The sequence below is a fragment of the Geomicrobium sp. JCM 19038 genome (genome assembly GCF_000698125.1).
In the GTDB taxonomy this organism is placed as follows: domain Bacteria; phylum Bacillota; class Bacilli; order Bacillales; family Marinococcaceae; genus Geomicrobium_A.
Window position 1 is genome coordinate 1 of record NZ_BAXA01000021.1, and the last position, 48345, is coordinate 48345.

Sequence of the window (48345 nt, forward strand, 5' to 3'; positions counted from 1 at the left end):
TTGTAATCGTTACTAATAGTTTTCAAATGTAATAGTTGTTAGAAAATATATGTAAGATTATTTAACAAATGATATTGCTGTTTTTTCTGACATTTGTTATCATGAGGTACCATTTAGATATAGAAAATAGAAGGTAAAGGATGGTGAAGTATGGTTGCTACAGAAAGTATTTTGAATTATTTGCAAGTATCTAAGGTGCAGAATCCAGTTTATCAAAGCAATCATTTGTTTTATATTAGCGATGAAACAGATCTTCCTCAAATTTGGAAGTATGATGAGGAAGCAAATCATAGCTCAAAGTGGCTCGAGACAAATGATAGAATTCAGTTTTTTAAGAAAGTTCCTCGCAGTGAGTCTTTTATTCTAGGGATGGATGTTGAAGGAAATGAAAGACAACAACTATATTACGTTGATGAACATAAAGAAATTGAGAGATTAACGAAGCAAGATGATGCGTTATATGTGTTTGGTGGCAGCTCGCCAGACGGCAAAGCGATTGCTTATGCGAGTAATGAGCGCAATGCCTACTATTATGATTTGTATATGATGGACCTTGAGAGCAAAGTTGCTACGAGAGTGTATGAAGGGGATGGCACGTATCGTGTTCTAGGTTGGCATCCGAGTAATGAGAAACTAGTTGTTCAAGAAGTGTTTACTAACTTGTATAACAACGTCGGCTTATTAGATTTACATACTGGAGAAGTTGACTGGTGGTTTGAAGATAAAGCAATCAGTTCTTATGACACACCGATCTTTTCACAAACAGGTGAAGACCTTTACTTATTAACAAATCATCAACATGAGTTTATCACTGTAGCGAAGTTCAACCTTCACTCAAGACAATTAACATTTTTGATTGAGGAAGATTGGGACATTGAGAATTTAGTCGTTGATGAGAAGAAAGAGTGGTTCGCATATACCGTCAATGAAGGTGGAATCGATCGAGGTAAAGTGTATCACTTAGCTACAGGGGAAACACGTTCCTTTGATTTAGGAATTGGGACAATCTCTGGTATGTCTTGGTCTAGTGATTCAAAAACGATTGCAATTGTTTTTAATGGTCCTACGAGAACATCGGATCTTTATAAATGGTCAATTGAAAACGGGCAGTTAGAGCGTTTGTATTGCACATCGGTTGATCCTAACTTTGAGAAGTCTCTCGTCGAACCAGAGATTTATACGATCGAGTCATTTGATGGGTTACGTGTACCATCGTTTTTATACAAGCCTAAAGAGCTTAAAGAAGATGCACCACTTGCGTTTTGGGTACACGGCGGTCCAGAAGGGCAGACAAAAGCGGAGTATCATCCGGTTATTCAATCGTTAACTGCATTAGGTTATGTCGTATGTGCGCCGAATGTACGTGGAAGTAAAGGGTACGGCAAGACGTATATCCATTTAGATGATGTAAGAAAAAGAATGGATTCTGTCCAAGATTTAATTGAGATTGCGAACGCTTTGAAGAAAGAGTCGTTTGTCGATGAATCTAAGGTGGCTGTCATCGGTCGTAGTTATGGTGGGTTTATGGTACTTGCTGCGATTACACATTACCCAGATGTGTTTACAGGTGCGATTGATTTAGTTGGAATCTCGAGTTTTAGAACCTTCTTAGAAAATACAGGACCTTGGCGACGAAAGCTTCGTGAAAGCGAGTATGGAACGATTGAAGAAGACGGTGTGTTTTTCGATGAAATTGATCCGATTCACCATACAGAGAAGATTACAGCTCCATTACTCGTATCTCACGGAGCAAATGATCCCCGAGTACCAATTGGTGAAACGGAGCAAATGATTACAGAATTAAGGGCGAGAAATCATCCTGTTGAGTACATCCGGTTTGAAGATGAAGGGCATGGCATCGTAAAAATCCAAAACCAAGTAACCGCATATACAGCAATGGCAGAATTTCTAGAGAAATTATATCGCTAATCGAGGAGGACAGAAGATGAAAAAGCAACTAGGACTTACAGCAGCGACAACGGCATTTGCCTTCGCATTAGTGGGCTGTTCAAATGATGCAGAACCAGAAGTAACATCAAGTGCAAGTGAAGATGATGAAACGGCAACTGAAAGTGAAGCAGCAGAAGGTGGCGATTTTATTTTGGCGGTACCGGCTGATGCTGTAACGGTTGATCCACATATGGCAGGTGACGTTCCGTCGAATGTTGTGAACTGGACGATGTATGAAACATTAGTCGAGCGTGATGAGGATATGGAGCTTGTTCCAGGGCTTGCTAGTGACTATGAACAGCTCGATGAATTAACGTGGGAATTTACTCTTCGTGAAGATGTCACATTCCATGATGGCGAGCCTTTTAATGCGGAGGCAGTAAAAGTAAATATTGAACGCGCTCTTAGTCCAGAGACTGCTGCCCCAAGAGCTGATTACCTAACGGATATTGAAGAGGTTGTTGTTGTTGATGATCACACGGTACAGATGGTCACAGAGAAACCTTTTGCCCCACTCGTAGCACATCTAGCTCACAATATCGGAAGCATGATTAGTCCTGCTGCGATTGAAGGCGATGTGAATTTAGATATTGAAGCTGTTGGTACAGGCCCCTTCAAATTTGAAAACTGGAGTCAAGGGGATGAACTAGTCATTACGAAAAATGAAGACTATTGGGGTGAGCACCCTCATTTGGATTCAGTAACATTTAAGGTCGTACCAGAAGAATCAACACGAATTGCGATGATTGAAAATGGTGAAGCAGATGCGATTGAACGAATCGAACCTGTAAACATCTCACGCGTTGAAGGTCTTGAAAATGCGGAGCCTTTAATTAATGATACGTTGTCTATGACCTATTTAGGATTTAATACACAAAAAGAACCTCTTGATGATGTCGCTGTTCGACAAGCAATCTCAAAAGGAATTAATACAGAAGTTATTATTGAAGGAATCTATGAAGGCTATGCAAGCGAAGCAACGGGTCCTATTAACGATCTTGTCTTTGGTAGTAACCCAGACCAAGAACCAATTGATTATGATCCAGAGGGAGCAGAACAACTCCTAGAAGAAGCGGGTTTTTCTGAAGGGGAGTTATCCATTAATTTATGGACAAATGATGCGGATGCAGTACGTGTTCAAATTGCAGAGGTCATTCAAGATCAACTCAGTCTAATTGGTGTAAACGTAACGATCGAGAATATGGAATGGGCTGCTTATCTCGATGCATTGACCAATGGGGAACATGATTTATTCTTGCTCGGTTGGTCTTCTGGAACCGTTGATGCAGATGCTACCATGTTCTCCTTATTCCACTCAGAAAACCACGGAGCACCAGGGAATCGTAGCTTCTATACGAATGATGAATTTGATTCCATTATTGAAGAAGCTCGAAATGAAACAGACATCGACGAACGAGAACAGCTCTATCATGAAGCGTTAGCACTACTTGCTGAAGAAGTTCCTGTCGATTACATCTCTTTCACACAAAACATTGATGCGGTTGGAGAGCATGTGGACGGTTTCAAACGATATGCAAACTCTCGGTTCGTGTTTGATGAAGTCACATTAGAAGATACAGAAAATAGTTATTAACAATCTAAGTCTAATGTTCTATTCGTAGAGCATTAGGCTTTTGCCATTTTTTATATGATTTTCTTATAATAAGATTTTATAAAGGATATTGTACACAATGAGAAATCTGTCATAATAAGAAAGGATTAGTATTTATTTGATAATAAATCTAACGATTTGATTTTTGTTACATAGGGGGAGTACATAGATGATCCATCACGTTAAGTTTTTGCGTGGGCTTTTTGACACGAAAAGCCATTTTTCTACGTTAAAAGAATCAGAAGCAACGAAAGGACTAGCTTGGAGATTAATCGTAAGTGCACTTTTAGTCGGGGTTCTGACATTCTTAAGTCAGTGGTTTATCCGAGAAGATCTCATTCAGACCTTTGTGGCTGAAGGGGCAGGAATGATTGGCTACGATGAAGCGTCGATGTTGGTGACGGTTGTAACGGCGTTAAGCGGTGTGTTTGCAATCGGAATGGCTATTCTTGCCGTGTTACTATTAGCACTCGTATTTTGGATCTTTTATAAAGACGTAGGTTTTAAGAGGCTGTTTATAATATTCAGCTATTTCTTGCCGATTTATATCGTAACATTGCTTCTTGATTTGCCTTATTACATAACGTTTGGCTTGGAGCATCAATATTCTGTAACAAGTTTCGGTTATTTGGCGCATTTGGCTTTTGATGAATCGTTTTTATCGTTTTTCTTTGGCCAGTTTAACCTCCTTATAATCGGGTGTTTTATCGTGCAGATTTTTGCACTTAAGGTGAATACTGCCAAGAGCACACGCTACATCGTACTCACAACAACGCTTATTTATCTCGTTGTTATGACGCTTATTGCTCTTTACACCTATTTCTCAATGATGCAAGGGGTGCAATAACATGAAAAAGAGAATTGGGATTCTCATAGGCTTACTAATGCTTGGTGGGCTTATGGTCGGAAATAGCTATATTTTATCTGAAGGTATGACGACAGATGACCCAGTCGTCGTAACGAACGTACTTACTAGTGAAGAAACATTATACGATACCATTATTGCAAATGGTCGAGTTGAACCAGGAGAAAGTCAGGCGATTTTCGAAGAACCTCAGCATGGTACTGTTTATGATATTCACGTTAATGAAGGCGAAGAGGTTTTTGAAGGCGATGTGCTGATCACGTATGAGAATCAAGAAATCACTCGTCAGCTTGTGTCGTTGCGTAACAACCTTGATCGTTTGATGGTTGAAATGGAACAACAAAACGATCAAATTTCTACCATTGAGTCACAAATTAGTACAGAGCGAAGTAATCGTGATGATGATGATCCGTTCGATCAAACGGACCAAGTGATTCGTCAACTTGAAAATGAACGTGACGCGATGGAGTATCAACGACGACTCACGAACTTACAGTATAGCGAACAAGAAGAAGAAATCGCATATCTTGAAGATCAAGAACTTCATGAAATATATAGCGATGTAAATGGGATTGTAGAACACGCCAACTATCCGAATGAAGTCGAAGAAGGACAACCATTAATTCGAATCCAATCCGATGAATTTTGGAACGTAAACGGAACGGTTACCGAATATGATCTTATCCAACTCCATGAGGAGATGGAGGTAGAAGTTGAAGCGAATGTACTACCTGATCAGACATTCGAAGGGTTTTTAGCACGGTTAGGCTCAACACCTGCGGATGAAGAACAGTCAATCCAAGCTGAAGGTTCGAATGTAACGTCATACCCGTTTGAAGTACAATTGCATGATCAGTCTGAGGACTTATTACACGGGTTTCACGTGAACGTTTACTTTGAAGTTGAGGCAGAAGCCGATGCTGTTGTTGTACAAGCCTCAGCGATTGAGACCGTATACAACGAATTTACTGGTGACGAAGAAAATTATGTCTATCAAGTAGAAGAGGGCATTGCTAGAATGCAAGCGGTTGAGACGGGCATAACCAATGAGCAAGGTGTACAGATCTTATCTGGTCTTGAAGCGGGCGAATCCGTGATTGACCTAGAACCATTGGAGACGATTTATGAAGGCATGGAGGTAGTCGTCAATGATCCACCTGAAGAATCTTGACAAGCAGTACAAAAACGGGGATCAAACGCTTCGCGTCTTAAATGATATTCATCTTAAAATTGAAGAAAATGAGTTTGTCGCGATTATGGGTCCATCAGGATCTGGAAAATCTACGCTCATGAATATGATTGGGTGCCTTGACCAACCGACTTCAGGTGAATATTTACTACATGGGACAGATGTGGCTTCACAACCTGAGAAAGAGTTGGCAAAAGTCCGCAATGCTCAGATCGGTTTCGTTTTTCAACAGTTTCATCTATTACCGAAGCTCTCAGCGATGATGAATGTAGAATTACCACTCATTTATGGTGGGGTTAAGAAAAAAGAACGCAGGGAGCGGGCACGTCTTGCTTTAGAAAAGGTTGGATTAGAAGATCGAGTCAACCATTTACCGAACCAGTTATCTGGTGGTCAAAAGCAAAGAGTTGCGATTGCACGAGCGTTAATTAATGAACCGAGTCTCATTTTAGCAGATGAACCAACAGGTGCTCTTGATTCCAAATCAGGAACTCAAATTATGGAGTTGTTCACACAACTTCATCATGAGGGAGCTACACTGATTATGGTTACACACGAACAAGAAGTCGCAGATTATGCAAAGCGAATTGTAACTGTCCGTGACGGTGAGATTATTAAAGATCGGGGGCATGAGTATGTCGTTCCTCGATAGTGTAAAGATGGCCCTTCGTTCTTTATGGAGCCACCGATTGCGTTCCATGCTTACGATGCTCGGAATTATTATCGGGGTAGGTTCTGTCATTACGGTAGTAGCAATTGGTAAAGGCGGGGAGGCAGTACTGACCTCGCAATTTGCTGGTGGTGGTAACAATACGTTTGAAGTGTATTATATGCCTCCAGATGAAGAGTTAATGGACTATGATGCGTATGATGATGTTGCGTATACAACCGAGGATTTACGGGCAATTCAAGAAATGCCGTCTGTTAATCAAGTGATTGCCTATGCATATAATTCAACGAACGTTGTCTATCATCAAGAAGCCGCAGGGGCACAAATCCTCGCCATTAACGAGAATTATTATGACTTAAATGAGTTTACAGCTTCTTCAGGTCGGCTCCTTGATAACCGAGATGTAGATAACGGACGAAGAGTCGTTACATTAAGTACAGGTGTCGTTGAAGAGTTGTTTGCGGCCAATGATGAAGCTGTCGGTCAAATTGTTAACATCGAAGGTGTACCGTTTGAAGTGATTGGCGTACATGAACGTGAGAATCAAAGCTTTTTCGCTTTCCAAGTTGATGAATTATTGCTTCCTCAGTCTTCATGGCCAATGCTTTATGGCACTGACAACATGGACATGTTAAACGTACAAGCAAACAGCGCTGATGATATACAGATAGCAAGCCATGCAGTGACCAATTACCTTAACGATCAATCGACGCTTTCTGGTGAATACCAAGTGTTAAACATGGAAGAGATTGAACAAGGAATCTCGCAAGTAACGAATGTTACGACGATGATTATTGGTGGTGTAGCAGGCATTTCACTGCTCGTTGGTGGAATTGGTGTTATGAATATTATGCTCGTATCAGTGACAGAGCGAACGCGTGAAATTGGGTTAAGAAAATCTCTAGGTGCAACGAGAGGGAACATCTTACTTCAATTCCTAATAGAATCTGTGACGCTTACAACAATCGGTGGATTGATCGGAATTATGCTCGGAGCGGGCGTTGCGAATACCGTTTCGCTTATCGCAGGGTGGCCATTCCTCGTTTCCATTCCAGTCGTCTTACTTGGCGTCGGGTTCTCAATGTTTGTTGGGATCGTCTTCGGGTTGTTACCGGCGAATAAAGCAGCGAAACTCGATCCAATCGAGGCGTTACGTCACGAATAAGCCATTGCATTGATGTGTAAAATCTCTTTCTCTTGTCTACACTAGCTCGTGAGGAGGAATGACAATGGCTCAAGAAGTATTGTGTGAAGTCGAAAACTGTGTTCACTGGGGCGAAGGTAACCATTGCGAAGCCGATCGAATTTATGTCGTTTCAAACGCAGAAGATCGAACGACCGAACGAATGGAAACCGATTGCCACACATTTCATCCGAAACACCACTAACAAAGAAAGACCGGTTGCAAATGCAACCGGTCTTTCGCATGTAGAAAAGATTGTCGAAGCTGTTGAATCAACAAAAAAAGATAGGAAAAGCATTATAACTATGCTGCTATTCAAAATATTAAGTAATATAAGCGCTTCTTTAAAAGGAGGGTGCAATGTTAAGTCAAGAAGTGAAACCGGTCATTTCGCAAACGATGGACATGCAAGTACCGCCCAAAAAGGAGCTTTGGTATTATGGATTAGGGGCCTATGCGACATTTTCATTGTCGACATTGGTCTCAACATTTTTAACGTTTTACTATACAGATGTTGTTGGATTAGCAGCAGGAGTCATCGGTACGTTAATGATTGTGAGCCGAATCTTTGATGGGGTAACTGACGTTTTAATGGGTGCTGCTGTCGACAAAACAACGTCCAGACACGGCAAGGCGAGGCCTTGGTTGATTTGGGGTTCGTTACCGCTAGGGATTGCCATTGTGTGCTTGTTTTCTGTGCCTAACCTCTCTGTTTCACATCAAATTAGTTATGCGTACGTTACTTTTTTCGTGTTTCTTGCTGTGTATACGTTGATTGCGATTCCGTATAAATCGTTAATGGGAATGCTTACACTTGATCAGAAGAGTCGTTCGACGGCTAATATCTATTCCACGATATTAAATCTCTCAGGTGCGTTGCTCGTGACGGTCTTCACGCAACCGTTAGCAAGTGCAATTGGTTGGTCGGCAGTAGCTGTGATCTATGCGGTGATCGCCATAGTCTTGCTCTATTTTACCTTTCTAAAAACAAAAGAAAGAGTCGTATCAGTTAATAGTGAACCTGTCAAAATAAAAGAAGGATTAGTGTCTTTATTCCGCAATAAATATTGGGTAGTGATCACAGTATTTTGTGTTTTATTTTATACAGTTGTTGCCGTTGTGCAAGGTTCAGGTCTTTATTATGCGACATGGATTTTAAATAATCAACAAGTCTATCTACTCATTGGAATCACTCAAATTTTACCGATGATTATCGCGTTGTTTTTTGTAGGACCACTCATTCATCGTTTTGGTAAGCGAAACACGGTTTTAGTCGGTATTGTCATTTGTATGATAGGCAATGTGTTTAAAGTCATTGATCCGTATAGTCTAGCGATTATATTAACAGGAAATGTCATTGTAGCGATTGGCATTATGCCAACGTTTGCTGTTTTGTTTGCGATGATTAATGATACAGCGGAATACGGCGAATTTAAAACGGGGAAACGTACTGTTGGATTAATTAATAGTGGTGCTAGTTTTGGTATAAAGGTGGGGACAGGCCTTGGGCTAGCATCGATTGGCTGGTTGCTGAGTATCGGAGGATACGTTGGTTCAGCAGAAGAACAGTTGCCATCAGCTTTAGAATCCATTAAATTTATTTTTATCTTTTTACCGGTTGTCCTCTCAGTGATGATGTTTATTTGTTTGCTATTTTTACGCTTGATAAACACTATGCGACTTATTTAAACGAGATTCAACAGAGGAAAAATGAGAATTGATTGGTATTGTGTAATGAGGTCCAGACTTTCATTCTAGGGACGAGACCCTTACCTATGTTAAGCGATAAAAGGATATGATTTTGAATGAAGGCTGTAAAAAGATTCCCTTACAATATGAGATAAGTATAGGAAAAGCGCTGCTTATATGATAATATTCATAATAATCAATAATGTAAGCGCTTTAATTTTAAAGGGGGATCATATGTTAAGCAGAGAGATCACTTCACGGGTCCAACCGAATTTGGACATGCAAGTACCTCCAAAAAAAGAACTATGGTTTTATGGCTTTGGTGCGTATGCAACGTTTTCTCTATGGACGATGGTCGGGACATTTTTAACGTTTTATTATACAGATGTTGTTGGTTTAGCTGCGGGAGTGGTAGGGACATTAATGCTCGTAAGTCGCGTGTTTGACGGGGTTACGGATATTTTAATGGGTGTTGCGGTCGATAAAACAAAATCAAAGCACGGTAAAGCAAGACCGTGGTTAATTTGGGGCTCGGTACCATTAGGAATTGCGATTGTGGCTGTGTTCTCAGTCCCGGAAATGGCGATCTCTAATCAAGTGATGTATGCGTACGTCACCTTTTTCTTATTTATTATTATGTATACATTCATTTCAATTCCGTACAAGTCTCTTATGGGAATGTTAACACTCGATCCTAAAAGTCGTTCGATGGCAAATATTTATTCAACTATTTTGAACTTATCAGGAGCTTTAATCGTTACAGTCATCACGCAACCTCTTGCATCAGCAATTGGTTGGACAACAGTCGCTATCATTTATGCAACCATTGCGGTCGTTTTACTTTATATTACCTTTCTAAAAACGAAAGAGCGAGTGGTCCCTGTTAACCTAGAGACGGTCGGTGTAAAAGAGGGGATTTCCGCATTATTCAGAAATAAATATTGGATTGTTATTACAGTGTATTGCATATTGTTTTATACATTAATCGCTGTTAACCAAGGATCTGGCCTTTACTATGCAACGTGGGTCTTAGAAAACCAAAGCATTTATCCGTTGCTAGGAATCTCATCTATATTGCCAATGGTCATTACGTTGTTCTTTGTTGGTCCGTTTGTTCTGAGGTTCGGGAAGAGGAACACGGTGTTAATTGGGATTGTCATTTGTATTGTCGGGAATGCGCTGAAGATTATCAATCCGTTTGATGTATCCGTTATCGTTATTGGTAATATTATCGCAGCAGTTGGTGTTATGCCTACGTTTGCAGTGCTATTTGCAATGATTAATGATACGGCAGAATATGGCGAATACAAAACAGGAAAACGAACGGTCGGCCTTGTCAATAGTGGCGCGAGTTTTGGAATTAAGGTCGGTACCGGGGTAGGGTTAGCATCCATTGGATGGCTGTTAAGCTTTGGAGGTTATCTAGGTACCGCAGCAGAACAGACGCCATTGGCTTTGCAGACGATTATCTTCATCGGAATTTACTTGCCGATTATCATTTCCGTTTTAATGTTCATTTGCCTGTCGTTTTTTACGCTCGATAAACATTACAAAGGGTATGTGAATGAAATTCAACGAAGGAAAGAAGACGCAACGAAACGAACCTAAGTAATGCCATGCGAAGATCTTAAAGGTCTTCGCATTTGTTTTTAGAGTAAGAAAAAAGTAATGTGAATGCTTTAGCTGTAGGTCTATAAAACTGGGTATTAGTAACTTAATTTTATCAATTGTTCTTCTATTCACGAATGAAACCACTCATTTGCTATTCTTAACATGTAAACGACTATGCGGAGAGGAGCAAGTGTATGAGAGGGAGAATCGTTCGTTATTCAAAAGCAACAGCACTAGCTGGTCTAGCTTTGACCGCCACACTAACCATTTCAAGTGAGGTAGACGCAGAGCAAGGTGAAGTCTTAAAAATTCTACATACGAATGATATTCACGCAACATTTGATAACTTTGGCAAAGCGGCAGGTTACATTGATCAAGTTCGTGAAGACTACGACAATGTGTTGTACTTAGATGCAGGGGATTATGCAAGTGGAAACCCGGTCGTTGATTTAAACTACGGCATTCCAATGGTCGAGGCATTTAATGAGGCGAACCTTGATGTACTAACGATTGGAAACCATGAATTTGATTACGGACAAGACCATCTTATAAACAATATGGATACGTCTACAGCTTCATGGCTTGGGGCAAATGTAGACACAGGAAGTACAGGTGTAGACAATCCAGAACCGTATACAATGATTGATCTAGACGGTGTATCTGTAGCCATACTTGGAATTACACAAGCACCACCAGCAACGGCACCAGCGAATGTTGAAGGCATGACATTTGATAGTGATTATGCAGCTGTTGCAGCGGCTTATGAAGAAGAGTTGACGAGTGAAGCCGATGTGATTATTGCACTTACTCATATCGGATATAACGAAGATCGACAATTGGCTGAAGATGTTGATTATTTTGATGTAATTATTGGTGGGCATTCGCACACAACGTTGAACTCTCCCCAAATCGTAAACGGAACGCTGATTGTTCAAACTGGTTCGAATTTAAACAACCTTGGCGAACTTACGCTTGCAATTGAGAACAATGAAGTGACTGAATTGGACGGTACACTCGTTCCTGTCGCAGATCTTGATACGATGAATGAAGATGTACAAGCTGTTATTGATCATTACAACTCTGAGATGGACGAAGTGTTAGGTGAAGTTATTGGGTACTCTGAGAATGGATTAAGCCGTGATGGACGTTTCCAACAAGACGCCCCACTCGGAAACTTCTGGACTGATGCAATGAGAGAGTGGGCAGAAGCAGACGTGGCATTTACAAACAACGGGGGAATTCGTGATAGCATACCGAGTGGTGACGTCACATTAAATGAAATTTATACGATTGAGCCGTTTGCAAATGAAATTATGACGATTGAAATGACAGGTGAAGCGATCGGGAATGTCTTGGAGTACTCGTATAGCCGTGATGGACGCAACCAAATCGATTTGCAAGTGTCAGGCATGGAGTATGAGATTCTTACAGGGATGACTGGACAATTATCAGATGTGAACATGACAATTGATGGTTCTCCTTTAGAAGATGAAGAAACCTATACAGTGGCTGTTGCTGATTACATCGGTACAGGTGGATCAGGTTATGAGTTCGAAGGAGAGGTTATACAAGAGACGGTAGGCTTCATGACAGATGCCATGACTGACTGGGCAAGAACAATGACCGATCAAGGTGAAACGTTGGATTATGCGAGTGGAGAACGTATCTCCATTACCATCGATCCTTCGGGACCAATTCCAGGTACGATCATTGGTTCAACTGAAACGGGACTCTATTCGCAGAATAAAGCCTTTCAAGATGTCGGTTTAGGTAATTTATATACGGACAGTATCCTCGACGATACAGATGCTGATTTTGCATTTTTGAATGCTTCGTCGGTCACGGGTCAAATCCCACCCGGGGAAATTACAGATGAACAAATCGAAGCTCTCGACGGGTTTGGGAATGAAGTTGTCGTTGTTGAGACAACGGGTGAACGCATTGAGGAAGTGATTTTAGAGCAGTCGAATTATCATCAAGGCGTGGACCTGCAAGTATCTGGGTTATCTTATACGCTTATACCAGAAGAATCTGGTAGTGGATTTGAGAGTGTAGACATTGTTCTTCCTGATGGATCAGAATTAGAAGAAGATGAAGCTTATGTGGTTGCTTACAATGATTTTATGCATAGCAATTCCTTCTATAATTTCGGTGAGCTCATTGAAGAAAAAGGACCGGTATGGCAAAAAGTCGTTGATTATGTAACGGAACAGAATCGTCCGATCAATTATGAAGAAGGTTTAAGAATTACAATCGAAGGTCAAGATGTTGAGCCTGATCCGACAGGAACATGGACAGTGGCAGAAGCTCTTCAGAACAATCATGGTGAACGAGCAGTACGTGGATATATCATAGGGAGTATTCAGAACAACGAAGTCGTATTAGGCATAGGCGAGCATGCACCGTCTAATCTGTTACTAGCTGATGATCCGAATGAAACGGACAGAAGCAACATGCTACCAGTACAATTGGTTAATCAGACGCCAATACGCAATGGATTGAACCTCGTTGATCATCCAGATCACCTGCAAAAAGAAGTTGTTATTACAGGTTCACTTGAGCGCTACTTCGGAACGCCTGGTATGCGAGATGCGAATCACTTTGCCTGGGTTGAGGAAGACGCTGTCAGTTGTCAATACGATACATGGCAACAGTCGGACGTTTATACGAAAGGTGATCGAGTGACACACAATGATGTTGTCTACGAAGCAAAGTGGTGGACAGTAGGAGAGAACCCAGAGAACTCGAGTGAATGGGACGTCTGGCAAGTTGTCGCTGATTGTCAATCAGATGAAGGTGATGGTATAAAGAATGGTCGCAGACGGTAACGTACACGGCAGGTGACCGCGTATGGTACGAAGGAGAGCTATACGAGGCAAAATGGTGGACACGCGGAGAAAATCCAAGTCATTCTGGTGAGTGGGATGTTTGGAAAAAAGTATCGTAGTGAATAGAGGGGAGGCGCTCTTGTAAAGTGGAGCGCCTTTTCTTATTAGATTTAAGAATCGATTTTTAATTAGATTTATCTAAAAGAAATTGATTCTATATCTATGATGCGTTATTGTGGTAAACTATTCAGAAAAAGGAGTGGGAACGATGAAGTATTTCGAATCCAAAGCGATCCACCAACAAGCAGGGAAGAAAAATGATCTACATAGTAAAACGACTCCAATTTACCAAACATCAGCATTTTCATTTCAAGATTTAGATGACTTGGAGAGTTTTTTTATCGATGAAGAGCGTTATATGTACACGCGGTACGGAAACCCCAATACTGACCAATTAGCGAAAATGGTTGCTAGTTTAGAAGAGGCACCAGAGGGCGTTGCAACGTCAAGCGGCATGTCTGCAATTTTAGCGGGAGTGTTGGCGGTCGTAAAGCCTGGTGATCATATGCTTATTCCTGAAGATGTGTATGGTGGGACGTATGATTTGTTTCATCAATTCCTAACGGATTGGAACGTAACGGTTAATACAGCACCATTTAATGAGCGAGGTGCAATTGAAGCCGCCATTACGGACGAAACAACGTTGATTTATACAGAAACGGAAACGAACCCACTTCTACGAGTAGAAGATTTAAACGAAGTGATTGCAGTTGCAAAGAACCATAACGTTGCAGTGATGGTCGATAATACGTTTGCGACGCCGTACTTCGTACAACCAATGACACTTGGTGCAGATTTAGTTGTACATAGTGCTACCAAATATATTGGAGGTCATAGTGATGTGACCGTTGGAGTTCTTGTAGGAACAAGTTCTTGGATGGAGAAAGCCAAGAAGCGGGTCATTCAGCTTGGGATGAATGTGAGTCCGTTTGAAGCATGGCTGACGGTCCGTGGTTTAAAAACGCTCGCAGTACGAATGAAGCAACAAAGTGACAATGCAGCAGCGGTTGCCGCGTATCTACGTGAGCAAGAAGGGGTTAAGGTTTATTATCCTATGAATTTGAGCGACAAAGGAAACGGTGCGATGGTGAGTTTCGATTTGGGAGCAGGCTATGATATCGAAACATTCTTTAAAGAGTTGCAATGGATCAAAATCGTACCAACACTAGCAGGAGTAGAAACAACGGTTTCCTATCCTTTAAAAACATCTCACCGAAGTATTCCAAAACCTTTGCAAGAAAAACTAGGCATTACAGACGGCTTAGTCCGCATGTCTGTAGGGCTTGAGCATTCAGAAGAGGTTCGCGAAGCATTGCAAATTGCATTATCTAAAGCAAAGAAATAAAAAAAGTTTTAAAAACACTTGCGTTATGTAAAACCCCATGATATATTATTAAACGTGGCGCAGGGCAATACAGTCACACTGATCTGGTAACAATGGCAAAGAGGTCACACCCGTTCCCATGCCGAACACGGAAGTTAAGCTCTTTAGCGCTGATGGTAATTGGGGGGCAACCCCCTGTGAGAGTAGGACGTTGCCAGGTCATTCATAATATCGCGGGATAGAGCAGTCTGGTAGCTCGTCGGGCTCATAACCCGGAGTCGGAGGTTCAAATCCTCCTCCCGCAACCAATTATTTTCGACACTACGTCGAATTTTTTTCTTCCTTGCGAGAAAAAATTGTAGTGCCAATGGTGCAACCAATATACCCTCGACACTACGTCGATTTTTTTTGTTTCTTAGCGAGAAAGAATTCCGGTATCCAATGGAATGAAAATGTCATTCGACATCCAATCTTTAGTAAATTAAATAACCAACGACTCAGACAAACGGCAAATCGTTTGTTTTTTTATGCCTAAAAATACATCCATCTTCTTATTATGATAAAATAATGTTCGACATTGACAATAAGGAGATGCCCTAATGGACGAATTCGGGCTCATTAACAAAATACAACAATTAGAAAACGTGAACCACTCCTCAACAAAGGTTGGAATTGGTGATGATGCTGCAGTATTCACCCCAACGAGTGGTAAAGACATCGTCACTTGTGTAGACACGCTCACAGAAGGTGTCCATTTCACTCGAGAGACGATGAAACCGAGTGATATCGGTTATAAAGCACTTGCGGTTAATATTAGTGATATTGCTGCGATGGGAGCAATCCCAGTGTATTATCTCGTTACAATTGCAGTTCCTAAAGATTGGACCGATGATGAGATTCTAGACATCTATGAAGGAATGCAACAGCTCGCTCGTAATGAAAACGTGCAGTTAATCGGTGGCGATAGTGTCACGTCAAAAAAAGGTTTGTACCTTTCTGTGACTGTGATTGGCGAAGTGAACTGTGGAAGAGCGCGGTTGCGAAGTCATGCTGAAGTTGGCGATGTTGTCTTTGTTACAGGAGACCTCGGTGGTTCTGCAGCAGGTCTGCATCAGCTACTTGAAGGTGAGAATGTAGAAGAGCATTGGAAAGCTTCGCATCAGAAACCTGCAATGCACACGGCTTTGGCAAATGAAATTGCCCGTTTGCCGTGGAGAATTGCTCTTAACGATATTAGTGATGGTCTAGCAAGTGAAAGCTGGGAAATTGCAGAAAGTAGTCATGTTCAAATTGAATTGCTTGAAGAGAAAATACCACTTTCTGCTGGTCTGGTCGAACATTTTGGTCAACAAAAAGCGATTGAGATGGCTCTTACCGGTGGGGAAGACTTTCAATTGCTAGGCACTGTCGCTCGTGACAATTGGCAGCAGCTTCAAACAATAGCAAAGGAAATAGGAGAGCGAGTAACGAAAATTGGAACGGTCATTCATAAAGGCGAAGGTGTCTTTATGACGTCACAAGACCATACCACACTTCTTTCTCGTGATGGCTACAAGCATGGATGAAAGTAGGGAGAACCATGGCGGAATACGTAATTCATACAAAACATGTAGAGGAAACGATGTACATTGGTGAACAACTGGCAAAAGTAGCAATGCCTGGGGATGTATTTGCGTTAGACGGTGATCTAGGAGCAGGCAAAACTCATTTTAGCAAGGGCTTTGCCAAAGGTCTGCACGTTGAAGGAAATGTTAATTCACCAACGTTTACGATCATAAAGCAATATAAAGGACGCCTTCCGCTTTATCATATTGATGCATATCGCTTAGATGACGGTGAAGGTGAAGAGATTGGCCTATTTGATGTGATTGACGGCGAAGGGGTCTCAGTCATTGAGTGGGCATCAATCATTGAAGATGAGCTTCCAGACCATACCGTACGTATCTCGTTAACTAGAGTGAGTGATGAAGAGCGACAGCTTCAGTTTAAAGGCGTAGATGAGCGATTTGAACAGGTACTAAAGGAGTTTGGGCAATGATATTAGCAATGGACACGTCCACATACGTATTAGGGGTGGCAGTTGGAGATGATCAAACGGTTCGTGCGGAGTGGACGACGCATGAAAAGACCAATCATTCACTACGGTTAATGCCTGGCATTGACCTCGTGTTAAAAAGCGCTGGACTTAAGCCAAAGCAATTATCGACAATTGCAGTAACAACCGGACCGGGATCTTATACAGGAGTTCGAATTGGCGTATCGACAGCGAAAGCAATGGCAAGTTCACTTAACTTACCGCTCGTTGAAGTGTCTACACTTGAAACACTAGCTTCAAATGGCAAGTATCGCGAAGGTCTAGTTTGTTCTTTTATTGATGCAAGACGTGGGCAAGTGTATGCAGGGGTGTATGAAGTGAAAGATGAAGCATTGACTGTGTACAAAGAAGAGCGTCTACTTCTTTTGGAAGACTTGTTACAAGAACTGAAAAATGAAGAACGCTCGGTGTTGTTTTTGAGTTTGGATGTCGATCTACACCGCGAAACGCTTACACATGAACTTGGTGAGCATGCCATGTTTGGTGCAACCGGTGACAATCGGACAAAGCCAAGTGAAGTGTTACGGATTGCGAGTAAAAAGGAAGCAGCAACGAACGTAGATGCCGTGGTCCCAAGATATTTGCAACTGGCAGAAGCGGAGAAGAATATAAAGAAAGAGTCATCATCATGACAAATCCACAATCGTTGCCTCGAACTGTTCGTAAGATGCAATTGGATGATATTGTGAAAGTACTCATTGTAGAACGTGATGCTTTTACAATGCCTTGGTCAGAGCAAGCGTTTTTAAATGAACTCGGAAAAAATCCATTTGCAAATTACCAAGTCATCGAGACACACGGACAAATTGTTGGTTACGGTGGAATGTGGATTGTGATGTACGAAGCCCATATTACGAACTTCGCCATTCATTCGTCCTTTCGAGGGCATAGCTTTGGCAAGGAGCTGTTTCAAGCCATGTTAGATGAAGCTGTGAAGTACGGGGTTAAGAAAGTCACGTTAGAAGTACGCGTTAGCAATCACCGTGCTCAAAAGTTGTATCAGCATTTTGGATTTGTCAAAACAGGGCTTGAAGTTGGCTATTACACAGATACGAATGAAGATGCATACGTGATGACTTTGGAGATGTAGAAAGGACGATGCGGAGTGGGCAACAATCCGACAATTCTAGCCATTGAAACGAGCTGTGATGAAACGGCAGCTGCTGTTGTACGTGGTGGAAAAGAAATTATAAGTAACCAAGTGGCATCTCAAATTGCCATTCACGAACAATTTGGTGGGGTCGTACCAGAAGTTGCATCAAGGCATCATGTTCAGAACATGACAACGATTGTTAAAAAGACTTTAGAAGAAGCAGAACTCACCTATGCTGATCTCGATGCAATTGCTGTAACAGAAGGACCAGGGCTTGTTGGCGCTTTACTCGTCGGTGTCAATACGGCAAAGGCACTCGCTTATGCCAACGACTTGCCTTTGTTACCTGTTCATCATATTGCTGGGCACATTCACGCGGCAAATCTTGTCCAAACGATTGAGTACCCTGCGATGGCACTCGTCGTTTCAGGCGGTCATACGTCCCTCATTTATATGGAGAACGAAGGTGACTATGAAATTATAGGTGAAACACGAGATGATGCGGTCGGTGAGGCGTATGATAAAGTCGCTCGTACAATTGGATTGCCATACCCTGGAGGGCCGCAAATTGATAAATTGGCGCAAGAGGGTGAGGAATCGATTGAATTTCCACGCTCTTGGCTTGAAGAAGATAGCTATGATTTCAGCTTTAGTGGGCTTAAATCATCGGTATTAAACTACGTTCATAACCGAACACAACGTGGAGAAGACATGAATAAAGCAGATATAGCCGCGAGTTTTCAACGCAGTGTTGTTGATGTCCTCGTTGAACGTGCAGCTCGAGCGGTAATGTCGTACGATACGAAGCAACTGATTTTGACGGGTGGTGTCGCTGCCAATTCTGCAATTCGTGAAGCGATGGAAGTGAAGGTGAAGAAGATTGGCGTACAGTTAATTGTACCGCCACTATCACTTTGTACAGATAACGCAGCCATGATTGGTGCGGCTGCGCATGTAGAATGGAAAAAGAAAAATATCGCGGCACTCACGTTAAATGGTGTGCCGAACTTATCATTGCAAAAGAGGTAAGTCTTAGGACTTGCCTTTTTTAGCCTATTGGAAAAGGTTCTTTCTTTTTTTTAAAAGATAAAAAGTAGATCTACACGAAGAAGAGTTTGAAAAAGTTGTGATTACGTTAGACGTTCAAGAAGATGGGAAAGTCTATATTGAGCATGCATTTACGTTGCATGGAAATCATGAACAGGTGATCTATAACGTTCATGCTCAGGTTATCGTTATGGCTGGTCTAAAGTGGAGAACTACGAAAGGGTCAGCTTTTTAATTGCAGGACTTTTATGGTTTTACCCATTCTTTACGCTTGGATTTGTTGTTTTAAGTTATCTAGAAGACCATCAATTTAATTGGACTACCCTATTATTATTTGGTTATGCCATTGTGACGACGTGGTACATTTTTAAGCATGGCTCAGATTCCTCAGTGTACATCTCTTATTTAATCTTCACAGTGATTTATATTATGTCTTATGTTGATGCTTTGCATTATCCATTATTTGGATTGTTTATTGGTTTTGTATTTTTGTTTTGGCCTTCTTCTATTATTAGAAAGCCAAAGAAATCGAGTAGAACGTAAACGATAAAAAAACACAAACGGGTTTGTACCGTTTGTGTTTTTTACGTATAGATGTATTAGTAGCTGCGTCCGCCTAATTGCTGTTCAGCCATTTGAACGAGACGTTTTGTGATTTCTCCTCCAACTGAACCGTTAGAACGAGAAGTTGTGTCTGGTCCAAGTTGAACGTTGAATTCAGATGCGATTTCCGCTTTCATTTGGTCAATGGCTTGTTGAGCACCTTGAGCAACGAGTTGGTTGTTGTTTGCCATATGTATCACCTCCATGGTCGTAGTGTATGGTGAAATAGCAAAAATCACTCGCACCAATTTATGGTAAGATCAAGTCGCCTTTGTGAAGGTTAAGAAAAGGAATTCTTCTTTCGTTAAAGAATTGTAACTGTAACGATCTTTCAGAAGGAGGAAGCAATGGTGACTCATCATGATTTTCAGGCTGTAAACGCGTTGAAACAGAATACGAACTTTTCTGGTTCCATTCTAGTTCAGCAACATGAAAAAACACTCTTTTATGCTGATCACGGGTATGCGAACCGTGCTGAATGCATCCCCAATCATCGAGAAACGAAGTATGGGATTGCGTCGGGGTGTAAAATGTTCACAGCAATTGCGATTTGTATGCTCATTGAGCGAGGGGAGTTAACGTTTGAGACGAAGATTAAAAAATACTTAGACAAAGTTGCACCCCATGTAAGTGATGAGATTACGGTGCATCATCTATTAACACATACATCAGGTATTGCTGATTATTTTGATGAAGATGAGATGGATGATTTTGAGGAATTATGGGTGACAAACCCGATGTATCGGTTAAGGACCGTCGAGAGCTTTTTACCTCTTTTTATAGACCAGCCAATGAAATACCCTGTTGGGGAGCGGTTTCACTATAACAATGCTGGTTATATTCTTCTTGGATGGCTGATTGAGCAGATTAGTAAAAAAACGTTTGTTGAATTTGTCCAAGAGGAAATTTTCGCTAACGTAGGCATGAACAATTCGGGTTACTTTGAGCTCGATCGTTTGCCACCATCGACAGCTAGTGGATACATTAATTTGCCTGATGGAGGCTATAAAACAAACATCTATTCAGTTCCAGCTAAAGGAGGCGCAGATGGCGGGGCTTATGTCACTGTTGATGATGTAGCGAAAATTTGGTTCAAAGTAATGCAAGAGGAATTGTTAAGTAAATCAATGACTGAGAAGTTACTCAAGGTTCATGTACAAGGTGACGAAGACGATTACGGATATGGCGTGTGGATTCATCAAAGTGAGAAGGAAATCGTTCGTTATCATTTAATGGGGTACGACCCAGGTGTGAGTTTTCATACGGCATATTACCCAGAAAATGAGACTGTAGTTGTTGTCTGTTCGAATCAGTCGGAAGGGGCGTATGAGATTATGGAAGCCATTGAGGATGTGATTGGTAAGAGGTAGCTAGCCATTTTCCAACAATATGCGCTGGTTTTTCTCAATAAAAAGGAAGCGACCTAAAGCGGTCGCTTCCTTTTATGTTCCGTTATTGGCTAGCTACTTCAGTCGACGGTTGTCTGAGTGAAATAAAGGCAAACGCTAACGCAACGAGAACGAGCATAGCACCAAACATCGGTAGCGTATAGATTGAACCGGTGAATGTTAACACGAGACCACCGATAAAAGAACCCATTGCAATTCCAAGTTGAAGCGCAGACGTATTTAAGCTCTGCTGAATATCTGACGTCTCAGGTGCAGATTGGATAAGGTAGTTTTGCATTGCTGGTGTTAACGCCCAGCTTAGTCCACCCCAAAGTGCTGCAAAGAGTAAGAAGACGACAAGATATCCAGTTAGTGCAGGGAGTAACAATAACACGATCGCAAACGCAGAAACAACGGTTAAAATGGAACGTTTAGAGCCTAACTTATCGCTCATAATTCCTCCAAATGCGTTCCCGCCAATGGATGCAACACCGATAATGAAGTACGCCACACTGACCCATAAAGGTTCTAGGCCGAAGGCTTCTTCTAAAAACGGTGTAAAGTACGCGTAAACGACATAGTGACCAGCTAGCATAAAGAGCGTCACTAAATGTGCCGTACTAATCTTCACAGATGCGAGTGATTTTATTTGGTCACGTAAAGGGACCACCTTCTCCACTGGCATCTTCTCAAGTAATAAACTAATAAGAAGAAAAGATAAAAACGATAACAATGCAATTCCGAGGAAGACCGTTCTCCACCCGAATGCTTCAGTCAGAAAGATTCCGACAGGTACACCAAGAACAAGGGATGAGCTAATACCCATAAAGACAAGCCCAATCGCTTTGGCGCGGTGTTCAGGTTTGACAATTTTAGCTGTAATCGTCAGTGATAAGACAACAACGAGTGCTGTACTCATCGCTGTGATCACTCGAGCGATCATGACGAGCGCAAATGAAGTACTAAAGAATGTCATAATATTTCCAAGCGTGAAAATGACAAGCGCCCATAAATACAGTTTCTTACGCTCCACTTTCGCGGTCATTGAGATGAGCACAGGTGCGCTAATTGCATAAACGAGCGCGAATACAGTAATGAGTTGACCTGCTGATGCAATTGTAATCCCAAGGTCGTCAGCGATGACAGGTAAAATACCACCAACGATCAGTTCGACGAGACCAACAGAAAATGCAGCAGCGGCGAGAATGTAAACTCTCCAATTCATCTAAATCCATCCTTTACAAAAGAAATTCGCCTGTCATTTTGTAAACGGATTTTGGGCATAAAAAATCCTGATTACAAAAATGAAATGCGTAACATTTTTGTAATCAGGAATTATCGGTTCCTGGTAGAGACCCTCAAACCATATTATTGAGGTTATACAACAGTGATGAATTCTAGCATGAAACGATTAGGTCTGCAACTCTTGCCATTCATCTAGAAGTTGCTCAATCATTTTCTCATTCCGTTCGAGCTCGTTTTGAACGTCAGTCGCTTTTGCGTAGTCTTCATAAACATCAGGTTGTAGCAATTCTGCTTGTAACGCTTCATTCCGCTCTTCGAGTGTTTCAACTTCTGCTTCAAGGGCATCGATGCGACGCTTTCGCTTACGTGCTTCTTTTTTGTCTTCTTTTCCTTGGATAAAGTCTTGTTTGGCGACTTGAGAAGAATTACTTTCGGTCGTTATAGGTGTATGTTCTTCTTGTTCAAGTTCTAATAGATGTACTCGTTCTTCTTCTTCCGTCTTTTTCTCAATATAATAATCGTAGTTGCCGAGGTATTCATCGAGCTGACCGTCCTGAAACTCGAGTGTACGTGTTGAGAGTCGGTTTAAGAAATAACGGTCGTGCGAGACGAAGATCATCGTTCCAGGATAATCAAGCAAGGCTTCCTCAAGTACTTCTTTACTATCTAAATCGAGATGGTTTGTTGGTTCATCGAACAGCAGCAAGTTTGCTTCTTTCATCATGAGCTTGGAAAGAACGAGTCGAGCTTTTTCGCCACCGCTCAAGTTTTGACAGGCTTTAAGACTTCATCACCTGTAAAAAGAAAACGCCCGAGTACCGTGCGAATATCCCGTTCATAGACGTGAGGGTATTCATCCCACAACTCTTGTAAAACGGTTTTCTTAGAGTTGAGATCGGACTGTTCTTGGTCATAATACCCGACGGTTACTTTACTGCCGAGCATAATCTCGCCTTCTGTCGGTTGAAAGCGACCACCCAACAGTTTGAGTAGTGTTGATTTTCCTGTTCCGTTTGGACCGATAAACGCGACACTCTCACCACGACTGACAGCGAGTTGCAGTTGGTTAAGAATTGGCTTATCACCGTATGAGAAAGAAAGATCTTTCGCACGAATGACATCGTTTCCGCTCTTCTCCTTAATCGAAAAGGCGATCGTTGCACTTTTTTGATCAGATTGAGGTGCGTGAATACGGTCCATCGTTTCTAGTTTACGCCGACGACTTTGTGCTCGTTTCGTCGTAGATGCTCGAGCGAGGTTCTTTTGAACGAATGTCTCAAGCTTTTCAATTTCACCTTGTTGCTTTTCGTAGGCTTTTTGTTGAAGGTCCGCTTGTTTATCGCGTTCGATGAGAAAGTCTGTATAGTTCCCGTGGTACACGTTTGCCTTCGTATGCACGACTTCGTAAACTTTCGTCACGATACGGTCGAGAAAGTAACGGTCATGGGATACAACGAGCACAGCTCCATCATAACCATTTAAGAAGTTCTCAAGCCACGTCAGCGTCTTAATATCCAAGTGGTTGGTCGGCTCATCAAGAATGAGCAAATCAGGCTTAGTGAGAAGTAATTTCGCAAGTGCAAGTCTCGTTTTCTGACCACCACTAAGACTTTGAATTGGTTCATCGTAGCTAAAAGAATCAAAGTTAAGACCTGCTAAAATACTACGAATATCAGCTTCATAGCGAAAGCCACCCGAAGATTGAAATTCTTCTTGTTTCGCATCATAAAGTTTCATAATGTCGTCGTACTTGGTCTGGTTTGAATAGACTGCAGGATCAGCGATTTGTTCTTCAAGAGAACGCAGCTCTTTCTCAAGTTGAATGGTCCCTTCAAACACCGAAAGCATTTCGTCCCAAATGCTTTTTGAAGAGTTCATCCCTGTATCTTGTGCGAGAAAGCCGAGTGAGACTGCTTTTGGAATGATCACGTCTCCGTGATCATAGGAAAGTTCCCCTGTAATAATCTTTAATAGTGTTGTTTTTCCGCTACCATTTCTTCCAACGAGTGCGACACGTTCTCCACTTTTGATTTCTAACTTTATATCTTGTAGGATGGTGTCCACACCAAAGGATTTGGTCACGCGATCACATTGTAATAGAATCAATTGTCTCATTCCTTAGACAGAAGTTGCTAAGTTAAAGGTATAAGACATTCCTAGTCTGGTCAAGCCTGAATGATACCAAAGGAAGCGGTCCCTTTTGAATCGTGCTATAATGAAGCATGAGAGTATGAAAGGAAAGGGCATGCCTATGGACGATCAACAGAAAATACCACAAGCTACTGCGAAACGCTTGCCTCTTTATTTTCGATACCTCGAGAATTTGCATGCAGCTGGAAAGCTTCGGGTGTCCTCAACTGAGCTAAGTGAGGCCGTGAAAATTGATTCTGCAACGATTCGACGTGATTTTTCCTATTTTGGAGCACTCGGTCGTAAAGGATATGGCTACGATGTTCAATATTTGTTGTCATTTTTTCGCAAAACACTCGATCAAGATGAGACAACTCATGTTATATTAATTGGGGTCGGGAATTTAGGCAAAGCATTACTCAATTACAATTTTGCAAAAAATAATAGCACGCAAATTGTGTGTGCCTTTGATGTAGACCGTCAGCTCGTTGGACAGAGTATTGGCGGTGTGAAGATCGATCATATGGATGAGCTAGAACGTGAGATTGATGACCGTGTTCGTGCAGCAATTATTACGGTTCCTTCAACGACTGCTCAAGTCGTAGCAGACCGACTAGCACAAACGGGAATCCAAGGGATATTGAACTTTACTCCAACACGCCTTAGCGTGCCGGAACACATTCGTGTTCATCATATTGATTTGTCAATCGAGTTACAATCACTCGTATATTTCCTTAAGCATTATCCACTTTCGTAAATAAGGAGTGAAGTCACCATGAATATTGGATTTGGAAGTATTATCGTCATTCTCATCGCCGCATTCCTCGTCTTTGGACCGAATAAGCTACCAGAAGTCGGCAGAGCAACAGGAAGTGCAGTTCGGGAATTTAAGAAAGCAACACAAAACATCTTAAATGAGAAGAATAACAACGAAAAGTAAAGCAAACGCTTTTCACATAAAGAAGGACGGGTGTAGATGAAGAACCAACGAGACATGCCTTTTCTCGCCCATTTTGAAGAATTAAGAAAACGCGTGATTACTACCGCGATCTTTTTAGTGATCGGTATGATCGGTGGTTTCTTAATGGCTCCGACCGTCATCGAATACTTACAAAGCATTCCACAAGCACAAGACTTTCCGATGAACGCATTTCAATTAACTGATCCGTTGCAAGTGTATATTAACTTTGCATTTGTTATTGGTCTCATAATTATTGTTCCAGTCATTCTTTACCAAACGTGGGCCTTTATTGCCCCAGGACTTGGAGAGAAGGAACGGAAAGTCACGTTATCGTATATTCCATTTGCGATTATCTTGTTCCTCGGTGGAATTGCGTTTGCTTATTATATTCTTGTTCCTTATTTGTTAGAGTTTCTAGCGAATATTGGGGAAACGTTGAATATTACAGAGCAATACGGGATCAAGGAATATTTCTCATTTTTGTTCCGCTTAACAATTCCGTTCGGATTTTTGTTCCAACTGCCTGTTCTAATTATGTTTTTAACGAGACTCGGACTGATCACTCCGATGTTTCTCCATAAAATCCGAAAGTACGCGTACTTTGGCTTGCTCGTCATCGCAGCCTTTATTACGCCGCCAGAACTCGTTTCGCACATTATGGTCACTGTACCGTTACTTCTTCTTTACGAACTGAGCTTAGTCATCTCACGAGCTGTCTATCGCAAGCGTTTGAAGGAAGAGGCTGAAGCACAACGAGAAATGGCAGACAACTATACAGAGTAAACCCCGAAGCGTCAGTTGACGCCTTGGGGTTTTTTTGATTTAAAAAGGGAACGATCGTAGCCAAGATCCAACACGACGTGTTGCTCGATCATATCACCTAGACAAAAAACCCCGCACAAAGAACACGTCTTTTGTGCGGGGGGCTGTACTAGTGCGATGAAGTCTTGGAACGCATTCGTTTGACGTGATGCCACGTAAGCATGTAATCCACTGCAGCGATTGCAATGAACATGAACGCAATGAAATCCCAACCTTCCATCTGTACGTGTAAAATGGCGAACAAGACAAACAAATTTGCTGCGAAAAAATAAAGGAAGCTTAAGATTGCTGGCGAAACTCTCATAGGAACAATCCTAGCCAGCCTGTAATGAGTTGTGTCGTCTGCTCCATTTGTTCCATCATGTCAAGGACGTCATATCCGAGGTATTCTAAGAGAATCGGAACAGCTGCCCAGGCGTTCATTAAGCAGTGTGCAATAATCGGAACGATAATGCGATTGGACTTTACGTACACGTATGCAAATGCAAAACCAGCACCTGCGTAGACGAGGATGTTCGAGAATTCCATATGGACGACAGAAAATGCTAGTGAGCTAAGCGCAGCTGCAAAGAAAAAGTTCATATGCTTGTACAGCTTACCGAAGATAACTTGTCGGAAAAGAATTTCTTCCATAATCGGTCCGAAGACGACGACCGCAAGTAGCATAATCGGGAATGAATTCATCATGTCTAATAACATGGCTGTGTTTTCTGATCCGGCAGGGACGCCGAATAACGCCGACTGAATAAGGAACGCGACTTGTTGACCGACAATGGCAAGGAGAACACCGAGAAAGATCAATCCGATTGTAACGCCTACACCGGAACGCGGACGATCTGCGCGCATAAGTGGATTGGCATTGCGGATTAAGAACAGCATAACAATGGCCCCTAGAGCGAATGCGAGAACGATCGAATACACGAATGATTCGCCTGGTTCCATCCCCATTAAGGCAAAAATAATCGCGAAGCCAACACTACCAAACTGTGCAACTAAAAATGTCACACCGATTAACCAATATCGTAAGGTGTAGCTCAAGGTCAAAACCCCTTTGATGTCATTCTTTAGATCAGTATGTGAAAGTTTATGAACTTCTATCAATCATATTGTAGCATGGTGAAGAAGATGTTGTCCGATTCCAAAAATCATAAAAAATAATCATTAAGGGGCTTGCAAAATTTAGGCGAAACTTTTATCATAGAAACTGGAATTAGCACTCGGCTAATGTGAGTGCTAATAACGTAATGATAGTAGCTGTTGTCAGAACAAGTTACTTACCACATAACCCAAAGGAGGTTGTTTTCCTTGTTAAAACCATTAGGTGATCGTATTGTTATTGAACTAATTGAGCAAGAAGAACAAACAGCGAGCGGAATCGTTCTACCAGATTCTGCAAAGGAAAAGCCGCAAGAAGGTAAAGTAGTTGCTGTCGGTACTGGCCGAGTAACTGAAAATGGTGAGAAAGTAGCGCCAGAAGTAAGCGCAGGCGACTCTATTATCTTTTCTAAATACGCAGGTACAGAAGTGAAGCACGGAGACAGTGAATACTTGATCTTACGTGAAAGTGATATTCTTGCCATCATTGGCTAAATACAGATTATTGTAGGCGTAACACCTACTCATTTTAATTCTTAGGAGGTTGCTATTATGGCTAAAGATATTCGTTATAGTGAAGATGCACGTCGCGCAATGCTAAGCGGTGTTGACAAACTAGCTAACACAGTAAAAGTAACGCTAGGACCTAAAGGTCGTAACGTCGTTCTTGAGAAGAAGTTCGGTTCACCACTCATTACAAATGACGGTGTAACAATTGCTAAAGAAATCGAACTTGAAGACAACTTTGAGAACATGGGTGCTCAACTCGTATCTGAAGTTGCAAGCAAGACGAACGACATCGCAGGTGATGGTACAACAACTGCGACAGTTCTTGCACAAGCGATGATTCAAGAAGGACTTAAAAACGTAACGTCTGGTGCAAACCCGATGGGCGTTCGCCGTGGAATTGAGAAAGCAACAGCAGTAGCTGTTGAAGAACTTCAAAAGATCTCTCGCGAGATTGAAGGCCGCGATTCCATTAAGCAAGTTGCTTCTGTATCAGCAAACGACGAAGAAGTAGGCGAATTCATTGCTGAAGCAATGAGCCGCGTTGGTAACGACGGTGTTATCACAGTTGAAGAATCTAAAGGATTTACAACTGAACTTGAAGTCGTTGAAGGTATGCAATTCGATCGTGGATACGCATCTCCTTACATGGTAACAGACAACGAGAAAATGGAAGCGGAACTTGAGAACCCTTACGTTCTTATTACAGATAAGAAGATCTCAAACATCCAAGAAGTCCTTCCAGTTCTTGAGCAAGTTGTTCAACAAAATCGCCCAATCCTCATCATCGCTGAAGATGTTGAAGGTGAAGCACTTGCGACACTCGTGTTGAACAAACTTCGTGGAACATTCAACGCTGTTGCTGTTAAAGCTCCTGGCTTTGGTGACCGCCGTAAAGCAATGCTTGAAGACATTGCAATCCTTACTGGTGGTACGGTTCTTACAGAAGATCTAGGACATGATCTTAAGTCTGCAACGATTGATCAACTCGGTCGCGCATCGAAGATCGTCGTTACAAAAGACAACACGACAGTGGTTGAAGGTGCTGGACAACCAGACCAAATTACTGGCCGTGTAAACCAAATCAAATCACAAGTTGAAGAAACAACATCTGAATTTGATCGTGAGAAACTTCAAGAGCGTCTTGCGAAGCTTTCAGGTGGTGTAGCAGTTCTTAAAGTTGGTGCTGCTTCTGAAACTGAAATGAAAGAGCGTAAACTCCGCATTGAAGATGCCTTGAACTCAACACGTGCAGCGGTTGAAGAAGGTATGGTTTCTGGTGGTGGAACAGCGTTCGTTAACGTTTACAACTCAGTAAAAGCAGTTGAAGCAACAGGTGATGAAGCAACAGGTGTGAACATCGTTCTTCACGCACTACAAGCACCAGTTCGTCAAATCGCTCATAACGCAGGTCTTGAAGGATCCGTAATCGTTGAGCGCCTTAAAGGAGAAGAAATTGGTGTTGGTTACAACGCAGCAACTGATGAGTGGGTAAACATGTTCGAAGCAGGAATTGTTGACCCAACAAAAGTTACGCGTTCAGCACTACAAAATGCAGCTTCTGTATCTGCATTATTCCTAACTACTGAAGCAGTTGTTGCTGATCTTCCAGACGAAGATGGCGGCGCTGGTATGCCTGATATGGGCGGAATGGGTGGAATGCCAGGAATGATGTAATTCCTGCATACCCTGATCTAGCAACGGTTTGCTTGCCCACAAGCCTTGTGCGATCTACTTTTATATGTCACATTCCAGACCTCCTCACACCGCGTGAGGGGGTTTTTAATATAGGTGGTGAACAACATGGATCTCTATCAAAATTACAGAGAACTAAGCCAAATTGAAAAAGGAAACTATCGCATTCAATATGTTGCTAGACCCACGATGTTCATTGCTCCACACGGGGGAGGAATTGAACCAGGTACAAGTGAACTTGCGATGTACACAGCCAATGTAACTGGTGGGGGCTATTACGTATTTGAAGGTTTGAAGCGTAAAAACAATGAAACGTTGCATCTGACGTCGACAAATTTTGATGAACCAATTGCTGTGAACGTAGTGAAGCGTTCTATGGTAACGGTCGCTTTTCATGGCTTAGACGGGAATGAACGAGTGACTTGGGTAGGGGGAAAAGATACTGCACTAGCAAAAAAAATTGCATCTGAACTTAAACGCCAAGGATTTTCTGTTAATTGGGCACGGGATCGCCTTAAAGGCACGTCTCCGTTAAACATTGTGAATCGAAATCAACAAGGGCAAGGTGTACAACTGGAAGTGAGTTTGGGGGAGCGTCGGTCGTTTTTCACAGACTTTACATTAAGAGGAAGAGGACGTTCAATCACGCCCCGTTTTCTTCAATACGTAGCTGCCATTCAAAAAGCCATCAAAGATCAGTAATAAGACGAAAGCAATATTGCTGATCTCTGTAACAATGGTCTATACGATAAATGAGACGTAAGATTCACTAAGACCAAAGTTAATATAATCATACTATTAAAATTAAACATAATATTTTGTAAAATTAACATGATTAAATAAAAAGGAGTGATTCTTTGTATCGATTTGTCAAAAATACGACGATTGTTGGTGTTGCAGCAGCACTTGCCTTTGGGGCTCCAATTGCACAAGCGTGTAACTTAGGTCCTGAAGAACATGGCCAAGGAATTGTTAAACCCGTTGAACCAGGTCCTGAACACACATCAGGTGAAGCAGAAATTGTGATGCATAGTGGTCAGTTTACAGAGGTAACAGAAATTGCGGCAGTTGAACTAGAGGAGATCGACGGCGTTAGTGTTACGACAGCAGACGTGTATGCCCACAAAGATCATGCCTACTTAGGAACACATCGTGGAGCAAGGTCAAATGAAGGTGTTCGTGTTTTTGATATGAACGATCCACATAACCCTGAAGAAGTGGCAGTTTTCGCTAATGATATTCCTGGAACTTGGCAGGAAAAGGTGATTGTGAAATCTGTGGATACGCCACACTTCACGGGTGATTTGGCAGTGGTTAGTTTGCAGAAGTATAACCAAGATGAAACGGAACAATCAGGTACAGCCATTTATGATGTAACAAACCCAGAACGACCGGTGCAACTGGGCTACTATGAATTGCCTGTCGACGTGTTGACCGGGACTCATGAATTGTATTTAACAACTCAGGAAGACCGGGCAATTCTACTTTTAGCAAACATCTATGCGGATTATTACACAGAAGGTGACTATCATGATTTCACGGTCGTTGATGTAAGTGACCCAGCAAATCCAGAGCACTTATACAATTGGGATCCTCGTGAATTGGTAGAAGCAGAAGATTTTGATGGGATGAATTATACAGATGAAGACGGTGCAGAGCGTACCGCTTTCGCACATAGTGTTATTACGGATAAAAAGGGTGAGTACGCTTATATTTCTTATTGGGATTTAGGCACGATTATTATGGATATTCGAAATCCAGATCAACCAGAAGTTGTTGGTCATACGACGTTCGAGCGTGATGTTCAAGGGGCTGCACATAGTGCCGCACTTGCCCACGACGATACAATTCTCATTGAGACGAGAGAGGTATTCGAGCCAGACCCAGATGACCCAGAATTCGAACGGGGATGGGGATATACGCGCATTTATGATATTTCAGATAAGAGTAATCCAGAGTTAATTAGTGATATCCGCTCAGATAATTCGATGGAACAAATTAAAGAAGGTGAACGTGAACGAGGAACGTATACCGTGCATGATCCAAAAGTAGAAGGAGATAAACTTTATTTATCTCACTATAGCGATGGCATTCGTCTCGTTGATATTTCCAATCCTCATAAACCTAGAGAAGTAGCGTCTTACGTACCGAGTGCAGCAAACGTCTGGGGCGTCTTCATTTATGGTGATTATATTCTCGGTTCAGATATGGGAAGTGGTTTGAAAGTACTTGATGTGAACTGGGGGACAGCTCCAGGAGGACCACCAACGTATACGACGCCACGAGATCGGATGACGACGAGTCTGACCGGGATTCAACCGATGATATTTAGTGCACTAACGTTCTCACGATAAATGAATTATAAAGTAAGCCTTAGTCAAAAGGACTAAGGCTTACTTTTTGTTTTACTACGACCAATGTCTGAAAGCAATTCAACCTAGGTACTGACGTTTAATTTTTTCCACTTGTGTATCTTTAGAGTATAGGAGTGGATACTGATGAGAATACACGTATTTCTTTGGACTTTCATGATCCAAAAGCGAGTCCATTCGCAAGAAGAATTACAAAAAATGTATGAAAATGAAAAGCGTATAGAAGAATTAAATCAAAGGTACAACCAAATACAGAAGAAGTTTTGGTCGAATGGCCTATAGATATTGCCAGCAATTGTCTTAAGTAAGATGATGCAAATTAGGGTAGTTTACAAAAAAGGAGGTGCTGTTGTGCGGGCTTTCGGAATGGTTGCATCGATGGTTATTTTACTTTCGCAACCACTCATTGAGTTTCCTGATCATCACGAATTTCAAAGTATGAACCGATTCATCAATTAATTATCTCACTTTTAGCGGATGAGATTGCTTATGTTATGGATGAAGAAGAAAAAGAGTATAGAGCCCAAGACGCTGATGTTGTTGATGTTCAGTGGAATGAACAAGATGTTGAAGTGACGATTAAACTCTTGTCTAACACGAAGGAACAGCCCATTGCTCACGTCATAGATACACTTACGTTTGAAATTATGAATGGTGAGGTTGAACTGACTCATCATCAATCAGAAGAAATTTGTTTGACGCCAAAATAAAAGCTCGCAGACGATTTTAACGTTTGTGAGTTTTTACTTTGACGTTAAGTGATAATACAAGACCAACTCCGTTTAGTCGAAGTTGGTCTTGTTTTAATTAATGAGAGTTACGTTCTTCTACTTGTTGGGCTCTACGCTGTGCAACTAAGTCATCCAAGTCTGCTAGTTCCTCAGAATATTCGACGTACTCACCGTCTGTCTCTTTAAGATAAGCAGGAGTTTGAGATAACTTTCGTTTGTCTTTTCTCTTGTTGTTTCTCGTTTGACCACGTGTCATAAAGAACGCCCCCTCAACGACTAGGATTGAGCTTTTAGCATGATTTTATGCTGGTGGGTTATGGTAAACTGAAAGTATAGTAAGAGGGTGGAAGTATGGAGTTACTGGCGTTCTTTAGTATTGTATTTGTGGCAGCGATTTTACAGACGAGTACGGGGTTTGGATTTTCGATTTTAGCTACGCCGTTTTTATTGTTACTGTTTGATCCTGTTGTTGCAATTCAAATTAATTTAGTACTTTCGTTGATCATCTCATTTTGTTTGTATCCAGCGGTGAAAGGCGGGTCTAACAAAAGCGTATTGCTACGCTTATGGGCTAGTGCGGTCGTTGGGCTACCGGTAGGGATCTTTATTTTACAAATCATGCATGTGGATGCTCTAAAGGCGATGATTGCAGTTCTTATGATCATTTTAACGATTCTTTTACTTAATCAGATCTCGTTTGCTGCGACGAGAAGTCGGGAGTATGTTGTTGGAGGGATATCAGGGGTGCTCACTTCCAGTATTGGGATGCCAGGGCCGCCTCTTCTCATTTATTTAAGCGGAACAGGTGCTTCAAAAGCGTATACAAGAGCGACAACACTAACGTTTTTCCTTGGTGTGTACTCAGTGACAATTGTTGCTCAAATGATGACAATCGGTACGGAATTCGTCGTTTGGGAATATAGTTTGTATGCGTTGCCGGTCGTACTTTTAGGGTTGTTCATCGGTAAGAAATTGTACCCGAAGCTAAATGCAAAGGTATTTCAAATGATTGTGTATGGATTGCTGTTGTTTACGGCATCTTATTTATTAATTGAAGTATTGTTTTTATAGAAATGTTCCGTTATACTCAGTAAAACTATACGTGAGCAAATTAGGTGGAGCCTGTCAGATTAGGATATTTATGTCCTTTTGACAGGTTTTGTTGTTTTACTACATAAATATAAGGTGAAGGAGAGAATCAGATGAAAAGTGAATATGTTGTTATCGGTTTAGGACGATTTGGAATGAGCGTTGCTAAAACATTAATTCAAAATGGTCATGAAGTTTTAGCAATTGATAAAGACGAACATACCGTACAAGAAATCAGTAGTGATGCAACGTATGCAGTACAAATTGATTCCACCGACGAGATGGCTTTAGAACAATTAGGGATTCATAAATACGCACATGCCATTGTCGGAATTGGAGAAGACTTACAAGCAAGTATTTTAACGACGTTATTGTTAAAAGAAATGGAAGTTGGAAGAATAACGGCTAAGGCTAAAGACGAGCATCACGGGAAAGTATTATCTAAAATCGGCGCGACCATGTTATCTTTCCAGAACGAGATATGGGGAAACGGTTAGGAAACTTATTAAGCTCTAACAATCTAATTGATTACCTCGAACTGTCTGTAGATTATAATATGGAAGAGATTCGCGCTCCCCGAGGGATGGGAGGAAAAACAATTCTCGAATTGGATCTAAATCGGAAATACGGCTGTATTATTATTGCGATCAAAGATGAATTCGAAAAAGTAAACATATCACCAAATGCGAACGACCTTATTCGTGAAGGGGATATCCTTATGATTGTAGGCAAGCATCAAGCGATCCAGAAGTTACACAAAGACTATACAAAGCATTAAATAAGTTGATTCTGTAGTAAGAAGGTGCGTTTGGTGAAGTTATATGGAAGAGACATTCACATTAATCCTCCGCAGTGGATTATTATCGGTTTTTTAGTGCTAATTTTTATTGGTACAATGCTACTCTCGTTGCCTCAAGCTTCTACGAGTGGAGAAAGCATCGGAATTATGGATGCGATGTTTATGTCTGTGTCAGCAGTCTGTGTCGTTGGACTTGCAATCGTTAGTGTTGGGCACGATTTGACTACCTTTGGGCAAGGGGTACTTCTTGTGCTTGTTCAACTTGGTGGACTTGGATTCATGGTGTTTGGTGTCTCCGTTGCAATTATACTCGGAAAAATAACTGGATTAAAATACCGAGAGTTTATGCAACCGACGACTCGATCATTGTCTGGAAGAGGGTTGTTACGTTTAGCTGGCGTTATCTTATGTGTGGCTCTTTCATTAGAGGCAATCAGTACAGTAATCCTAACCATTCGTTTCGTTGGAGAATTGGGGTTTTCCGATGCATTATATACTGCATTGTTTCATTCCATCGCTGCGTTTAATAATGCAGGATTCTCTTTAAACGATCAAAGTCTAGAAGGGTTCATTGGGGATCCTGTTGTAAACATTACAATCTCGGCATTGTTTATTATAGGTGGACTAGGATTTATGGTGCTCGTTGACCTTTATAAAAACCGGCGCTTTAAAAAGCTTAGCTACATTCTAAAGTAGTGCTCACCACGTCTTTAGCTCTCTTAGTTGTAGGATTTGTTGTTATTTTAGCGATTGAACTGTTCAATCCTGAGACGCAAGCAATGTCGTTATCTGAACGACTTTGGTCAGCTTACTTCCAAAGTGCAACTCCGAGAAGTGCTGGCTTCAACACGTTTGAAATATCGAGTATGTTAGTCGCATCTCAGTTTTTTATTGTAATCCTCATGTTCATCGGTGCCTCTTCAGGTGGGACCGGTGGGGGGATTAAAACCAATACGTTTGTTGTTATTATTTTGGCAACGTTAAATACGTTTAGAAGTGGTCATCAAGTGCATGCATTTAGGCGAGGAATTGCACTAGAAACGGTGATGCGGGCCCTTGCTGTTGTTGTAAGTTCCTTACTTTTCATTGTGCTGATGACACTAATATTAACGATGACTGAAGGAATTCAAGACGTCCAATTTATGAACGTGTTATTTGAAGTAGTCTCCGCGTTTAGCACGACCGGGCTATCAATGGGACTGACTGCTGAGCTAACTGAATTCGGTAAATTACTGATGATGATTACGATGTTTGTTGGACGGTTAGGACCATTAGCTTTGGCGTTTGCATTAACGTATCAGCAACATCAAAGTCGTGTGCATTATGCCGAAGAACAAATATTAGTTGGATAAGTTACATTTTTGACCTCAAACCAATGGACATGGTTTAGAGGTCTTTTTCGTGGTTTGAACTCAATTATGACCTACTACTACTCCATCTAAGATAACCTTTTAAACAGTTTTTTAGAATTAGGCGTTGTAAAACCGCTTTCATCGCGTTACAATAAACCCGTGAAATAAATCGGTTTAGTAAATCGTTTTAGTGAGGTGTCTCATGAAGAAAGTGACGATGGCTGACGTGTCGCGTCAAGCAGGCGTATCAAAGAGTACCGTGTCGCAATATTTAAATGGTCGTTTTAATTATATGAGTAGTGAAACGAAAGATCGTATTCAACGCTCAATTGAAGAGCTTGGGTATAGCCCGAATAGTGTAGCGAGAAGTTTGAGACAAAAGAAAACGAAGACGATTGGAGTGATCGTGGCTAACATCCTGCATGATTTCTCAACGCAGGTTGTAAGGGCAATTGAAGATTATTGCCACGCATGTGGGTTTACCGTCATTATTTGCAATGCCGACGACCAACCTGACAAAGAGCGCCACTATATTGACATGTTAAGAGCAAAACAAGTCGATGGATTGATTGTATTTCCGACGAACGCTAACAGTGAGTTGTTCCAAGGGTTAGTGAAAGAGAATTATCCACTTGTATTTATTGACCGTTTTATTGAAGGTGTACGTGTGAATAACGTTCTTTTTGATAATAAGAAAGCGATGTCATTAGCTGTGCAGACGTTGAGAGGCAAAGGCTATGAACGAATAGGATTGGTCACAGCTTCGCTTGAAGGTGCCATTACACCAAGGCAAGAGCGAAGAGATGGTTTATGGCTGCGATGGAAGAGCAAGGACTGTCGATTCACGATGAGTTTATTCAAAGCAGTAACATCGATCAAATTCAAGAGGTGCTCGCCGACATGCTCCAGTGGACCGAACGTCCTGAAGCAATCATTGCTGGTAACGATCGGGTTCTTCAAGAAGTGTTAAAAACGATGAAGCAAAACGATATTGATGTCCCTAAGGAGATTGGGCTTTTAACAATCGACGATGTGACGTTTGCAGAGTTTTATAATCCAGCGATTACTGCGATTGCTCAGCCGACATATGAGATGGGCAGAAAAGCAGCGGAGCTGTTACTTGAAGAAATCGATGGCACGAAGGGATCTAAAAAACAAACGTACCGATTTGAGCCGAGTTTACAATTGCGACACTCGTGCTAACGGAATGAGGGGAAACAAGATGATGAAAAAAATAGCACTCGGTAGTCTAGCATCGGTCCTTTTCCTTGCAGGATGTGGAGGAGAGCAAGATGTTGTTGGTGCAGATGACCCGAAAAACTTAATTTTGGCTACTCAACTCGATGAAAACAGTCCATATGCAATCGGCTTCCGGGCATTTAAAGAAGCAATTGAAGAAGAAAGTGATGGAGCGATTACGGCAGAGCTTCATACGAACGGCACACTCGGAAGCAATGAAGATACGTTACTTCAAAGCATTGCCACAGGCGGTGTCGATATTACCGTCGTTTCTCCTGGCTTTATGACGCAAGTTCAACGTGAAGTGGATTTATTTTCAATGCCGTATTTATTCACAAGTTATGAACATTGGTTGCGTGTCGTAGACGGAGAAGTCGGCGATGAGATGAGTAATCTTGTTGAAGAAGAAACGAACTTGCAAGTGCTCGGCTATTGGTCTGCAGGTGTTCGTCAATATTATGGGTTTGAACCGGTAAATGAAGTTGAAGATTTACGAAATGTCTCAATCCGTACACAAGATTCACCAGGAATTCAAGATAGCTGGTCTGCACTTGGTGCATTGCCTGTAGGGGTAGCATGGGGTGAGATGTATCAGGCGTTACAAAATCGAGTGGTCGACGCATCAGAAAATGACTTTACAAATGTCTATCAATCGAGTCATCACGAAGTCACGCCGTACATTTCGTTAACCGACCATGACTTTACAACACGATTCTTCTTAACATCGGACGTTGTGATGGAACGTTTCACTGAAGAAGAACAGGAAATGATTGAACGGGCAGCAGAACAAGCGACGATTTCTGCACGGGAAGCAGATCTTGATCTTGCTGAATCATCATTGGAGCGGCTCGTTGAAGAAGGGGCCATTATTAATGAAGTCGATATCGAACCATTTATTGAACAAACGGAACCGGTTCGAGCAAGAATTGCTGAAGAGCTTGATGCGATGGAGTTGTTTCATGCCATTCGAGACTTAGCAGATGAAGAGTTGTGAGGTGAGTGATGATGAAATCATTATTAAATGGAATTGAATATGTGTTTATGCGTGCGGCAGCGTTGTTTTTTGTCGTCTTTGTTGTGTGTATTTTCTTGCAGCTTCTCTCACGGTACGTCCCGACAATATCTCTCTTATGGCCAGCTGAAATTGCAACGTATGCATTTATCTGGACGGTATTTCTTGGGGCTTCTGTGATGGTGTATCATCAAGAACATTTTAAAATTGACTATGTTTTTGAGAAGTTCAAAGGGCAAGCTTTACTATATGTAAAATTGTTTAGTCATCTCATTATTGGATTGTTTGGATTGCTCATGGTCATTTACGGCTTTTCACTCGTTCAATTGTTCTGGGAATGGACAGTCAATACGTTACCACAACTTCAACAAGGATACTTGTGGCTAGCGTTACCGATCTCCGGTCTTGGGATGGTGTTGTTTTCAATCGGTAATGCGTTAGAAGACGTAAAAAACTTTAAAGAGAAAGGAGAGCAAGTAGGATGACAGGTATTATTCTTGTAGCGTTATTTATATTATTGTTATTTTTAGGGATTCCAATAGCCTTTACACTTGGTATTGTCGCTTTTGTAGGAATTTGGATGCTTGATTCAATTCCGTTGCAGGTCGTGTTGCAAAGTATGTTCTCAGGTTTAGAATCATTTATTCTACTTGCAGTTCCTCTCTTTATTTTAGCAGCAAACATTATGAACCAAGGGCAAATATCTGAACGACTCATTAAATTGGCCGTTTCGATGGTTGGTCATATCCGTGGTGGGCTTGCACAAGCGAACATCGTCGTATCCATGTTCTTTGGAGGAATTTCAGGTTCTGCCCAAGCTGACACTGCAGGCGTTGGTAAGATTTTAATACCGAGCATGATTCGTGAAGGTTATAGCAAAAGTACAGCGGTCGGCACAACCGCTGCATCTTCTACGATGGGTATGCTGATTCCACCAAGCATCCCAATGGTAATCTATGGAAGTGTGACGAGTGTGTCGGTCGGTCAAATGTTTTTGGGTGGCGTTATTCCTGGATTACTTATGGGTGTTGCGATGATGGCACTCGTTGGATTTATTTCTGTACGACAAAATTTCCCTCGTTCTGAACGGGTGAGTCTGAAGAATATTGGAAAGCAATTTCTTAATTGTATACCACCATTACTGACACCTGTCATTATTCTTGGTGGGATCATCGGTGGTTTTGTTACACCGACGGAAGCGGCCATTCTTGCTTGTGTGTATGCGTTAATTCTCGCGATGTTCGTGTATCGTTCGATTACGATTAAACATTTACCAGAAATTCTATTTGATACGATTCGTCTAAGTTCATTAACATTGTTTGCGCTAGCAACTGCAACAGCACTCGGTCACTTGTTTAGTTATTACCGTGTTCCAGAAATGATTGCAGGGTTTTTCCAAGACAATTTTGCTAGCACAGGCTTTTTCTTATTAGCGGTCATTCTACTATTCTTGTTTGTCGGAATGTTTCTTGATGCCATACCAGCGATGATTTTATTCGTACCAATCGTTCTTCCAGCTTCTGAGACGCTTGGTGTTGATCCGGTTCACTTTGGTATTGTTATTGTCATGTGTTTGGCTGTTGGGATGATCACACCGCCTTACGGACTATGTATGTTGCTTGCAAGTTCAATTGCAAAACTATCCGTCAGCAAATCAATTGTAGCCTTGCTTCCTTACGTGGGTGTCATTATCATTACCATTCTTATTGTTGCGTTCTTCCCTGAGATTGCACTTTGGTTACCAAGTTTCTTAGAATAGAAAGGACGATGTAAATGAGTCATTTTGTTGATACAGCTAAACGTTGTCTTAACGAAATTCAACAAGTTGTTGAGCAGTTAAACGAAAACGAAATGAATGCTTTAGCTAATGAAATCCAGCAAGCTAAACGCATCTTTATACACGGAGAAGGGCGCTCTGGTCTAATGGGAAAAGCCATTGCGATGCGACTGATGCATGCTGATTACGACGTGTATGTAACTGGAGAAACAATTACGCCGAGCATCTCTAACGGCGATTTATTACTCATCATTTCGGGCTCAGCATCGGGTACTGAGAACTTTTCACAAAAAGCAAAAGCATCCAACGCCAATGTTGTGCTTGTCACTGCGAATAGGAGTGTTGGTGATGATCATCCGTCAGATCTAAAGCTCTTTATTCCGGCAGCAACAAAACAACGTCTGCCACATGAGCCGAAAACAATTCAGCCACTTGGTAATCAATTTGACCAATCTGTACACATCGTGCTAGATGCAGTAATTGTTGCGTTGACGACAGACCAACAAGAAGAAATGAAAGAAAGACATGCGAATTTAGAGTAGGAGGAACCAAATGAAAGACGTTATTACTATTGGAGACGCGATGATTACGTTAAATCCAAATTCATCGGGGCCAATGCAATTCGTAAATGGCTTTGAGCGCCGTGCGGGTGGCGCTGAGTTTAACTTTGCAATTGGTTGTGCGAGGCTCGGTCTTGAGACGGGGTGGATTTCTCGTCTTGGTGCTGATGAATTCGGAAAATATATTAAGAAGTTCGCCCGAGGTGAAGGAATTGATACGAGCGAAGTTCACTTGTTAGAAGGCTATTCAACATCACTGAATTTCAAAGAAATTCAAGCGAATGGAAGTGGGAGAACATTTTATTATCGTCATCCTTCGCCGACTGAAGCGATGACACCGAACTCACTTTCACTCGAGTATTTTCAAGGTGCAAAGCTCTTTCATATGACGGGTGTATTCCCTGCGGTTACACCGTCTAATGTGGATGTATTAACACGAGCGGTTACATTGGCGAAGGAAGCTGGTTTGAAAGTTTCATTTGATCCAAACATTCGTTTGAAATTGTGGAGCGCTGAGCAAGCAAGAGAGGCGTTATTACCATTAATGAATTATGTAGATCTTCTCTTAGCAGGTGTTGAAGAGTTAGAGCTTCTATTTGGGACGAGTGACGAGAATGAGATTTTTACAATCGCCAAAGAGTATGAGATCGAACTTGTTGCGATTAAAAAGGGAGACGAAGGCGCTGTCGCTTGGTACAAGGATGAGACGCTAACTTTACCAGCAGTAAAAGCAACGGCAGTCGTTGATACAGTAGGTGCAGGTGATGGTTTTGATGCTGGACTTATCTATGGTTACTTGAATGGGTATTCCCTTAAGGAAATGCTCACGTTTGCAACAACAATCGGTGCAATGGTCGTCGAAGTTATTGGTGATAATGAAGGATTACCACATCTTGATGACGTACTTGCCAAGCTTGGTCACACAACCGTGATTGAGCGATAGGAGGGCTCTAGTATGAAGTTGCAATTAGCGCTAGATCGATTAACATGGGACGAGTGCTTTGCCATTACAAATGAAGTTCGTGATGATATCGATATTATTGAAGTCGGTACGGGTGTCATTAAAGAATACGGGATGGCGATTGTTCGAGAAATGAATGTTCAGTTTCCTAATCATGCCTTGCTTGCTGATATGAAGATCTGTGATGCCGGTCGACATGAAGCCAATCAAGCGTTCCAAGCCGGTGCAGATATTGCAACAGTGATGGCTTTTGCACCTGAAGCAACAATAGAAGAAACGCTACGCGTAGCAAAAGAGCAAAACAAAACGATGATGATTGATTTATTAGGTGTCGAGTCCCCTCAGAAAGTGCAACAACTTTATTCGTTAGGTGCTACTTATGTTGGTGTACACTTAGGAAAAGATCAACAAAAACAACTAGCATTCTCAGCGAGTCAGTTTGACATTGTCAAAGACGTAAACGTTCAAACTGCCGTTGCAGGCGGGGTCACTTTGGAGTCTCTTAAAGCGATCATCACTCAAAAGCCTGATGTTATCATCGTCGGCAGTAGCATTACAGCCGCAGAGCATCCAGCTCATGTCGCGAAGGCAATGAAAGCACTTCTTCACGTATAACATAAAGGGATGTTGGTTATACAAGTAGTACGAGCATGAAGCGTATTCGAGTAATGCCCTAATCTCGAATGATACAACTCTATGTCTATAATCGTTAAAAAGGCCGGTGTCCTCTTAGGAGTGCACCGGCCTTTTCTGAGTTGTTTTTGTTCGTTTCTCTGTTACTAAAACCGCTGAATACAAAACGGCGATGATGCCTACGGTTTGAAAAATGTTTAAGACATCATTAAGGAACAAGACGCCGGTAATCACGGCAACGATAGGCTCAATTGTTGCAAGTATTGAAGCACGGCTTGCTTCTAGATGTTTTAACCCAGTCGTATAAAAGATATACCCACAAACGGTTGAGACGAACGCCAGCAACAAACTACTCGTCAAAACGTCTGGCTCACGGAATAGATATAATTTTGAACGAAGATCACTCGTTAGCAGCATGAATAAACTCGTATACAAAAACGTATACGTCGTAATCGTCAAAGGCGAGTAACGATGTGTGATGGGCTTTGTAAAAATGCTATAAAGTGCATAAAAGAAACCAGACAGAATTCCCATCATAATTAGTGAAAAAGATAAATTAGAAGATCCAAATGGAAGCAATTCGACAACGAATGCACATCCAAGTAATGCTAAAATCAATGCAGCTACTTTTCGCTTCGTGAGCGGTTCTTTGAAAAAGATTCGCGAAAGCAACGTAACAAAAATCGGACCCGTATACAGGAGCGTAACCGCAAGTGAAATGCCGGCTTGGGAAAACACTTCAAAGTAAAAGTAATTAAAAAATGCAATACTTATAATGCCAGCAGCTGCAAAGATCAAATGATCTTGCCACCTCGTTTTTAATTGTTTCCGAAAAAACAAGCTCATAAAGATGATCAACATTATAAAGGTAAAGACCCCTCGTATCGCAACAACTTCCCAAGCTGTAAAACCATGCTCATATAAAGGGGCAACAAATAGACCAATTAATCCCCACGCCGTTGCCCCGGCGATCGTAAAAAGATAAGCTCTCGCTCGTGACATAATTTCTCCCCTTCTTGATGTTCTTGTTCAAGTAAACCATACATTACGAACATTTACGAAAGGAACCGGTAATCGCTTCAGTTTGAGAAACGATCCCTTTATTTTTAACAAAACACCAGAAGTACGACGCGGTTCGATCTTACTGATCTCAATTAGAGATTGGCATAATGGATCATGATGATTTCCAAACGTACACGTAATCACGTAAACTATGAAGTAACGTGCATTTCATCGTAGAACATACACAAATCATCGAAATTAAATAAAGGTGGTAATTGTATGGAAAAGTTAACGTTAGACGTTGCAGAGAAGATCGTAAAAGGAGCACAAGCCGAAGCGCAAAGGCTAAGTGTACAGATGGTTATTTCAGTTGTCGATGAAGGCGGACACTTAATTGCAACGCACCGAATGGACGATGCATGGCTCGCAAGCATTGATATTGCTCAAAACAAAGCTTGGACATCTGTCGCATTAAAAATGCCTACATCAAACCTTGAAGAAGCGACGGTCCCAAAAGCTGAGTTGTTTGGTCTAAACACGACAAATCAAGGAAAGCTCGTTGTATTTGGTGGAGGGATTCCTCTTGAACGAAACGGGAGAGTCGTAGGCGCAATCGGAGTGAGTGGAAGTACTGTCCCTCACGACGTGCAAGTAGCAGATGCCGGTGTAAAAGCCTTTGAAAAACTAGCACTAGAAACGGTATAAATAACAAAGAGCCAAGACGTGTACGTGTCTTGGCTCTTTTTAACTAGGAATGCTCAGGAGCACTCGCATTGATGGTTGAAGAAGCAGCGGTAATCACGCTAGTTTCAATGGTTTCGATGGTGAGTTGTACGTTTTTACTTACTGGCAAGTTTCTAGTTGAGGAGTGCAAATAATGTTCAACACGCTTTGCTTCTTGCTGGGTTGGATAAAGGATTGATAATAAGTGAGAAACATATAGCAAAGAAAGCAAGATGACCATCCGCTCATCTTTTTCAGATAAGGCAACTTGGTGATTCGTCTTTTCTAGTAAGCGGCGTGATTGTTCTAGATAAGGTGTTAAATCTTTAGGGGCATTCAAAAGATAAGAGTCCGTTGAAAAGAACGTACGTAAGCCTTTATCCCGTAAATGTAGAATATCTTTTTCTTCTAGTTGAAAAGCGACCAATCGTTTAAGGTTCGGTATTTTTATTGGAAGAACACGAATCCAATAACTTGCAGGCTTTGGGTTCGTAACCGTAAGTAGGTTTAACGATTTTTGCAACAATGGATGGTGAGCTTCATGGTGAATGACAACGAGTTTTCCATTTTGTTCCACAAGTTTCCCTAATAGCAATAATTCGGCGAGAATGCATGCTACGAGACTCGTAGTAAATGTGTTCGACGTTTGCTTGTGAATCTTTTCATGCTTCTCGTTTACTGCTATGTAAAATAAATGATCAGCTAATGTTAACATCAATTCTCACCTTCTTTCCTTACACTTTCTACGGAATACAGAACCGTGACGTTTCACATTCTTCCTATAGAATCATGTTTTTATTTACTGAAAAATGATGATATTTAGCTAGTAATTTGTATGAGCTTCACACAGAATAGAAGGAAGACATACTTTGAAGGGGGCAACAATGGAGACACCATACATCCGAGTACAAAAACGAATTGTGAAAGAGAACATTCAAAGAATGCAAGATGATGCGAACAAACAAGGGATCGCATTACGACCACATTGTAAAACACATAAAACGCCAGAAATTGCATTTTGGCAACTAGAAGCAGGCGCAAAAGGAATAACTGTAGCCAAAATTTCAGAAGCAAGTGTCATGATAGAAGCGGGGATTACGGACATCTTTATTGCTTATCCAATTGTGACTGATGATAAAATTGCAAACGTGATCGCACTATGTAAAAAAGCCACCATTACGCTTGCAGTGGATAGTGTGTTCGGAGCGAAGAAGTTAGCAGAAGCCGCAAAGCGTGAAGGAATGGTACTTAACGTTCGCTTAGAAGTGGATACAGGATTGAATCGTGCTGGGGCAAGAAGTGAGAAAGTCATAGAAGTTGCTCATAGCATTCATAACGATCCTCACTTATATCTTGATGGTATTTTCACTTTTAAGGGTGCGGTTGTTGAAGAGAAATCAACGTTAGATACATCAGCAGCGGGGGAAGATGAAGTTAGCCGTTTGCAGCAATACAAAGCGCGATTAACTGAGGAGGGGATCCCTGTACCGGTAATTAGTGCGGGTTCTACGCCTACAGCAAGAGCGGTTTCCAAAACAAGAAACGTTGAAGAAATTCGACCTGGTACCTATGTATATAATGATGCGATGCAATATAAATTAGGGGTCTGTGAATTAAGTCAATGTGCAGCTTCGGTCGTAGTAACGATTGTAGGTCTTCATGACGATCGTTTAGCAGTTATTGATGGAGGAAGCAAGACGTTTGCAACAGACATTCAACCTGATCAAAACCCATTGAGATTAAACGGTTTCGGTATTGTCAGCGGACATCCGGATGCTGTATTTTTGCGCATGAATGAGGAACACGGGATTGTTCAATTAGGAGAAAATCATAGACTGAATATTGGAGACAAAATAGAAATTATTCCAAATCATATTTGTAGTACCGTGAATTTGCACAATCATTTCTATGTAGAAGATGAACTAGGAGAAACAACGAAAATACGTGTAGCAGCAAGAGGTTGTCTACAATAAGGAGCAAGTTATGATCATTCGAAAAGACGACATCACCAATCCAGTCGTGATTCAATTACTTCTCCAACATGTACATGAAATGAGGGAGACATCCCCACCTGAAAGTGTCCATGCATTAGATGTTGCACAGTTAAAAGAAGAAGGATTAACGATGTTCAGTGGTTGGATTGATTATAAGTTAGCAGGGGTCATCGCATTAAAAGAATTAACGAGTGATCATGGAGAAATTAAATCCATGCGAACTGCCGACGGTTTCTTACGGCATGGAGTGGCTACGAAGTTGCTCACTTATTGTATTGAAGAGGCTAAGAAGCGAGGCTACCGAGAAATAAGCCTTGAAACGGGTGCAGAGCCGTTTTTCGAGCCTGCTCGTTCTTTGTATTCAAGGTATGGTTTCTCCGTTTGCCCACCATACGCTGATTATTGGGACGACCCGAACAGTGTCTTTATGACGATGGTCTTGAAGAAATGTGATTGATTTTTGATGGCATAATGGGTGGTCGATTAGCACTAAGAATAATAAGTAGAGACTTAGTAAAATGTGGTGACAAGAGAAGGTCTTGTGAACGTACAGGTTCAATCCTTCTAGTGAAGGTGTGATAACGAGTGGTGCAAGGGGAGAAAGGCAGAGTCATACAAGTTGCCATTATAACCGCCGTCGCTTTATTAGGTGATGCGATGCTGTTTATTGTATTGCCGATCTATTATGAGCAGTTTGGATTGACTGCTCTTTGGCAAATCGGCCTTCTTTTGTCGATTAACCGGCTTATTCGACTACCGATAAACCCACTTGTTGCATGGTTTTATCGTCGGTACTCATTGCGCACTGGTCTATTTATTGCGACGACTCTTGCTGCGTTAACAACGTTCTCTTATGGGGTGGCTACGAGTTTTATCGTATTAGTCATTGCGCGGATGCTGTGGGGCGTTGCATGGTCGTTTTTGAGGATGGGCGGATTTTTAACGATTATTAAAGTCAGCACGAATGAAAATCGAGGCAATCACATTGGCTTGTACAATGGGCTATGGGGCATGGGTGGATTAGTGGGCATGCTTGCCGGTGGCTTTCTAGCCGATCAAATTCCAATTGTCATGATGACATCATTCTTCGCTCTACTCGCATTGATTTGCATTCCACTTATTGCAATGACCGTACCGCATTCGAATGTTAATCATGGTAAAAACACAAAAATAAGTACGTCAACCTTTCAGTTCACACCTTACATTTCACTAATCCTAGCTACGAGCCTCTTCAAAGGCTTTCTTATAATGGGATTATTTGCGTCAACGTTAAGCCCTTTAATTGAATCACGCATGCAAGAACCAATGACAATCGGTTCATTAATGATCGGGGCAGCGACGATTGCTGGGGTTGTTCAGGCAATTCGTTGGTGTTGGGATCCGTTTCTTGCACCGTTAATTGGAAGATGGAGTGATCGACTTACAAGGCGATATATGTTGTTGTTTTTGCCATTAGTAGCGGGTGGAGTTTTGCTAGTTGTTGTTGGTTTTACCGAGTCAACACGACTGTTAATTGGATTGTTGCTTCTATTCCAGCTCACGTCAACACTGCTTACAACGACGGTGGATACGCTTGCTGCATCAGCTGCGGCGAATACAGATGAAGTAAAGATGACGATGTGGCATACCATCTTAGATGATCTAGGTGCCGCAGTTGGCCCATTAAGTTCATTTATACTTTTAACGTGGTTGGAAGGCTCTTTATCCATTCTTTATATAGGTTCAGGACTGTTCATGCTCGGTTACGCAGCAATTTGGGGCTCCTATTATCATAAAAGCAAGCGAAAAACGACTCATGCCGATGTAGCATGAGTCGTTTTATTATGAGATACGATGAATGGACCAAATGACTCCCGAAGGAGCTCCAGAGCCAAGATTTAAGCCAACCGTCAGGCCGTTTGATATATAAAAGAGTCCTAGAGTGTCTCCAGCAGAAAGTTCAGCATCCGCGAGTAACGTTACTTCGCCACTTCCGAGAATAACTCGTAACGTTAAAAGCAATAAAATATTTACATCTAAAATTGGCAATAAACCTGTAACAATCGTCGTAGGATTAGGAGTAATCCTTTGGATCGTAAACGCAGGGTTTACACCCGTTCCAATTTGGGCGGTAATTGTAGCTGTTGAGCGATAATTGATGATAGCTTTAATGGAGTAACGACCACTAACAGGGACCGTATACGTTCCTGTCGTTGCATTAAAGCCCGTTCCAGGAAAGAAAGGATTCGTTGTCAGCCAATTATCCAATTGAGCCGCAGCACTGATGGTTGCAGGTGCACGTTGAGCGGAGAAGCCCAATGAAGAGATAATAGGTCCAGTGATACCAGTATTGCCCGTAACGCCAGTAGGTCCAGTGGCTCCAGTAGGTCCAGTGGCTCCAGTAGAGCCAGTGGCGCCGGTCGGTCCGGTGGCTCCAGTATTGCCCGTGGCACCAGTCAG

The 48345-nt window shown here is 41.7% G+C and carries 49 protein-coding genes, 1 tRNA gene, 1 rRNA gene, 3 pseudogenes and 1 riboswitch; of the genes and pseudogenes, 45 read left to right on the plus strand and 9 right to left on the minus strand.

Annotation, left to right across the window (positions count from 1 at the left end; translation table 11 throughout):
* The first annotated feature begins 150 nt into the window (after positions 1-150).
* The 20 genes and pseudogenes from JCM19038_RS18470 to JCM19038_RS23000 all read left to right on the plus strand — a co-directional run bounded on the left by JCM19038_RS18470 (position 151) and on the right by JCM19038_RS23000 (position 19451).
* Positions 151-1929, plus strand: a complete 1779-nt coding sequence (locus tag JCM19038_RS18470; RefSeq protein WP_042420752.1) for a S9 family peptidase — start codon at positions 151-153, stop codon at positions 1927-1929.
* A gap of 16 nt (positions 1930-1945) precedes the next feature.
* Positions 1946-3544 (plus strand): glutathione ABC transporter substrate-binding protein, encoded by a 1599-nt coding sequence (locus JCM19038_RS18475; protein WP_042420754.1) that lies wholly within the window; start codon positions 1946-1948, stop codon positions 3542-3544.
* A 187-nt stretch (positions 3545-3731) separates the two neighbouring features.
* On the plus strand, positions 3732-4409 hold the full coding sequence (locus JCM19038_RS18480; protein WP_042420755.1) for a hypothetical protein: 678 nt from the start codon (positions 3732-3734) through the stop codon (positions 4407-4409).
* Between the two features lies 1 nt (position 4410).
* A complete protein-coding gene (locus tag JCM19038_RS18485) occupies positions 4411-5598 on the plus strand; it encodes an efflux RND transporter periplasmic adaptor subunit (protein ID WP_042420757.1) in 1188 nt (395 codons plus the stop codon).
* Positions 5576-6268, plus strand: coding sequence for an ABC transporter ATP-binding protein (locus JCM19038_RS18490; protein WP_042420759.1), 693 nt, complete (start codon positions 5576-5578; stop codon positions 6266-6268). Before JCM19038_RS18485 ends, JCM19038_RS18490 begins: the two co-directional genes overlap by 23 nt.
* Positions 6252-7451 (plus strand): ABC transporter permease, encoded by a 1200-nt coding sequence (locus JCM19038_RS18495; protein ID WP_042420761.1) that lies wholly within the window; start codon positions 6252-6254, stop codon positions 7449-7451. The genes JCM19038_RS18490 and JCM19038_RS18495 overlap by 17 nt, the downstream gene beginning before the upstream one ends.
* A 64-nt stretch (positions 7452-7515) precedes the next feature.
* A complete protein-coding gene (locus JCM19038_RS22060) occupies positions 7516-7674 on the plus strand; it encodes a DUF1540 domain-containing protein (RefSeq protein ID WP_081831900.1) in 159 nt (52 codons plus the stop codon).
* A gap of 155 nt (positions 7675-7829) precedes the next feature.
* On the plus strand, positions 7830-9158 hold the full coding sequence (locus tag JCM19038_RS18500; protein ID WP_052361976.1) for an MFS transporter: 1329 nt from the start codon (positions 7830-7832) through the stop codon (positions 9156-9158).
* 234 nt (positions 9159-9392) lie between these two features.
* Positions 9393-10766: an MFS transporter gene (locus tag JCM19038_RS18505; protein WP_052361978.1), complete on the plus strand. Its 1374-nt coding sequence runs from the start codon at positions 9393-9395 to the stop codon at positions 10764-10766.
* A 197-nt stretch (positions 10767-10963) separates the two neighbouring features.
* Positions 10964-13597 (plus strand): 5'-nucleotidase C-terminal domain-containing protein, encoded by a 2634-nt coding sequence (locus JCM19038_RS18510; protein ID WP_052361980.1) that lies wholly within the window; start codon positions 10964-10966, stop codon positions 13595-13597.
* Positions 13598-13635: 38 nt separating this feature from the next.
* A pseudogene (locus tag JCM19038_RS24030) lies at positions 13636-13716 on the plus strand (hypothetical protein); the annotation flags it as partial.
* A 149-nt stretch (positions 13717-13865) separates the two neighbouring features.
* Positions 13866-15002, plus strand: a complete 1137-nt coding sequence (locus JCM19038_RS18515; RefSeq protein WP_042420762.1) for a PLP-dependent aspartate aminotransferase family protein — start codon at positions 13866-13868, stop codon at positions 15000-15002.
* Positions 15003-15084: 82 nt separating this feature from the next.
* Positions 15085-15201 (plus strand): 5S ribosomal RNA (rrf, locus tag JCM19038_RS18520).
* Between the two features lie 12 nt (positions 15202-15213).
* Positions 15214-15289, plus strand: a tRNA-Met gene (locus tag JCM19038_RS18525).
* A gap of 291 nt (positions 15290-15580) precedes the next feature.
* Positions 15581-16546 carry a thiamine-phosphate kinase gene (gene thiL / locus JCM19038_RS18530; RefSeq protein ID WP_042420764.1) on the plus strand — a complete coding sequence of 322 codons (966 nt, stop codon included), beginning with the start codon at positions 15581-15583 and terminating at the stop codon, positions 16544-16546.
* A 14-nt stretch (positions 16547-16560) separates the two neighbouring features.
* Positions 16561-17019, plus strand: coding sequence for a tRNA (adenosine(37)-N6)-threonylcarbamoyltransferase complex ATPase subunit type 1 TsaE (gene tsaE / locus JCM19038_RS18535; RefSeq protein ID WP_042420765.1), 459 nt, complete (start codon positions 16561-16563; stop codon positions 17017-17019).
* A complete protein-coding gene (gene tsaB, locus JCM19038_RS18540) occupies positions 17016-17708 on the plus strand; it encodes a tRNA (adenosine(37)-N6)-threonylcarbamoyltransferase complex dimerization subunit type 1 TsaB (protein WP_042420767.1) in 693 nt (230 codons plus the stop codon). Before tsaE ends, tsaB begins: the two co-directional genes overlap by 4 nt.
* A complete protein-coding gene (rimI, locus tag JCM19038_RS18545; protein ID WP_042420769.1) occupies positions 17705-18166 on the plus strand; it encodes a ribosomal protein S18-alanine N-acetyltransferase in 462 nt (153 codons plus the stop codon). The genes tsaB and rimI overlap by 4 nt, the downstream gene beginning before the upstream one ends.
* 15 nt (positions 18167-18181) lie before the next feature.
* Positions 18182-19198, plus strand: a complete 1017-nt coding sequence (gene tsaD / locus JCM19038_RS18550; protein WP_042420771.1) for a tRNA (adenosine(37)-N6)-threonylcarbamoyltransferase complex transferase subunit TsaD — start codon at positions 18182-18184, stop codon at positions 19196-19198.
* 97 nt (positions 19199-19295) lie between these two features.
* Positions 19296-19451, plus strand: coding sequence for a hypothetical protein (locus JCM19038_RS23000; protein WP_193745167.1), 156 nt, complete (start codon positions 19296-19298; stop codon positions 19449-19451).
* A 364-nt stretch (positions 19452-19815) separates the two neighbouring features.
* Here JCM19038_RS23000 and JCM19038_RS18560 read toward each other — a convergent pair whose 3' ends face one another.
* Positions 19816-20010: an alpha/beta-type small acid-soluble spore protein gene (locus JCM19038_RS18560; protein ID WP_042360907.1), complete on the minus strand. Its 195-nt coding sequence runs from the start codon at positions 20008-20010 to the stop codon at positions 19816-19818.
* Positions 20011-20166: 156 nt separating this feature from the next.
* Here JCM19038_RS18560 and JCM19038_RS18565 point away from each other — a divergent pair, with 156 nt between their 5' ends.
* On the plus strand, positions 20167-21189 hold the full coding sequence (locus JCM19038_RS18565) for a serine hydrolase (RefSeq protein WP_042420775.1): 1023 nt from the start codon (positions 20167-20169) through the stop codon (positions 21187-21189).
* 82 nt (positions 21190-21271) lie between these two features.
* On the opposite strand, the gene JCM19038_RS18570 is transcribed toward JCM19038_RS18565, so the two are convergent.
* Together JCM19038_RS18570 and JCM19038_RS18575 are read right to left on the minus strand one after the other, a co-directional pair.
* Positions 21272-22432, minus strand: coding sequence for an MFS transporter (locus JCM19038_RS18570; protein ID WP_042360908.1), 1161 nt, complete (start codon positions 22430-22432; stop codon positions 21272-21274).
* A gap of 80 nt (positions 22433-22512) precedes the next feature.
* Positions 22513-22612: riboswitch (purine riboswitch) on the minus strand.
* Positions 22613-22618: 6 nt separating this feature from the next.
* Positions 22619-24558, minus strand: a pseudogene (locus JCM19038_RS18575) (ABC-F family ATP-binding cassette domain-containing protein).
* A 145-nt stretch (positions 24559-24703) separates the two neighbouring features.
* On the opposite strand from JCM19038_RS18575, the gene JCM19038_RS18580 reads away from it, so the two are divergent.
* Genes JCM19038_RS18580 through tatC form a run of 3 tightly spaced genes read left to right on the plus strand, consistent with a single transcriptional unit; the run spans position 24704 to position 26326 of the window.
* On the plus strand, positions 24704-25339 hold the full coding sequence (locus JCM19038_RS18580) for a redox-sensing transcriptional repressor Rex (RefSeq protein WP_042420817.1): 636 nt from the start codon (positions 24704-24706) through the stop codon (positions 25337-25339).
* A gap of 18 nt (positions 25340-25357) precedes the next feature.
* A complete protein-coding gene (locus JCM19038_RS22070; RefSeq protein WP_081831901.1) occupies positions 25358-25522 on the plus strand; it encodes a twin-arginine translocase TatA/TatE family subunit in 165 nt (54 codons plus the stop codon).
* Between the two features lie 36 nt (positions 25523-25558).
* Entirely contained in the window at positions 25559-26326 is a 768-nt protein-coding gene (gene tatC / locus JCM19038_RS18585) for a twin-arginine translocase subunit TatC (protein ID WP_042420778.1), read from the plus strand.
* Positions 26327-26474: 148 nt separating this feature from the next.
* Here tatC and JCM19038_RS18590 read toward each other — a convergent pair whose 3' ends face one another.
* Together JCM19038_RS18590 and JCM19038_RS18595 are read right to left on the minus strand one after the other, a co-directional pair.
* Complete coding sequence (locus tag JCM19038_RS18590; RefSeq protein ID WP_042420779.1) at positions 26475-26669, minus strand: DUF4305 domain-containing protein; 195 nt, start codon at positions 26667-26669, stop codon at positions 26475-26477.
* Positions 26666-27403 (minus strand): CPBP family intramembrane glutamic endopeptidase, encoded by a 738-nt coding sequence (locus JCM19038_RS18595; protein WP_042420781.1) that lies wholly within the window; start codon positions 27401-27403, stop codon positions 26666-26668. Before JCM19038_RS18595 ends, JCM19038_RS18590 begins: the two co-directional genes overlap by 4 nt.
* A gap of 267 nt (positions 27404-27670) precedes the next feature.
* Here JCM19038_RS18595 and groES point away from each other — a divergent pair, with 267 nt between their 5' ends.
* From groES to JCM19038_RS18620, 5 genes are all read left to right on the plus strand, one after another.
* Entirely contained in the window at positions 27671-27955 is a 285-nt protein-coding gene (gene groES / locus JCM19038_RS18600) for a co-chaperone GroES (RefSeq protein ID WP_042360911.1), read from the plus strand.
* A gap of 57 nt (positions 27956-28012) precedes the next feature.
* Positions 28013-29644: a chaperonin GroEL gene (gene groL, locus JCM19038_RS18605; RefSeq protein WP_042360912.1), complete on the plus strand. Its 1632-nt coding sequence runs from the start codon at positions 28013-28015 to the stop codon at positions 29642-29644.
* Between the two features lie 126 nt (positions 29645-29770).
* A complete protein-coding gene (locus JCM19038_RS18610) occupies positions 29771-30364 on the plus strand; it encodes a poly-gamma-glutamate hydrolase family protein (RefSeq protein ID WP_042420783.1) in 594 nt (197 codons plus the stop codon).
* Positions 30365-30519: 155 nt separating this feature from the next.
* Positions 30520-32016: an LVIVD repeat-containing protein gene (locus tag JCM19038_RS18615; RefSeq protein WP_052361982.1), complete on the plus strand. Its 1497-nt coding sequence runs from the start codon at positions 30520-30522 to the stop codon at positions 32014-32016.
* Positions 32017-32528: 512 nt separating this feature from the next.
* Positions 32529-32744 (plus strand): hypothetical protein, encoded by a 216-nt coding sequence (locus JCM19038_RS18620; RefSeq protein ID WP_042420785.1) that lies wholly within the window; start codon positions 32529-32531, stop codon positions 32742-32744.
* Between the two features lie 97 nt (positions 32745-32841).
* On the opposite strand, the gene JCM19038_RS18625 is transcribed toward JCM19038_RS18620, so the two are convergent.
* Positions 32842-33021 carry a YfhD family protein gene (locus JCM19038_RS18625; RefSeq protein ID WP_042360915.1) on the minus strand — a complete coding sequence of 60 codons (180 nt, stop codon included), beginning with the start codon at positions 33019-33021 and terminating at the stop codon, positions 32842-32844.
* Positions 33022-33116: 95 nt separating this feature from the next.
* Here JCM19038_RS18625 and JCM19038_RS18630 point away from each other — a divergent pair, with 95 nt between their 5' ends.
* The 12 genes and pseudogenes from JCM19038_RS18630 to hxlA all read left to right on the plus strand — a co-directional run bounded on the left by JCM19038_RS18630 (position 33117) and on the right by hxlA (position 42169).
* On the plus strand, positions 33117-33836 hold the full coding sequence (locus JCM19038_RS18630; protein ID WP_042420787.1) for a sulfite exporter TauE/SafE family protein: 720 nt from the start codon (positions 33117-33119) through the stop codon (positions 33834-33836).
* A gap of 131 nt (positions 33837-33967) precedes the next feature.
* Positions 33968-34351 carry a TrkA family potassium uptake protein gene (locus JCM19038_RS25205; protein WP_307190068.1) on the plus strand — a complete coding sequence of 128 codons (384 nt, stop codon included), beginning with the start codon at positions 33968-33970 and terminating at the stop codon, positions 34349-34351.
* Positions 34336-34632, plus strand: coding sequence for a cation:proton antiporter regulatory subunit (locus JCM19038_RS25210; protein ID WP_307190069.1), 297 nt, complete (start codon positions 34336-34338; stop codon positions 34630-34632). Before JCM19038_RS25205 ends, JCM19038_RS25210 begins: the two co-directional genes overlap by 16 nt.
* 33 nt (positions 34633-34665) lie before the next feature.
* Positions 34666-35349 carry a potassium transporter TrkG gene (locus tag JCM19038_RS24640; RefSeq protein WP_255343401.1) on the plus strand — a complete coding sequence of 228 codons (684 nt, stop codon included), beginning with the start codon at positions 34666-34668 and terminating at the stop codon, positions 35347-35349.
* Positions 35349-36005 carry a potassium transporter TrkG gene (locus JCM19038_RS24645; protein ID WP_255343402.1) on the plus strand — a complete coding sequence of 219 codons (657 nt, stop codon included), beginning with the start codon at positions 35349-35351 and terminating at the stop codon, positions 36003-36005. Before JCM19038_RS24640 ends, JCM19038_RS24645 begins: the two co-directional genes overlap by 1 nt.
* Positions 36006-36222: 217 nt before the next feature.
* Positions 36223-37208 (plus strand): annotated as a pseudogene (locus JCM19038_RS18645) (LacI family DNA-binding transcriptional regulator).
* A 19-nt stretch (positions 37209-37227) separates the two neighbouring features.
* On the plus strand, positions 37228-38238 hold the full coding sequence (locus JCM19038_RS18650; RefSeq protein ID WP_052361983.1) for a TRAP transporter substrate-binding protein: 1011 nt from the start codon (positions 37228-37230) through the stop codon (positions 38236-38238).
* Between the two features lie 11 nt (positions 38239-38249).
* Positions 38250-38741 (plus strand): TRAP transporter small permease, encoded by a 492-nt coding sequence (locus tag JCM19038_RS18655; RefSeq protein WP_042420789.1) that lies wholly within the window; start codon positions 38250-38252, stop codon positions 38739-38741.
* Positions 38738-40015, plus strand: a complete 1278-nt coding sequence (locus JCM19038_RS18660) for a TRAP transporter large permease (protein ID WP_042420791.1) — start codon at positions 38738-38740, stop codon at positions 40013-40015. Before JCM19038_RS18655 ends, JCM19038_RS18660 begins: the two co-directional genes overlap by 4 nt.
* A 14-nt stretch (positions 40016-40029) precedes the next feature.
* Positions 40030-40575: a 6-phospho-3-hexuloisomerase gene (gene hxlB, locus JCM19038_RS18665; RefSeq protein WP_042420793.1), complete on the plus strand. Its 546-nt coding sequence runs from the start codon at positions 40030-40032 to the stop codon at positions 40573-40575.
* Positions 40576-40585: 10 nt separating this feature from the next.
* The gene (locus tag JCM19038_RS18670) at positions 40586-41536 is read left to right on the plus strand and encodes a sugar kinase (RefSeq protein WP_042420794.1); all 951 of its coding nucleotides are present in this window, start codon (positions 40586-40588) and stop codon (positions 41534-41536) included.
* A gap of 12 nt (positions 41537-41548) precedes the next feature.
* Complete coding sequence (gene hxlA / locus JCM19038_RS18675) at positions 41549-42169, plus strand: 3-hexulose-6-phosphate synthase (RefSeq protein WP_042420796.1); 621 nt, start codon at positions 41549-41551, stop codon at positions 42167-42169.
* A 114-nt stretch (positions 42170-42283) separates the two neighbouring features.
* Here hxlA and JCM19038_RS18680 read toward each other — a convergent pair whose 3' ends face one another.
* Complete coding sequence (locus tag JCM19038_RS18680) at positions 42284-43189, minus strand: DMT family transporter (protein WP_042420798.1); 906 nt, start codon at positions 43187-43189, stop codon at positions 42284-42286.
* A gap of 279 nt (positions 43190-43468) precedes the next feature.
* Here JCM19038_RS18680 and JCM19038_RS18685 point away from each other — a divergent pair, with 279 nt between their 5' ends.
* Positions 43469-43894, plus strand: a complete 426-nt coding sequence (locus JCM19038_RS18685) for a heme-binding protein (protein WP_042420800.1) — start codon at positions 43469-43471, stop codon at positions 43892-43894.
* 43 nt (positions 43895-43937) lie between these two features.
* Here JCM19038_RS18685 and JCM19038_RS18690 read toward each other — a convergent pair whose 3' ends face one another.
* Positions 43938-44627, minus strand: coding sequence for a GPP34 family phosphoprotein (locus JCM19038_RS18690; protein ID WP_042420802.1), 690 nt, complete (start codon positions 44625-44627; stop codon positions 43938-43940).
* Positions 44628-44796: 169 nt separating this feature from the next.
* Here JCM19038_RS18690 and JCM19038_RS18695 point away from each other — a divergent pair, with 169 nt between their 5' ends.
* From JCM19038_RS18695 to JCM19038_RS18705, 3 genes are all read left to right on the plus strand, one after another.
* A complete protein-coding gene (locus JCM19038_RS18695) occupies positions 44797-45885 on the plus strand; it encodes an alanine racemase (protein WP_052361985.1) in 1089 nt (362 codons plus the stop codon).
* Between the two features lie 10 nt (positions 45886-45895).
* Entirely contained in the window at positions 45896-46363 is a 468-nt protein-coding gene (locus JCM19038_RS18700) for a GNAT family N-acetyltransferase (protein ID WP_042420806.1), read from the plus strand.
* A 131-nt stretch (positions 46364-46494) separates the two neighbouring features.
* Positions 46495-47718: an MFS transporter gene (locus tag JCM19038_RS18705; RefSeq protein WP_238554494.1), complete on the plus strand. Its 1224-nt coding sequence runs from the start codon at positions 46495-46497 to the stop codon at positions 47716-47718.
* A gap of 9 nt (positions 47719-47727) precedes the next feature.
* On the opposite strand, the gene JCM19038_RS24035 is transcribed toward JCM19038_RS18705, so the two are convergent.
* Positions 47728-48345 (minus strand): collagen-like protein (locus JCM19038_RS24035; protein ID WP_042420820.1); only part of this gene is annotated, 618 nt, incomplete at its 5' end.

Excerpts from the sequence above, each read along its gene's own strand:
- JCM19038_RS18655 (WP_042420789.1), top strand. The coding sequence starts at position 38,250 with ATGAAATCATTATTAAATGGAATTGAATATGTGTTTATGCGTGCGGCA.
- JCM19038_RS18470 (WP_042420752.1), top strand. The coding sequence starts at position 151 with ATGGTTGCTACAGAAAGTATTTTGAATTATTTGCAAGTATCTAAGGTG.
- JCM19038_RS18670 (WP_042420794.1), top strand. The coding sequence starts at position 40,586 with ATGAAAGACGTTATTACTATTGGAGACGCGATGATTACGTTAAATCCA.
- JCM19038_RS18690 (WP_042420802.1), bottom strand. The coding sequence starts at position 44,627 with ATGTTAACATTAGCTGATCATTTATTTTACATAGCAGTAAACGAGAAG.
- JCM19038_RS18570 (WP_042360908.1), bottom strand. The coding sequence starts at position 22,432 with ATGAATTGGAGAGTTTACATTCTCGCCGCTGCTGCATTTTCTGTTGGT.
- JCM19038_RS18610 (WP_042420783.1), top strand. The coding sequence starts at position 29,771 with ATGGATCTCTATCAAAATTACAGAGAACTAAGCCAAATTGAAAAAGGA.
- rimI (WP_042420769.1), top strand. The coding sequence starts at position 17,705 with ATGACAAATCCACAATCGTTGCCTCGAACTGTTCGTAAGATGCAATTG.
- JCM19038_RS18480 (WP_042420755.1), top strand. The coding sequence starts at position 3,732 with ATGATCCATCACGTTAAGTTTTTGCGTGGGCTTTTTGACACGAAAAGC.
- JCM19038_RS18650 (WP_052361983.1), top strand. The coding sequence starts at position 37,228 with ATGATGAAAAAAATAGCACTCGGTAGTCTAGCATCGGTCCTTTTCCTT.
- JCM19038_RS18490 (WP_042420759.1), top strand. The coding sequence starts at position 5,576 with ATGATCCACCTGAAGAATCTTGACAAGCAGTACAAAAACGGGGATCAA.
- JCM19038_RS18660 (WP_042420791.1), top strand. The coding sequence starts at position 38,738 with ATGACAGGTATTATTCTTGTAGCGTTATTTATATTATTGTTATTTTTA.
- JCM19038_RS18560 (WP_042360907.1), bottom strand. The coding sequence starts at position 20,010 with ATGGCAAACAACAACCAACTCGTTGCTCAAGGTGCTCAACAAGCCATT.
- JCM19038_RS25205 (WP_307190068.1), top strand. The coding sequence starts at position 33,968 with ATGAAAAGTGAATATGTTGTTATCGGTTTAGGACGATTTGGAATGAGC.
- JCM19038_RS18625 (WP_042360915.1), bottom strand. The coding sequence starts at position 33,021 with ATGACACGTGGTCAAACGAGAAACAACAAGAGAAAAGACAAACGAAAG.
- hxlA (WP_042420796.1), top strand. The coding sequence starts at position 41,549 with ATGAAGTTGCAATTAGCGCTAGATCGATTAACATGGGACGAGTGCTTT.
- JCM19038_RS18620 (WP_042420785.1), top strand. The coding sequence starts at position 32,529 with ATGGATGAAGAAGAAAAAGAGTATAGAGCCCAAGACGCTGATGTTGTT.
- JCM19038_RS18680 (WP_042420798.1), bottom strand. The coding sequence starts at position 43,189 with ATGTCACGAGCGAGAGCTTATCTTTTTACGATCGCCGGGGCAACGGCG.
- JCM19038_RS22070 (WP_081831901.1), top strand. The coding sequence starts at position 25,358 with ATGAATATTGGATTTGGAAGTATTATCGTCATTCTCATCGCCGCATTC.
- tsaB (WP_042420767.1), top strand. The coding sequence starts at position 17,016 with ATGATATTAGCAATGGACACGTCCACATACGTATTAGGGGTGGCAGTT.
- JCM19038_RS18580 (WP_042420817.1), top strand. The coding sequence starts at position 24,704 with ATGGACGATCAACAGAAAATACCACAAGCTACTGCGAAACGCTTGCCT.
- JCM19038_RS25210 (WP_307190069.1), top strand. The coding sequence starts at position 34,336 with ATGGGGAAACGGTTAGGAAACTTATTAAGCTCTAACAATCTAATTGAT.
- JCM19038_RS18500 (WP_052361976.1), top strand. The coding sequence starts at position 7,830 with ATGTTAAGTCAAGAAGTGAAACCGGTCATTTCGCAAACGATGGACATG.
- thiL (WP_042420764.1), top strand. The coding sequence starts at position 15,581 with ATGGACGAATTCGGGCTCATTAACAAAATACAACAATTAGAAAACGTG.
- JCM19038_RS22060 (WP_081831900.1), top strand. The coding sequence starts at position 7,516 with ATGGCTCAAGAAGTATTGTGTGAAGTCGAAAACTGTGTTCACTGGGGC.
- tatC (WP_042420778.1), top strand. The coding sequence starts at position 25,559 with ATGAAGAACCAACGAGACATGCCTTTTCTCGCCCATTTTGAAGAATTA.
- JCM19038_RS18695 (WP_052361985.1), top strand. The coding sequence starts at position 44,797 with ATGGAGACACCATACATCCGAGTACAAAAACGAATTGTGAAAGAGAAC.
- tsaE (WP_042420765.1), top strand. The coding sequence starts at position 16,561 with ATGGCGGAATACGTAATTCATACAAAACATGTAGAGGAAACGATGTAC.
- JCM19038_RS18505 (WP_052361978.1), top strand. The coding sequence starts at position 9,393 with ATGTTAAGCAGAGAGATCACTTCACGGGTCCAACCGAATTTGGACATG.
- JCM19038_RS18685 (WP_042420800.1), top strand. The coding sequence starts at position 43,469 with ATGGAAAAGTTAACGTTAGACGTTGCAGAGAAGATCGTAAAAGGAGCA.
- JCM19038_RS18485 (WP_042420757.1), top strand. The coding sequence starts at position 4,411 with ATGAAAAAGAGAATTGGGATTCTCATAGGCTTACTAATGCTTGGTGGG.
- JCM19038_RS18475 (WP_042420754.1), top strand. The coding sequence starts at position 1,946 with ATGAAAAAGCAACTAGGACTTACAGCAGCGACAACGGCATTTGCCTTC.
- JCM19038_RS18495 (WP_042420761.1), top strand. The coding sequence starts at position 6,252 with ATGTCGTTCCTCGATAGTGTAAAGATGGCCCTTCGTTCTTTATGGAGC.
- JCM19038_RS18590 (WP_042420779.1), bottom strand. The coding sequence starts at position 26,669 with ATGAGAGTTTCGCCAGCAATCTTAAGCTTCCTTTATTTTTTCGCAGCA.
- JCM19038_RS18515 (WP_042420762.1), top strand. The coding sequence starts at position 13,866 with ATGAAGTATTTCGAATCCAAAGCGATCCACCAACAAGCAGGGAAGAAA.
- JCM19038_RS18700 (WP_042420806.1), top strand. The coding sequence starts at position 45,896 with ATGATCATTCGAAAAGACGACATCACCAATCCAGTCGTGATTCAATTA.
- JCM19038_RS18565 (WP_042420775.1), top strand. The coding sequence starts at position 20,167 with ATGGTGACTCATCATGATTTTCAGGCTGTAAACGCGTTGAAACAGAAT.
- JCM19038_RS18510 (WP_052361980.1), top strand. The coding sequence starts at position 10,964 with ATGAGAGGGAGAATCGTTCGTTATTCAAAAGCAACAGCACTAGCTGGT.
- JCM19038_RS18630 (WP_042420787.1), top strand. The coding sequence starts at position 33,117 with ATGGAGTTACTGGCGTTCTTTAGTATTGTATTTGTGGCAGCGATTTTA.
- hxlB (WP_042420793.1), top strand. The coding sequence starts at position 40,030 with ATGAGTCATTTTGTTGATACAGCTAAACGTTGTCTTAACGAAATTCAA.
- groL (WP_042360912.1), top strand. The coding sequence starts at position 28,013 with ATGGCTAAAGATATTCGTTATAGTGAAGATGCACGTCGCGCAATGCTA.